The organism is Kitasatospora sp. NPDC051164 (genome assembly GCF_044455625.1).
Taxonomy (GTDB): domain Bacteria; phylum Actinomycetota; class Actinomycetes; order Streptomycetales; family Streptomycetaceae; genus Kitasatospora.
In genome coordinates this window covers 164,615-222,043 of the sequence record NZ_JBITFB010000012.1, presented here as the reverse complement: position 1 = coordinate 222,043, position 57,429 = coordinate 164,615, and the positions used below count along the sequence as shown (strand labels likewise).

At 71.2% G+C, this 57,429-nt stretch carries 48 protein-coding genes, 1 tRNA gene and 2 pseudogenes (1 of these 51 running past the window's edge); 19 read left to right on the top strand and 32 right to left on the bottom strand.

Features of this window, described 5'->3' with window-relative positions; all coding sequences use genetic code 11:
- The 4 genes from ACIBEC_RS19915 to ACIBEC_RS19900 all read right to left on the bottom strand — a co-directional run.
- Positions 1-486 carry the start of a helix-turn-helix domain-containing protein gene (locus tag ACIBEC_RS19915; RefSeq protein WP_396288190.1) on the bottom strand. 765 nt of this gene lie to the left of the window's left edge, so 486 of the gene's 1,251 nt are visible here — the first part of the coding sequence; it begins with the start codon at positions 484-486; its stop codon lies off the left edge, out of view.
- Positions 487-569: 83 nt separating this feature from the next.
- Entirely contained in the window at positions 570-1,667 is a 1,098-nt protein-coding gene (locus ACIBEC_RS19910) for a DNA-binding protein (RefSeq protein ID WP_396288189.1), read from the bottom strand.
- Between the two features lie 269 nt (positions 1,668-1,936).
- Entirely contained in the window at positions 1,937-2,932 is a 996-nt protein-coding gene (locus tag ACIBEC_RS19905) for a hypothetical protein (RefSeq protein ID WP_396288188.1), read from the bottom strand.
- Between the two features lie 245 nt (positions 2,933-3,177).
- The gene (locus ACIBEC_RS19900) at positions 3,178-4,209 is read right to left on the bottom strand and encodes a hypothetical protein (RefSeq protein WP_396288187.1); all 1,032 of its coding nucleotides are present in this window, start codon (positions 4,207-4,209) and stop codon (positions 3,178-3,180) included.
- Between the two features lie 332 nt (positions 4,210-4,541).
- Between ACIBEC_RS19900 and ACIBEC_RS19895 the strand changes: the two genes are divergently transcribed.
- The 4 genes from ACIBEC_RS19895 (at position 4,542) to ACIBEC_RS19880 (ending at position 8,635) form a co-directional block, all read left to right on the top strand.
- On the top strand, positions 4,542-5,240 hold the full coding sequence (locus ACIBEC_RS19895; protein ID WP_396288186.1) for a hypothetical protein: 699 nt from the start codon (positions 4,542-4,544) through the stop codon (positions 5,238-5,240).
- Positions 5,241-5,417: 177 nt separating this feature from the next.
- Complete coding sequence (locus tag ACIBEC_RS19890; protein WP_396288185.1) at positions 5,418-6,938, top strand: serine/threonine-protein kinase; 1,521 nt, start codon at positions 5,418-5,420, stop codon at positions 6,936-6,938.
- 240 nt (positions 6,939-7,178) lie between these two features.
- On the top strand, positions 7,179-7,805 hold the full coding sequence (locus ACIBEC_RS19885) for a hypothetical protein (RefSeq protein ID WP_396288184.1): 627 nt from the start codon (positions 7,179-7,181) through the stop codon (positions 7,803-7,805).
- Positions 7,802-8,635 carry an endonuclease/exonuclease/phosphatase family protein gene (locus ACIBEC_RS19880; protein WP_396288183.1) on the top strand — a complete coding sequence of 278 codons (834 nt, stop codon included), beginning with the start codon at positions 7,802-7,804 and terminating at the stop codon, positions 8,633-8,635. Before ACIBEC_RS19885 ends, ACIBEC_RS19880 begins: the two co-directional genes overlap by 4 nt.
- Positions 8,636-8,746: 111 nt before the next feature.
- Here ACIBEC_RS19880 and ACIBEC_RS19875 read toward each other — a convergent pair whose 3' ends face one another.
- The 3 genes from ACIBEC_RS19875 to ACIBEC_RS19865 all read right to left on the bottom strand — a co-directional run bounded on the left by ACIBEC_RS19875 (position 8,747) and on the right by ACIBEC_RS19865 (position 10,017).
- Positions 8,747-8,929, bottom strand: coding sequence for a hypothetical protein (locus ACIBEC_RS19875; RefSeq protein WP_396288182.1), 183 nt, complete (start codon positions 8,927-8,929; stop codon positions 8,747-8,749).
- Between the two features lie 33 nt (positions 8,930-8,962).
- On the bottom strand, positions 8,963-9,808 hold the full coding sequence (locus ACIBEC_RS19870; protein ID WP_396288181.1) for a hypothetical protein: 846 nt from the start codon (positions 9,806-9,808) through the stop codon (positions 8,963-8,965).
- 135 nt (positions 9,809-9,943) lie between these two features.
- A tRNA-Met gene (locus ACIBEC_RS19865) sits at positions 9,944-10,017 on the bottom strand.
- A gap of 166 nt (positions 10,018-10,183) precedes the next feature.
- Between ACIBEC_RS19865 and ACIBEC_RS19860 the strand changes: the two genes are divergently transcribed.
- The 3 genes from ACIBEC_RS19860 to ACIBEC_RS19850 all read left to right on the top strand — a co-directional run bounded on the left by ACIBEC_RS19860 (position 10,184) and on the right by ACIBEC_RS19850 (position 12,498).
- Positions 10,184-10,348, top strand: coding sequence for a hypothetical protein (locus ACIBEC_RS19860; protein ID WP_396288180.1), 165 nt, complete (start codon positions 10,184-10,186; stop codon positions 10,346-10,348).
- A gap of 70 nt (positions 10,349-10,418) precedes the next feature.
- Complete coding sequence (locus ACIBEC_RS19855) at positions 10,419-11,645, top strand: hypothetical protein (protein ID WP_396288179.1); 1,227 nt, start codon at positions 10,419-10,421, stop codon at positions 11,643-11,645.
- Positions 11,646-11,883: 238 nt separating this feature from the next.
- A complete protein-coding gene (locus ACIBEC_RS19850; protein ID WP_396288178.1) occupies positions 11,884-12,498 on the top strand; it encodes a hypothetical protein in 615 nt (204 codons plus the stop codon).
- 97 nt (positions 12,499-12,595) lie between these two features.
- Here ACIBEC_RS19850 and ACIBEC_RS19845 read toward each other — a convergent pair whose 3' ends face one another.
- Positions 12,596-14,200: a DUF2637 domain-containing protein gene (locus ACIBEC_RS19845; protein ID WP_396288177.1), complete on the bottom strand. Its 1,605-nt coding sequence runs from the start codon at positions 14,198-14,200 to the stop codon at positions 12,596-12,598.
- A 310-nt stretch (positions 14,201-14,510) separates the two neighbouring features.
- Here ACIBEC_RS19845 and ACIBEC_RS19840 point away from each other — a divergent pair, with 310 nt between their 5' ends.
- The 3 genes from ACIBEC_RS19840 to ACIBEC_RS19830 all read left to right on the top strand — a co-directional run bounded on the left by ACIBEC_RS19840 (position 14,511) and on the right by ACIBEC_RS19830 (position 19,005).
- Entirely contained in the window at positions 14,511-15,239 is a 729-nt protein-coding gene (locus tag ACIBEC_RS19840; RefSeq protein WP_396288176.1) for a prepilin peptidase, read from the top strand.
- A 2,192-nt stretch (positions 15,240-17,431) separates the two neighbouring features.
- Positions 17,432-18,403, top strand: coding sequence for a ParA family protein (locus ACIBEC_RS19835; protein WP_396288175.1), 972 nt, complete (start codon positions 17,432-17,434; stop codon positions 18,401-18,403).
- On the top strand, positions 18,403-19,005 hold the full coding sequence (locus tag ACIBEC_RS19830) for a hypothetical protein (RefSeq protein ID WP_396288174.1): 603 nt from the start codon (positions 18,403-18,405) through the stop codon (positions 19,003-19,005). Before ACIBEC_RS19835 ends, ACIBEC_RS19830 begins: the two co-directional genes overlap by 1 nt.
- A gap of 784 nt (positions 19,006-19,789) precedes the next feature.
- Here ACIBEC_RS19830 and ACIBEC_RS19825 read toward each other — a convergent pair.
- A complete protein-coding gene (locus ACIBEC_RS19825) occupies positions 19,790-21,052 on the bottom strand; it encodes a Fic family protein (protein ID WP_396288173.1) in 1,263 nt (420 codons plus the stop codon).
- A 1,258-nt stretch (positions 21,053-22,310) separates the two neighbouring features.
- Positions 22,311-22,886 carry a hypothetical protein gene (locus ACIBEC_RS19820; protein WP_396288172.1) on the bottom strand — a complete coding sequence of 192 codons (576 nt, stop codon included), beginning with the start codon at positions 22,884-22,886 and terminating at the stop codon, positions 22,311-22,313.
- 102 nt (positions 22,887-22,988) lie between these two features.
- Here ACIBEC_RS19820 and ACIBEC_RS19815 point away from each other — a divergent pair, with 102 nt between their 5' ends.
- From ACIBEC_RS19815 to ACIBEC_RS19805, 3 genes are read left to right on the top strand one after another with little or no spacing between them, the layout of a single operon-like run.
- Positions 22,989-24,326: a hypothetical protein gene (locus ACIBEC_RS19815; protein WP_396288171.1), complete on the top strand. Its 1,338-nt coding sequence runs from the start codon at positions 22,989-22,991 to the stop codon at positions 24,324-24,326.
- Positions 24,323-25,387 carry a bifunctional DNA primase/polymerase gene (locus tag ACIBEC_RS19810; RefSeq protein ID WP_396288170.1) on the top strand — a complete coding sequence of 355 codons (1,065 nt, stop codon included), beginning with the start codon at positions 24,323-24,325 and terminating at the stop codon, positions 25,385-25,387. The genes ACIBEC_RS19815 and ACIBEC_RS19810 overlap by 4 nt, the downstream gene beginning before the upstream one ends.
- Positions 25,384-26,988, top strand: a complete 1,605-nt coding sequence (locus ACIBEC_RS19805) for a hypothetical protein (protein ID WP_396288169.1) — start codon at positions 25,384-25,386, stop codon at positions 26,986-26,988. The genes ACIBEC_RS19810 and ACIBEC_RS19805 overlap by 4 nt, the downstream gene beginning before the upstream one ends.
- 479 nt (positions 26,989-27,467) lie before the next feature.
- Here the strand turns inward: ACIBEC_RS19805 and ACIBEC_RS19800 are convergent, their stop codons facing one another.
- The 6 genes from ACIBEC_RS19800 to ACIBEC_RS19775 form a co-directional block, all read right to left on the bottom strand.
- Complete coding sequence (locus ACIBEC_RS19800) at positions 27,468-27,863, bottom strand: hypothetical protein (protein WP_396288168.1); 396 nt, start codon at positions 27,861-27,863, stop codon at positions 27,468-27,470.
- A 91-nt stretch (positions 27,864-27,954) separates the two neighbouring features.
- Positions 27,955-28,863, bottom strand: coding sequence for a hypothetical protein (locus tag ACIBEC_RS19795; RefSeq protein WP_396288167.1), 909 nt, complete (start codon positions 28,861-28,863; stop codon positions 27,955-27,957).
- Between the two features lie 67 nt (positions 28,864-28,930).
- The gene (locus ACIBEC_RS19790; RefSeq protein WP_396288166.1) at positions 28,931-29,494 is read right to left on the bottom strand and encodes a hypothetical protein; all 564 of its coding nucleotides are present in this window, start codon (positions 29,492-29,494) and stop codon (positions 28,931-28,933) included.
- On the bottom strand, positions 29,491-31,935 hold the full coding sequence (locus tag ACIBEC_RS19785; protein WP_396288165.1) for a tyrosine-type recombinase/integrase: 2,445 nt from the start codon (positions 31,933-31,935) through the stop codon (positions 29,491-29,493). The genes ACIBEC_RS19790 and ACIBEC_RS19785 overlap by 4 nt, the downstream gene beginning before the upstream one ends.
- Complete coding sequence (locus tag ACIBEC_RS19780; RefSeq protein WP_396288164.1) at positions 31,932-33,119, bottom strand: tyrosine-type recombinase/integrase; 1,188 nt, start codon at positions 33,117-33,119, stop codon at positions 31,932-31,934. Before ACIBEC_RS19780 ends, ACIBEC_RS19785 begins: the two co-directional genes overlap by 4 nt.
- Before the next feature lie 73 nt (positions 33,120-33,192).
- A complete protein-coding gene (locus tag ACIBEC_RS19775) occupies positions 33,193-33,726 on the bottom strand; it encodes a hypothetical protein (protein WP_396288163.1) in 534 nt (177 codons plus the stop codon).
- Positions 33,727-34,360: 634 nt separating this feature from the next.
- On the opposite strand from ACIBEC_RS19775, the gene ACIBEC_RS19770 reads away from it, so the two are divergent.
- Together ACIBEC_RS19770 and ACIBEC_RS19765 are read left to right on the top strand one after the other, a co-directional pair.
- Positions 34,361-34,864 carry a GNAT family N-acetyltransferase gene (locus tag ACIBEC_RS19770; RefSeq protein ID WP_396288162.1) on the top strand — a complete coding sequence of 168 codons (504 nt, stop codon included), beginning with the start codon at positions 34,361-34,363 and terminating at the stop codon, positions 34,862-34,864.
- Between the two features lie 84 nt (positions 34,865-34,948).
- Entirely contained in the window at positions 34,949-35,194 is a 246-nt protein-coding gene (locus tag ACIBEC_RS19765; RefSeq protein WP_396288161.1) for a hypothetical protein, read from the top strand.
- Positions 35,195-35,376: 182 nt separating this feature from the next.
- Here ACIBEC_RS19765 and ACIBEC_RS19760 read toward each other — a convergent pair whose 3' ends face one another.
- The 3 genes from ACIBEC_RS19760 to ACIBEC_RS19750 form a co-directional block, all read right to left on the bottom strand.
- Complete coding sequence (locus ACIBEC_RS19760) at positions 35,377-35,928, bottom strand: AAA family ATPase (protein WP_396288160.1); 552 nt, start codon at positions 35,926-35,928, stop codon at positions 35,377-35,379.
- Between the two features lie 217 nt (positions 35,929-36,145).
- Positions 36,146-37,456 (bottom strand): UDP-N-acetylglucosamine 1-carboxyvinyltransferase, encoded by a 1,311-nt coding sequence (locus ACIBEC_RS19755; RefSeq protein ID WP_396288159.1) that lies wholly within the window; start codon positions 37,454-37,456, stop codon positions 36,146-36,148.
- A 108-nt stretch (positions 37,457-37,564) separates the two neighbouring features.
- On the bottom strand, positions 37,565-38,458 hold the full coding sequence (locus tag ACIBEC_RS19750; RefSeq protein ID WP_396288241.1) for an NAD-dependent epimerase/dehydratase family protein: 894 nt from the start codon (positions 38,456-38,458) through the stop codon (positions 37,565-37,567).
- Positions 38,459-38,686: 228 nt separating this feature from the next.
- Between ACIBEC_RS19750 and ACIBEC_RS19745 the strand changes: the two are divergent.
- Both ACIBEC_RS19745 and ACIBEC_RS19740 read left to right on the top strand, forming a co-directional pair.
- Positions 38,687-38,818: pseudogene (locus tag ACIBEC_RS19745) on the top strand (multiprotein-bridging factor 1 family protein); the annotation flags it as partial.
- Positions 38,819-38,956: 138 nt separating this feature from the next.
- Positions 38,957-39,970, top strand: coding sequence for an XRE family transcriptional regulator (locus ACIBEC_RS19740; RefSeq protein ID WP_396288240.1), 1,014 nt, complete (start codon positions 38,957-38,959; stop codon positions 39,968-39,970).
- Between the two features lie 46 nt (positions 39,971-40,016).
- Here ACIBEC_RS19740 and ACIBEC_RS19735 read toward each other — a convergent pair whose 3' ends face one another.
- Entirely contained in the window at positions 40,017-40,499 is a 483-nt protein-coding gene (locus ACIBEC_RS19735) for an NUDIX hydrolase (RefSeq protein WP_396288158.1), read from the bottom strand.
- Between the two features lie 461 nt (positions 40,500-40,960).
- On the opposite strand from ACIBEC_RS19735, the gene ACIBEC_RS19730 reads away from it, so the two are divergent.
- Positions 40,961-44,668 carry a hypothetical protein gene (locus tag ACIBEC_RS19730; protein WP_396288157.1) on the top strand — a complete coding sequence of 1,236 codons (3,708 nt, stop codon included), beginning with the start codon at positions 40,961-40,963 and terminating at the stop codon, positions 44,666-44,668.
- The gene (locus tag ACIBEC_RS19725) at positions 44,668-45,849 is read left to right on the top strand and encodes an NUDIX domain-containing protein (RefSeq protein WP_396288156.1); all 1,182 of its coding nucleotides are present in this window, start codon (positions 44,668-44,670) and stop codon (positions 45,847-45,849) included. The genes ACIBEC_RS19730 and ACIBEC_RS19725 overlap by 1 nt, the downstream gene beginning before the upstream one ends.
- A gap of 53 nt (positions 45,850-45,902) precedes the next feature.
- Here the strand turns inward: ACIBEC_RS19725 and ACIBEC_RS19720 are convergent, their stop codons facing one another.
- The 12 genes and pseudogenes from ACIBEC_RS19720 to ACIBEC_RS19665 all read right to left on the bottom strand — a co-directional run bounded on the left by ACIBEC_RS19720 (position 45,903) and on the right by ACIBEC_RS19665 (position 57,372).
- Complete coding sequence (locus ACIBEC_RS19720; protein WP_396288239.1) at positions 45,903-46,568, bottom strand: M15 family metallopeptidase; 666 nt, start codon at positions 46,566-46,568, stop codon at positions 45,903-45,905.
- 33 nt (positions 46,569-46,601) lie between these two features.
- Positions 46,602-47,006: pseudogene (locus ACIBEC_RS19715) on the bottom strand (GFA family protein); the annotation flags it as partial.
- Between the two features lie 33 nt (positions 47,007-47,039).
- Positions 47,040-48,143, bottom strand: a complete 1,104-nt coding sequence (locus ACIBEC_RS19710) for an NUDIX hydrolase (protein ID WP_396288155.1) — start codon at positions 48,141-48,143, stop codon at positions 47,040-47,042.
- A 45-nt stretch (positions 48,144-48,188) separates the two neighbouring features.
- Positions 48,189-48,965 (bottom strand): PIG-L deacetylase family protein, encoded by a 777-nt coding sequence (locus ACIBEC_RS19705; RefSeq protein ID WP_396288154.1) that lies wholly within the window; start codon positions 48,963-48,965, stop codon positions 48,189-48,191.
- A 41-nt stretch (positions 48,966-49,006) separates the two neighbouring features.
- Positions 49,007-49,891, bottom strand: coding sequence for a glycosyltransferase family 2 protein (locus tag ACIBEC_RS19700; RefSeq protein ID WP_396288153.1), 885 nt, complete (start codon positions 49,889-49,891; stop codon positions 49,007-49,009).
- 26 nt (positions 49,892-49,917) lie between these two features.
- Positions 49,918-50,784, bottom strand: coding sequence for a hypothetical protein (locus ACIBEC_RS19695; RefSeq protein ID WP_396288152.1), 867 nt, complete (start codon positions 50,782-50,784; stop codon positions 49,918-49,920).
- Complete coding sequence (gene fxlM / locus ACIBEC_RS19690; RefSeq protein ID WP_396288151.1) at positions 50,781-53,153, bottom strand: methyltransferase, FxLD system; 2,373 nt, start codon at positions 53,151-53,153, stop codon at positions 50,781-50,783. Before fxlM ends, ACIBEC_RS19695 begins: the two co-directional genes overlap by 4 nt.
- Positions 53,154-53,185: 32 nt before the next feature.
- Entirely contained in the window at positions 53,186-54,559 is a 1,374-nt protein-coding gene (locus ACIBEC_RS19685; RefSeq protein ID WP_396288150.1) for a phosphotransferase, read from the bottom strand.
- Complete coding sequence (locus ACIBEC_RS19680; protein ID WP_396288149.1) at positions 54,556-55,392, bottom strand: class I SAM-dependent methyltransferase; 837 nt, start codon at positions 55,390-55,392, stop codon at positions 54,556-54,558. The genes ACIBEC_RS19685 and ACIBEC_RS19680 overlap by 4 nt, the downstream gene beginning before the upstream one ends.
- Positions 55,389-55,922 (bottom strand): HIT family protein, encoded by a 534-nt coding sequence (locus ACIBEC_RS19675; protein WP_396288148.1) that lies wholly within the window; start codon positions 55,920-55,922, stop codon positions 55,389-55,391. Before ACIBEC_RS19675 ends, ACIBEC_RS19680 begins: the two co-directional genes overlap by 4 nt.
- Positions 55,923-55,969: 47 nt before the next feature.
- Entirely contained in the window at positions 55,970-56,119 is a 150-nt protein-coding gene (locus ACIBEC_RS19670) for a hypothetical protein (protein ID WP_396288147.1), read from the bottom strand.
- The gene (locus tag ACIBEC_RS19665; protein WP_396288146.1) at positions 56,116-57,372 is read right to left on the bottom strand and encodes a methyltransferase; all 1,257 of its coding nucleotides are present in this window, start codon (positions 57,370-57,372) and stop codon (positions 56,116-56,118) included. The genes ACIBEC_RS19670 and ACIBEC_RS19665 overlap by 4 nt, the downstream gene beginning before the upstream one ends.
- Positions 57,373-57,429 lie beyond the last annotated feature (57 nt).

Below are 57,429 nucleotides of genomic sequence, written 5' to 3'. Positions count from 1 at the left end.
CCGGCGGCGGGCGTAGCCGTGCCGGGCGTCGGCCGCCGCGCGCAGATCGGACAGCAGGGCGGGCAGTTCGACCGCGAGCGTTGCGTACTCGGAGGCGTGGTAGAGGTTGTTGGCGCGAGCGACGCGGGCCGTCAGCATCTGGAAGGGGTCCTCAGGCAGCCGCTCCCCGTCTGCCGTCGGGACCGCCAGTCCCATGAGAGCGAGCCTGAGTGCGGGGATCGCCGCGTGGGCGCCACCGCTGGTCGGGTCCATCGGCGCGGCCGGTTGGCCGGTCAGCTCGGCGGGCGAGATCCGCAAGGCGTCGGCGATGGAGTCGATGAACACCGTGCTGTCGAGAAGTCGGTGACCGTTCTCCACCATGGACAGGTACCCCTGGGAGATCCCGGTCTGCTGCGCCAGGCCCTTCAGGCTCACCCCGCGCTGGCGCCGTAGGGCGCGCAGACCGGCACCGATCGTCGCTGCCCGGTGTTCCTGCTGCTCATCCATGATCGCCCGCTCCACGTCCAGATGATCGACAGGCTAGGCCAGGTGGGCCCGGCGTATGCGGGCATTCCCCGAAAGTGGTGACGTCACCTCATTCCGAAGCTGCGGGCCATCCGTGCGAGCAGCCCGGTGCCGTCCGTGTCCCGTGCCCGCAGAGCGTGGAGGAGCTCGCGGGCCAGGGGGTCGAGCCTGATGTAGAGCGGGGCCGCGTCTTCGGCCGCGGCCAGGCGCTCGGCGGCGCGGCCGGTGTCCGTCCCTCTGGCCCAGGCCGCAGACCCGAGCAGCAGCAGGTCGGCCCGCCGGGCCGGCGGCATCAAGGCGGCGGCCGCCTCCAGCTCCAGGACCTGGTCCAGGGCGCCGAACTGCATCGCGCTGCCCGCCTTCGCCACGGTGACTTCCGCGGCTTCCACCTCATCGTCGATGCGGGCGGCTGCCTCGCCGAGGAGCGCTTCGGTTTGGTGCTGTCGGCCCGCTGACGCGTGGGCGAGCGCTGCCGCGCACAACAGCCCGACGGACCGCGCCGTGGCGACGTGCTGTTCGGCGCGGTCGGCGGCGACCTCCGGCAACGCCATGCTCGTCAGCAGCCGTATCTCCTCGGCCGCGAGCTGGTCTCCAGCGGTCGGGCCGGCCCGATGGAGAAGGCTCCACGCCAAGTCCCAGTACCCGAGGCGGCGCAGCAGAGCGGCGGCGGCCACGTAGACGGCCGTCCGCGCGGCCTTCGCGTCGGGTCCTCCTTCCTCTTCGGCAACTGCCTGGTCAGCCAGTTCGAGCAGCGCGGGCAGGCGTAGCGCCAGCGTGTGCTCGTCACCGGCTGCCTGTGCGGCCGAGACCTCCTCGGCGCCTGACCGCAGCTCAGCCCTACCCCGGCCGGGAACGTGGGGTGCCCGGGGGCCGGTAGGGACGACATGGCGGCGTAGGTGCCAGGCGGCGGCGCGAACGGCGCCGTGCTGCGCTCCGTGGGGCGCGTAGGGCTGGCCGGTCAGGTCGGCCGGGTCCAGGCGGAGCCCGGCCGCAAGCGAGCACAGGACGCGGTGCCGGTCCACCCAGTCGGATCCAGCCTCTACGTCGAGGATCAGCTGGTTCGCGAGTCCGGAGGAGGACGCCAGCTCGGTCGCCGCGATTCCGCGCCGGGCTCGCCATGCGGCGACGCGGTCTCCGATCGGGACGTGGTGTTCACCGTCCATCCGCAGCGTCACCAGGGTGCTCGCATGGCTATCGGGCTCCGTGCTCGTCCTTGGCGACGATGTTCGCCGGTCGCGGATCTGGTCCTGTCCCACGAGACCACATGGGCTTCGCGGCGACACAGTAGCCACAAGGATCGGGCCAACGCGAATATGCCGGTGCGGTCTTCCCCGGCCGCCGGTGCAGGCTGTGGGCCCGTCAGGCCTCGGACGACGGGTCGGTTAGCTCCGGGAGATTTCCCCGACGGCTCGACCGTTCGCGCTTCGCGTGTTCACCTGGTGCCGTTAGCTCGCAGAAGGTGCAGTGCGGTCGCCGCTGCGTCTGCGGCCGGGCCGTCCGAACCCGCGGCCCGGGCGGCCTGCGTGAGGGCCGTGGTCGCGATGTCGCTTCGCCCGTGAAGGTGGGCGGCGATGCCGAGGTTGTACTGGTCGCCGGCTTCCGGCAGCACTTGCGCCACCTCGTTCCACTGCTGGTCGCTGAGCGGTCGTGGCTTGTGGTCGTGGTCTCCGTCGTCCGCGCCTGCCGCGTAGGCGAGTACGCGCCAGTGCGGCGACGCGCCGCCGGCGGCGCGGTAGAGCAGCCCGGTCGAGGCACCCTGGGGGACCGTGCCGGCCCAGTCCAGCGCCCGCTCGAACAGGGTCCGGGAGCCCGCGTGGTTTCCCCGGGCGCGCCAGAGCCGGTACAACTCGTCCTCGCTGAGGGGGCGGTGGATGCCGCAGCGCCGGGCGTCGATGGCGGCCTGCACGAGGCGATGCCCTTCCGGAGCAGTGCCGGCACCCCGGTGGTAGTGCTTGACCAGGTTTTCGCCGCCGACGATCGACTCGGCGATCCCCTTGCTGACGGGGTAGCCCGTCGCGCGGAGGTACCCCCTTTCGCGAGGGGTCATGGCGAACGGCACCGAGATGCACGTCGCGTACTCCAGCAGCACCGTCCGCGCCGGGGCGGTGGCTGGCGCGCTGTCCGCCAGGAGGCGGGTGCGCCAGGCAGTGTCCATGCTGGCCAGCACCAGGGCGTGCGGGAGGGTCTTGTCCAGCACGCCGCTGCCCAGCAGTACGACGTCTGCCGGGGTGAGGCCGTCGAACCACAGGACGAACAGGCCGCCGCCGCTGAACCGGCTGGTGAAGTCGGGTTGTGCGGAGATCCTGGCAAGGTCGAGGGCCGTGAACTGGGCGAGGCGGGCCTGCGGGCAGCTGCGCTGCACGCTCTCGAACATGGCCCGAGTGACGCCGGACAGCGGTGAGCCGTCCAGGAGGATCATGGAGTTCATCGGCTCGGAGGCCGACGCCAGGAGCCGCGAGACCTCGTTGATCGGGTCTCCCTGCCCCTCTGGGTCGGGTCGGTTCCCGCCGCCCGGCCGACCGCGGAGCGCAGGACGCCCTTGGCGACTGGGCCACGGTGAGTCCTTAAGTCCGGTGCGGCGCGCTGGCCGCGATGGTGTCCTTCGGCGAGGAGCTGGTCGTCGTCGTTCCCGATGTGGTCCGGTTCCCTCTGCGGCGCGGGCACCGGGACCTGTCAGGATCCGCCGGCTGCGCGGAGGTTCAGAGGTCTGTCCCAGGCTCCGTGGGCGGCGAAGGCGCGCAGCACGGCCTCGATCACGGTGGCTGCGTCGCGGGTGATGCCGTCGGGGGTGAGGGTGGCGCGGTGGCAGATCGGTCGGCCGGCTTCGGTGCCGTAGTCGGCGTACTTGCCGTCGTCGTAGCGGCCGATGGCGGGCTCGACGTCGAGGAGGCCGAACGCCTCGAGCTGGCGGTGGGTCTCGTAGGCGTCGCGGCCGAGACCGAAGTGGCCGGCGCGTTCGGCGCCGGTGACGTACGGCTCGTCGTGGACGGGGTTCTGGTTGATGTCGAGCCACATGAGGTAGGCGACGATCTCGCTGGGGGTCAGCAGGTTGACCCAGCCGCGGGTGAAGAACTCGATCGGCACGTTGACGCCGGGCAGCGCGGGGCGGGGGACCTTGTACGGGATGGGGGCGGCGGTGGTGCTGGCGCCGCTGTCGCACAGCAGCTGGAAGTCGCGGAAGGGCCGGGAGGTCCCGGCGTTGGGGAGTTCGAGCAGTTGGTGCTCGTGCAGCTTCTTGATGGCCTCGGTGATCTGGCGGGCCTTGTTGACGCGCGGGCTGGCGATCCGCCGGCCGCCGGGGGCGTGGCGGGCGTGCGCGCCGATCAGCGCCATCCAGGAGAAGGGCTGGGCGCTGTCGGGCTCGATGGGGATGCGGTTGGGCCACTGATGGCCGGGGGCGGCCTGGCAGTGGGCGGCGAACAGCAGGACCAGGTGGAAGCGGCCGGCGATGCCGCGCGGGGCGATCAGGCGGGCCGCGGGGGGCTGGTCGGCCCGGGGCAGACCGTTGCGCTCCCGGTCGACCAAGCGCGGGGTGTCGTGCCGGAGGTAGGTACGGCGCAGCCGGACTGCGGCGGGGGCGCGGCCGCGGGCGGCCAGTTCTTCGCTGGCGGTGGTGACGGCGGCCAGGGCTCCGCTGGTGCGCAGCGTGGTGAGCGCGTCGAGACGGGCCTGGACCTTGGCGGTAGCAGCTGCGGAGCGGTTCATCGACGAGTTCTCACCTTTTGATCGCCACGTTTTGATCCGTATGTTGCGCTCATCGTCATCCATCTACCTAGTCATGGTGTCGACATGAGGATCAATCCGTGGTGCCAGTGTAGCGGGAGGGGCTCCCCGAAGGGGTCTCATTGTGTGTACGAGCTCCGCCGCCGTACCCGCGGGCCCCGCCTCGCGGGGGCCCGGTGTCCTTGGCGCGGCTCGCGCGGCACAGGCGGTCCGGGCCCGGAAAACGTCTTAGCCCCGGCGACATGATCACGAGGATCAGCGGTCCACCGGGGCTTCTCACACACGACTATACCCGAATTCGAAGGAGGAACAACGTGACGCACGCTTCCCCGGCGCCCGGTGCCGGCCCGTGGGTGGAGACCTGGCTGAGCCCGGCCCGCTTCGGGGTGTACCTGAACGAGACCGGCGGCGACCGCGCCCGGGCGCTGGAGCTCTACCGGTGGAACAGCGAGCTGTCGTGCGCGGTCCTGCACGACCTCGGCCACCTGGAGGTCGCGCTGCGCAACGCCTACGCCGCGGCGCTGGACGCGACCTGGTCGGGGGCGGGCCACTGGCTCGACGATCCGGCCAGCCCGCTGCGCGCCCCGCTGATGCGCACCAAGCGCGGCGGCCCCCGCGGCCCGCGCCAGGTCGACATCAACGACAAGCCCCGCCGGGCGATCGACGCGGCCCGCAGCCGGTACGGGGCGCAGGCCCCGCCCGGGAAGATCATCGCGGACCTGTCGCTGGGGCTGTGGCGGTACCTGTCGTCCTCCGCGCACGAGAAGACCCTGTGGGTGCCGCACCTGCACCGGGCCTTCCCGCCGGGGACCAACCGCGGCAAGGTCGACCGGAAGATCGGCGATCTCCACGGTCTGCGCAACCGGGCCGCGCACTGGGAGCCGCTGCTGGCCGCGCCGCTCACCCGCTGGATGGGCGACTTGGCGTGGGTCGCCGGGCTGCTGGGCCCCGAGCTGGCCGCCTTCATCCAGCACCACAGCGAGGTGTCGGCGCTGCTGGCCAAGCGCCCGTGACGACGGTGCCGGCCGCCGCCCGGGAGCGGCCGGCACCGTCGTCACGGCGTCACCCCGGGGTGCCGCGCTCCTGGTCCGGGCAGGGCTGCGGAGGTGTTTTCGTAGGCTCGCCCGGACGCCGGCAGAAGGCCGGCGCAGTGCGGACCGCCCTGCGGGGCCGGCCGGGAGGAGGGCGTCATGCGCGGCACCACAGTGGCGGACCGGTACCGGCTGGTCGACCTCCTCGGCACCGGCGGGATGGGCGAGGTCTGGCGGGCCGTGGACGAGCGGCTCGGCCGCCAGGTCGCGATCAAGGTTCTCCTGCATCCCGAGGACGACGAGCTGGTTCGGCGTCTGGAGGATGAGGCCCGGGCCGCGGCCGCGCTGTGCGATCCCCACGTCGTGGCCGTCCACGACGTCGGCGAGGCCCCGGTGGCCGGACGCCGGATCGTCTACCTGGTGATGGAGCTGGTCGACGGGCAGCCCCTCAGCCGGCTCCTGGCCGGCGGCCGGCCGGCGGTCGGCGACGTCGTGGCCTGGGGACAGCAGATCTGCCGCGGCCTGCAGGCAGCCCACGCCGCCGGCCTCGTGCACCGCGACATCAAGCCCGCGAACATCCTGGTCACCGCCGACGGACGGGTGAAGATCGCCGACTTCGGGATCGCCCGCCGGGCCGACGCCGTCGGCCATCCCCTCACCGGGACCGGAGCGGTGATCGGCACGCCGTCGTACATGTCCCCGGAGCAGGCCCGCGCCGATGCGGTGATCGACGCCCGCAGCGACCTGTACTCGCTGGGGTGCCTGCTGTACGAGCTGCTGACCGGCGCGCCGCCGTTCCCCGGCGGCGGGTGGCCGGTGCTGGCCCAGCACCTGCACCAGGCCCCCGCCCCGGTTCGCTCCCACCGGCCCGAGGTGCCCGCCGAACTCGGGCTCCTGGTGGCGCAGCTGCTGAACAAGGACCCGCAGCGGCGGCCCGCGGACGCGGCGGAGGTCGCCCGGCGCCTTCGGGCAACGCCCCTGAGCGTCTCCACCGCACCGGTGACCGCACCGGTCGGCACCGTCGTGGTGCCCGTGGACCGGCTGCCGACGGTGCGCGCGGCCGAAGCCCGGCGGCCTGTGGTCAGGAAGGTCTCCACGGACTCCGGCCGCGCGGCCGCCGGGCCCAGGAGGTCGGCGCCGTGGCGGGCCGGAGCGCTGACCGGTGTCCTGGTCGGCGGCCAGCTGGCGATGTTCACCGCCCTCCCCGGCCCGGTGAGCACCGTGCTGGGGCTGGTGGCCGGCGGCTGCGTCGCGGCCGGCTCGCGCCTGGAGGAACGGCACGAGGCCGTCCACGGCCAGCAGGACGGGCAGGGCAGCGTCGTCGCGGTGTTCGCCGCGATGCTGATCGCCGCGGTCACGATGGTGGTGCTGCTGGGGTGGAGCACGCTGGCGTGGTGGGTCGCGGTGCTGATCGCAACGGTGACCGGGCCGGTGCTCGTGGCGGGAGCGGCCGGCGTCCGGGCCCTGGTCGAGCAGGTGCTGCGCCGAGGCGGGCCGGAGGCCGAACTCGCCTCCACCGCCGGGCTGCTCAGCGGTGCGGTGGGCTGCGCGCTGACCGCCTCCGCGGTCCACGGGCCGGTCGCGGGCGCCCTCGCGGCCGGGGCCGGCGCCTGGGTGGTGAGCAGTCTGGCCGTCGGGGCTCTGCTGCCGGCGGCGCGCCCGCGCCCGCGGCACCTGTGATGGCGCAGGTCGGGGCACTGTTCCCGCGGACGTGAGTCGCCCGTTCCCCGGACGCCGGGGCACAGGGGGCAGTAGATTTGCCGGGCGGCGGGCACGTCTGCCGCTCGCCGAAGGGGCCCGCCCACGCCGAGCCCGTCATGCAGGCCAAGCCGTCCGTCGACGCATCGTGCAGCTGACCTTCGTCGTGTCCGCTTCCCGGGCGCGTATGCGTGGGGTGCGCCGCCGTACGGAGTGTGCTCGATGTCAGACCGTAGGCCCTCGCGCAAGCGCTCGCGGGAGATCCGCGCTGCCGGTGGCAAGTTCACCGTGGCCATGAGGGCGAACGACGCCGCCCGGCTGCTCCCACCGGCCACCGCCCCGGAGGGCGGGTGGCCGCTTGGGCCGGTCGACCGGTGGCGCGGAACCGGTGGCCCCGACCGCTGGGAGCGGGCGTGGGACCGGGCGATCTCCGAGCTCGGACCGGTCCGGGCCGCCCGCCAAGAGGGCCCCTACGACCCGTACGCGGAGAGGTGGACCGAGGGTGCAGCAGGTCTCGCCCTGACCTACTACCTCTTGGCCGTCGTGGGTGACCGGTCTGTCGAAGCGGTCTCGACCGACGATGTCCGCGTGGTCGCCGAGCTCCCGGACACCGGCAGCGCCTGGCCGGCGGTCGCCCGCATCGACGCCCTCGCCGAGCGAGCCGGCCACCGACTCGACGCACCGGACGATCCGGTGGCGGCCTGCTGGCGCGCACTTCGTGTGGACTGCTCCCCCACCGACATCCCCGACGACATGCAGCACGACTGGAGCTTCCGCTGGGGGGCCGACAAGGTCGTCTCGCTCAGCGTCGTCCTTGCCCGGCTCGCAGCGGCGGGGAGGGCGTCGTGAAGCTGCGGGCCGTCACCTTCAACACCCTGTTCGGCGGCCGCGACGACGACGGCCTCGGAGCCGACGACCGCTGGAGTCGCCAGGTGCCGTTCCTGAAGAGCCTGGAGCCGGACATCCTGCTGCTGCAGGAGTGCAACTTCTGGCAGTTGCTCGGCCGGCGCCGCCTGAACCAGGCGGTGGCCGAGCTCGGCCTGGCCGCCGGGTTCCTCGCCGAGGCCAACCCCACCACCGCCGGCCACCAGTTCCACAGCGCCATCCTGACCAGCGCCCGCGTCACCGTGCTGGCCGAGGACTGCGACCGCGGCCGCTACCACCACGTCATGGGCTGGATGAACCTCCGCCTCCCCGGCCCGGCGGGCCGCGTCCTGGAGGTCCGCAACCTCCACCTGGACCCGTTCGACCCTCGCAACCGCGCCCGCGAGGTCGCACCGCTGGAGGTCCTCGCCGCTCCCGGCCGACTGGCCCTGGTCGGCGGGGACGCGAACACGATCGGCCAGCGCTTCCCCGAGCCGGACTGGAAGGTGATGGCGCCGCATCTGCTCAACAGCCATCTGCGGATGCCGGGTGAGGCCGAGGTCGGGGATCGCGACGCGGTGGAGCTGCTGGCCCGCAGCGGCTTCGTCGACGCGGCTGTCACCAGCGGGATGGCCGACGTCCCCACGGCAGCGTTCGGCCACGGTGACGTGCCCCGCCGCCAGGACCTCATCCTCACCAGCCCGGCGCTGGCCCCGGCGGTGATCGGCTACCAGGTCCACCGGCAGCCGGCCGAGGACGAGATGTCCGATCACTGCGCGGTCAGCGTCGACCTCGACCTGACGGTGCTGGCCTGACGCGCGCGAAGACGACGGCCGTGGTGCGGCACCGGATGCCGGTGCCGCACCACGGCCTCACCCCGAAAGTCGGCCCCGGCTCCTGGCATCGTCCGGTCGGCCGGGAGGCTCCTACTCGAGCTCGCAGAAGGCCTCGTACCAGTCGCGGACCTCGTAGAGATCGAGCGGGATGGAGGCGATCAGTTCCAGCAGATACGGGCCAGGGGTAGTGCTCCGCGAGGAGAGCCGGGTCGGCCTGGCGTACCGCAGGCGGTCTGCGCTCCCGTCACCGACGCTGGCATCGGCTGCACGCACTACGGGCGTGCCGGTCACGGTGGTGTCTACCGATCACGCCGCGAGCCGATGGGGTGCAGACGGCGTCTCCCGGCGGCGTTGCGCCCAGGTGCGGACGCGGGCGGCGTCACCGGGGCGTACTCCGGCGGCGACGGGGTCCAGGGGCAGCAGCGTGGTGTGCAGGACGCGGATTCGCTGGTCGACGGAGATGCTGATGCGGGCGTAGTTGCCGTCGCGGATGGAGCCGACGGTGTGCGGGTTGACGCACAGCCCTCGGGCGAGACGGCGGGCCGGCCAGCCCCGTTCGGCGAGTTCGGTGAGCAGGGCGGAGGCGGGGGCCGCGTCGACCTGGCCGCGGCCGGCCAGCGGAGCTCGGCGCTCCTTCGGAGGCAGTGGCACGCCCATCACTGCGCCGGCGGTGACCTGGGAGACCTGAGGCGGGTGGAGCGGTGGCGGCTTGAGGAGGCGGCGGATCAAGGTCACCGCGATGCCGGAGGTGCCGGCGATGTCCTGCGCGGACATGCCGTGCTCGCGCAGGGCGGCTGCGTGCCGGGCGACGGGGCCGGCGTCCACTCGTCCGCGGCGGCCGGCCGCGCGGTCCTGGTCGCGCTCGCGGCGTGCCTTGCGTGCGGCGGCCAGGCAGACGGGTCGGGTGCAGCCGTAGTCGGCGCAGGACGGCTGCCCGTGCAGGACCCGGCTGCGCGCCGGGCGGCGGCCGGACGGCCGAGGCGAGCCGCCGGTGTCGGCGGAGGCGGGTGTACCGGCTGGATGGGGTGCGGCGGCCGGAGGCTGCCGCCGTCCCTGGGGGCCGGGGGCCGGGACGGGGGCAACGAGCAGCGCCACGGCATCTGAGGCCGGGGCTGTTGCCCTGGTCTGGTACTCGTCCGTGCCGTCGTTCACGCCCACCATTGTGACGGCCCGCGTGCTCCGGCCGGTTGCACCTCGGCTGCTCCTGCCGGACGGAGCTCCGGTCGTCGGCCGCAGAACGGCAGTGGCCCCGGCGCGGGGGGGGGATGCGCCGGGGCCACTGAGAAGTAGCGGGGACAGGATTTGAACCTGCGACCTCTGGGTTATGAGCCCAGCGAGCTACCGAGCTGCTCCACCCCGCGTCGGTGTCATCACACTACGCCATCGCGTCCGGCGCTCCGCACCACTTTTCCGGCGGCGTACAGCTCCGCCATCAATCAAGTTTCTTAACTCTATGACTGCATGTATTGTTCAAAGCCTCCTTCCGATTGGGTCCACCAGCCCTTACCCATCCCAATGAGGCGCGACATGGCCGTCATGATGACCCGCCGGGGCAAGCGCCGGGACTACTGCTGCCCCGGGCACAACCCCAAGGAACTGCACCACGGGACCGAACGCGCCCGCGAGAAGCGCGAGTGGCTCCGCGAAGCCGCCCAGGACCTCGCCGGCGACGAGCACCCCCTCGGCTCCTGAGCCCCACCCCCGCGCCGGGCCCCGCTCCGAACGCGGGCCCCGCCCATCCCAACCAGTCCGGAGATCACCTGTGCACGCCCAGCCCCCGGCCGAGCCCGAAGAGATCACCCTCCCCCTCCCCCGCGGCGGCGTCCTGGACGTGACGGCCACCGCCGCCCCGCAGGCCGGTACCGTGCGCTACGCCGTCCACACCCGGCACCTTCGCGGAGTCCTCCTGGTCCATCCGCACACCGTCGCCGACGAACTCATTCCCGCCGGCGTGCGGGTCAGCTTCGGCGACGGCGAATCACCGGTACGCCCCTACCGGCCGCGCCCTGACGAACCGGTCGTCCACCGCGTGCGCGTGCACGGAACCGCCACCTGCCTCGCCCCCGACCGCCTCCCGGACCCCCGCTCCGTCCTCGTGGAAGCCGTCGTCCTCGGCGAGCACCACGCGACCAGACGCGTTCCCGACCGCACGGCGGACCTCCTGGAGGAAGCCGTCCTGGCCGTCCTCCAGCACTGGCAGGCCCGTGACGACCGCAACGACCTGATGCTGGCCGTCGCACGCCGCGCCGCCCCCACCGCGGTCCGCGTCACCCGCGCCGCCCTGGCCACGGCCGAAGCCGACCTCCGCGCCGTCCGAGAACGCCTGCGCCTGAGCCAGGACCACCTGATGCGCCTGGAGGAGCTGGCCGCCACTCCCCCGCCGCCGCCCAACCCGCCGGCTGGCGTCACGCGGCTCGCCTACACCGACGAGCACGGCCAGGCGCTCGGCACGGCGCTGGTGCGCGAGAGCGCGGTCAACCAGCCGCCCGGCACCGTCACCTACCGGATCGACGGGTCCCGGCTGACCGGCAGCGTCGTCGTCGGCCCGTACCCGTACAGCACGGAACCCGTGCCCCCCGGCGTCAGCGTGCAGTACGGCACCGGCGGCGCCGCCGACCGCAGCGACGAACCGGTCGTCAACGGCATCCGGCTGCGCGGGGGCTGGGACCACGCCAGCACCACGCCCGTCACCCCGTCCTCCCCGCCAACCCTCCCCCGTCCCTCCCGCGCCGACCCCACCGCCACCAAGCCCGTCCCGGCGGCCACCAACCACCGATGGTGGGCCGTGGTCCGCGCCCTGGGCGCCCGCTACACCCAGCGGCCCGACATCGCTCTCCTCCGACTTGCCGCCGCGCGCGCCCGGGCCGCGGACCGGAGCCACGCGGAACGGCAGGCCATCGCCAAGCTCCGGAACGAGCAGGACAACCTGGCCCACACCGTGGCGGCGCTGCGCGAGCGCCTGGACGACGCCGCCGCCCTGTTGCGCTGACTGTCCGCACCGTAGGGCCCCAACTGCCGCATAGCAGAGGCACGCCGCACTCTGGCACTGCGTCTGCACCCGGCGCCGCCCAGGTCCGTCCGAGGGCCCACAGCCCGGGAATCCCAGGCAACAGCACCGTCACGGCCAGTGCGATGATCGTGTCGGCGTGCGCGGATAGACTGCCGCCGCCCGGCTGGCCGTGCGGGCAACAACGTCCCGAGTCTCCGGGCGCAGAAGGGAAAGCCTCGTGGTCCTGCTGAGCTTTGCTGTCACCGTCGGGGGCCTCAGCGCCATCACCTGTGCCGCCGTGGCCATCGCCCGGGCCGCCGGCGGTAAGGGACTGGGGATCATGCGTTCGGCCGGAGTGGTCGAAAAGGTCGTGTGGGGTGTCCTCGGCCTCTCGCTCGGTGCGACCCTGCCAGCGCTCTACGAGTACTACGGACTGCTCCAGAACCGGTCCCCGTGGATGGGCCTCAGCCACGGAGTTCTCGTCGTGGCCGGCTTCCTCATGATCGGCCACCTTATGACGCGCATCCGCTGGGGTATGTGGTCCGATGAACTGCTCACCGAACTCCTCGACAAGGTCATGCCCGTCGTGGTCACCGCGCAGCGACGCGCCGGAGACGAGGGAGCCGGCCTGGTGGAGAGGGCACGCGCAGCTCTCCGAGACGGCCGCGGCCGTGAAGCCCTGCGCTGCGCTGCCGAGGTGCGCACGCTGGTCGAGCAGGCCGGCCTTCCCGAACACGCCGCCTGGGCGAAGGTCTCCGAACAGATCCTCTATTGGCAGCAGAGCCACCTCCCCGCCCCCAAGGTCGACACCGGCAAGAGGCTCGCGCGCCTGAGGAGCATGCTCCCTCGCTGAACGGATAAGCACCCGGAAGCCCACCCGTACGACCTTCCCGAACCTACGACCTCCCCAGCCCGTAGACAGCGGCCGACACTCGCTTCGCCCCGGGGAGTCAGAGCACCTGCCGGGCTGGCTGAAGTTCCTCGTCAGACGCCGCCGGGTCCCGCCAGTCCAGGTCCAGCTGGTCGGCTCCCTCACGGACCACGATGGGCCCGTGCTTCTTCTCCAGCTTGTTGTACTGGGTGCGGCCCGAGCCCTCCTGCTGGTAGCCGGCCCACCGGGCGAGGTTGGGCTTGGTCAGCTCCACCCCCGCCTCCTGATGCGCCAGGTAGATCCGCTCGGCACGCTGGACCTTCGTCTCACCGGGCGGGGCGACGCCAAGGTTGACCTTGGGCTCTTCCGCTCCGGTGTCGGCCGCCTCGTCATCCTCCTCATCGCCGCCCTCGTCCTTCGCCTCACCCGATTCCGGGGCCGGGCTGCCCTCCGGCTCCGGAGCGGACGGGGCCTCCCCCTGCTCCAGTCCGCCTTCCGACTCGGGATCCGGCACCTGCTCCTGGCCGACACCGGACTCCTCAGGCGCGCCCGCCGGGGCGTGCCCCACGGCCCCCTGCGGGTCGCCGGGAATCTGGGCGGGCAACGGGACTGCAGGCGCGGCGGCCGACGGAGCGACCGGGACGGGAGCCGTCGCGGGCGGGACGGCAACGGACACGTTCACCGGCGGGGCCGCGGCAGGCACGTTCACCGGCGGGGCCGCGGCAGGCACGTTCACCGGCGGGGCCGTCGCGGGCAGGACGGCAGCGGCCGGGACGGCAGCGGGCACGTTCACCGGCGGGGCCGTCGCGGGCAGGACGGCAGCGGCCGGGACGGCAGCGGGCACGTTCACCGGCGGGGCCGTCGCGGGCGCCTCCACAGCGGCCGGCCCTGGTGGCGCCGCTTCAACCGCAGCCGGGGCGGGCACCTCGTCAAGCTGCCGCTCAGCCGGTGCCGTGATGTCGACCGTGCTCCGGTCGATCGCGATGCCGAGCCGGGCCTGACGCAGCGGCCGCAACTCGGCGGAGGTAGCCTTCCGCCGCCAGCCCCGTCCGTACTTCGCCCTCATGTCCTGCCGCAGCAGCATCTTCTCCTGGTAGCGCTCCAGAGCCAGGGCGTACGACCGGATCTCCCAGAGCTTCATGTCCCGCCAGATGGAGAAGGTCGCTACCGGCTGCAGGAACCAGCGGGACAGCCGGATGGAGTCCATGTGCTGGTCGAGTTCGAGGTCCGTCGCCTTCGCGATCGCGTTGCGCATCGCTTCGGTGACGGCGATGAACAGGACCGGGATCGTCGCGTGCATCGCGGAGCCGAGAACGTCGGGCCAGGAGGACGCAGCGTTGAAGAAGATGGTCGCCGCGGTGAGCAGCCAGGCTATGTACCGCAGCAGGGGGTACTTCAGGTTGACCGAGGTGAGGGCCAGGTCCAGGGCGAGCAGGACCGCGATTCCCAGGTCGACAGCCAGGGGAAACGCCGGGGCGAACGAGCCGAAACCTTTCTCCTCGGCCAGGGCCCGCACCGCCGTGTAGGAGCCGACGAAGCCGGCCGTCGCGATCGCGAGCGACCCCGCCCCGATCGCGCCGAACAGCGCCTTGCGTCCCCTCGTCCACTTCACCCGGGCGCGCGCCGGGGCGGGGGCGGGCGGTATGGACGGCAGGAGGACGGTGCTGCTCGACCCAGCGGTCATTGGTCGTACTTCCCTCTCGTCGAGTCCGTGCGCAGGCGCGCATCGCACATAGAGGTGCGATCAACGCCTCGGGTGTGACACGGATCGACCTCCCGTCGCATTCAGGCCACCCCGGTGGCTTTGAACGGTACGAGGGATGAGGTCGACGAACCACCCCCTTTTTCTCACGTTACCCCGTTCCACCTGCCGATTTGTACTGAAGATCACCATCTTGCCCGCCCGTGGACTCGCTCGGCGGCTTCGTTACGCTTCAGTGGACCTGCCTACCAGCTGGCTGGATTCACCGTCCCCGATCGCCTGGAGAGCCTCGATGCCACCCATGGTCACCGTCGTCGTCGCGCTCCTCGCCGGCCTCACAGCAGGCGCAGCGGCCCGGCCGCTGATCTTCGCCCGCGCCGTACCCCGAGGCGAGCCGAACCGGACCGCGTGCCCCTCCTGCGCCACCAACTACCCCTCCCCCGGACTCCGCGGCCAGCTTCAAGCAACCACGGGACGCTGTTCCTCCTGCGGTTCGAAGACCGGCCCTGCCGCCGGCCTGCCCGAACTACTCACCGGAGCCTCCTTCGCGGCCGTCGCCGCCGCCGGAGCAAGCGGCTGGGCCGGCGCCGCGCAGTACTGGCTCCTCGCCTGCGGAGCCGCTCTGACGGTCATCGACCTCAAGGTCCACCGCCTCCCCGACATCCTCACCCTGCCCGCATCCGCCGGCACCCTCCTCCTGCTCGGCGGAGCCGCACTGGCCGGAGAGCCCGGCAGCATCTGGCGCGCCCTCACCGCGGCGGCGGTGGTCACCGCCGTCTACCTGGTCCTCGTCGTCGTCGGCATGGGCATGGGCGACGTCAAACTCGCCCCCGCCGTCGGCGCACTCCTCGGCTGGTCCAGCTGGGCCTCCGTGCTCTGGGGCACCTTCGTCGGGTTCGCCCTGGCCGCCCTCGTCGGCCTCGCGCTGATCCTGACCGGACGCGCATCCACGAAGAGCCGGTTGGCTTTCGGCCCGTACATGATCATCGGAGCACTCGCCGTCTCCATCCTGAGCACCTGACTCGAACGCAGACTGCCGCCCCAGCGGTCGATCGACTCGTGAAGGCTCCACGAAGCCCTCGTCGACGGATAGGTCCGGAGCCCGACTCCGCCAGCGGCAACTCTCCGGTCGCCAATGCAGAGCGACTGCCGTTCTGACGGCGGGCCGTGAAATGCGGCGCAGTACGCCTCGAAACCCCACCGACGAGGCTCTCCGGACGCAGCACAGATCACCAAAGGGGCAGAATGGCCCCTCTGGCGGCCGATCAGGAGTCGCCTGGGCAGTTAGAGCCGTCGGGGCGCGATAGGCCCCCACAGCGAATACATGCAGGTCAGAGGCCCTTTTCTTACCCCGCAAGATGCCCGCAAAAGGTACAAATCAGGCCCAGCGTCTATCCCTTGGTGAGGATCTCGCAAGGTGGTGTGCCGCCTATCACACCAAGTTCTTAGCAAGCTGGTGATCTAGCGGTGTGACCGCGTGGCCCGCCCTTTGGCCTACTGGTCCAACAGCATGAAAGTGCGCTAATGAGCGAGCGCTCCGTCTACTCCACTAGACCGCCGCATAGCGTAACGAGATGCCATTCTCATGCTGCGCTGTCTGGCGTATGTGAGAGCCGGCCAAAAGGGATCACTCTGTGCCTATCCGATGGCGGTAAGCGAGGCGCTTAAACAGGCTGGCCCTACAGCCAGCCTCAAGCCCCGCCGAGGTACTGACCTGAGGGTCGGCCATAAGGCCGCTCCTGCGGACGACTTGATAACTTACTCGAGAGCCTTCCTTTGAGCCGCACGAAAAACGTCTCAGCAAGCCTGCCACCGCGGCTAACAACTTGCACCGCACTGGGCCGCTCGAATGGTATGCCCGATGGCGGTAAGTGGAGCACTTCGCATGGCCGGTCTGGAGAACTCCCCGCAAACCAACGGCAAGGCTACCCGGGAGGCCATCCCCGATGGCCCCTTCTGAACCAGCTAGGAGCCTAAGCCAGGAGCTGCGCGAAGGGTCAACCGGAAGGACGCCTGGGGGTCCACCCGCGAGGCTGCCCCAGAGGTAACCGGAGAGGCCGACCGCAGGACTGGCCAATGCATCAGTCGTCAGCCCACTTCTGCGGACAACCTGGCGGCTGGCTTCAAAGCCTTCTGTCGAGCCACAGGACAGCCAGCCAACTGCGTGCGGCAACTTGCGCTGCGCCGAGCCACTCGGGTAGCTCCGCAGCTTGAACAACAGATTGCCGACTGATTCGCCATGCGACTTGACAACTTTGCTTCCAGCACAACGGCCAGTCATCTGACTGCTAACAGCGCCTACTTGGTTGCAAGCAGCTTGCCGCCATGGGAAGGCACTCATAGTGCCACCCTGAGGCCAAGGCGAGAAGTTGACACGGAGGAATGCAATACAGCCAGCACCAATGCACTGCCGCCGGTCTACATGTTGGGCGGCTGATCGTCTCCGCAACCGGCCGCCGTTAAGACCATGCCGGTCGCAAGCGAGCTGGCCTCGCAGTTCGCTTGCGAGGTGGCCCGCCAATAGGCCAACTTCGGAGCAGCGCACTTGAGGGTCATCTAGCTGCAAGCGAGGCCATCGCAGTCGCACCACACCCGGCTTGTCTACCGGCAAACCCGCCTGCGATCCACAAAGCTGCCAGCGAGCCGTCCTCGGATGGCGCATCCCAGGCACACAACCAGTACCTACTTGAGAGCACCCCAGCTGCTCAGCGTCTGACCACACGCCTAGCTGCCACGATGCCATGCACTGTCGCACCCCTACATGCATGCACACAGTAGTGCAGGATTTCGCACCACCCTCAGAGATAAGACCCTTGCGAGTAGTCGTGCAAGTAGCCGTGCAAGTAGATCTGCAAGTAGCTGTGCAAGTAGTTCCGACTGCTTGTTTCCCCAGGTGAGAGGCAGTTGCCCAGACGGAAAGTGCCCTGTCAGCACCGATGCTTGGGGTAGCTTCCAGCTCGCACCTAGGTGCGCCACCGTCTGGACCTGAAGGGTTCCAAGCGATCGCTACCCGGGGGATGCTCAGCATCGAACCAGGTGTGGCCCACTGGGGCACTCCAGCGGAGACGCCGGAAGAGGTATCTGCGCGGCTGCCTGCGAGGTCGAAGATCGTTGTGGCAACATGTTCAGCGACAGCCGTACTGCTCTGCTTCACGCCCTGCACGGTGCCCGCCTTCCCATGCTCGAACCATGTCCTGACCTGCGAGGAGTCTAATGCCGACGGATGTACTCCCCTACAGCTTCGCTCTAGCTGAGTATGACAAGGATGAGCCTCTGGACATCCCTTGGGAGGACCTCTGGCATGTCTACGTCTTCGCGAACGACAAGGGCGGCAGCGGCAAGACCAGCGTGACGGCGAACTTCGCGCTCATGCTGATGCGGTACCTGAAGAAGATGGGACAGGAGCCCCGGATACTGGCTCTCGACATCAACGGTCAGGGAAACCTGGCGATCCACGAGTTCGGCGTCGACAAGAAGTACCTGGACGAGGGCGAGGCTCTCGTCGAAGCCTTGCGTAAGGGGACACCGCTCAAGCCAGTTCCGGTGCGCCCTGGCCTCGACCTCATTGTCGGCGGTCCGAAGATCGAGGAGTTCGTCACCGACGTCTACCCGAGGCTGCGGTCCGCCTTCACCAAGAACGCAGACCTGAGGCTCCTCCAGTGCCTTCTGCCGATCGCCGGTGACTACGACTTCATCCTGATCGACCTCCCGCCGGAGAACCCAGTGATGCAGCGCCAGGGTCTGGCGTGTAGCCGCTGGGTGGTCATGTCGACGAAGACGGACCGAGGCTCCCTCGACGGCACCTTGACGATCAAGAAGCACTTTGACGAAGCGCGGAGAGTCAACCCGCTGCTCACAATGCTGGGCATCATCTTGTTCGGGACCGGCCGCAACTCGACCTTGATCCACAAGAAGGCTTCGGACTACCTTCGGAAGATCCTCAAGGGCGGCTATCACGGCTTCGACCGAGTCATTGGGCACAGTGAGCTGGTGGCGAGCCTGTCCCGGGACGACGAACACCCCTTGGTTGAGCTCTTCGACCAGTACGCCGGCGGAGCGAAGCTGCCCGACACCATCCAGTCCGTGTACGACGACTACGAGACGCTCTGCCGACAGATCCTCCAACGAACCCAGGAGGTACGGGCGATCATGGAGCGTCCGATTGAAGAGGAAGCTGACGCCTGATGACTGAGAACGCCAATGCCGAAGCCGAAGCAACCGGTGACGACACCTACAACGTGCCCAACGTTGCGGCGCTGTCCGGCCGGCGCAGCGGCGCGCGGTCCGCGGAGCGTCGTACCGAGCAGCGCCAGGAGATGACCGACGAGGACCTCGCGGGAGGCGGCGCTGCGGTCCGCGTGGCTTCGCGGCCTCACGTACCTGAGTCGATCGACGAGGGGCCGGAAGAGGGGCCGGACGCCGGCGACAAGCCTGTCACCATCAACGTCAGTCCCACCGTGGACCGTCGTCTTAAGGCCTACCGCAACAAGACCGGTCTCACCAACCTCGAAATCGTCTGGGAGGCCGTTGAGGCAGCTGAGAAAGAGGGCTGGAAGACGGTCGTCGCGACGGCGGTCCCGCCGGCCAAGACCCGACGGTTCGGGGTCCGGGCGAGCCAGACCCGCTACGCGGGGGTGGGAAGCAACTCGGTGTACACGCGCATGACGCCCGAGGAGCGCAACGAGCTGCGGCGCCTCGTCAAGGTCGCCGGAGTTCCTGACCGCTCGAAGCTGATCGCTATCAGCCTGAACTGGCACTTGCCTGGCACCGCGGACAAGCCCGCCTGATGTGACGGCTTGAAGGGCACGGGGGAGACCCCCGGCTATGGGGGAGGACCCTCTAGTCGGAGGTCTCCCCCCGTTCTTTTCCCGAGCGCAACCAGCTGCAGACCCACGTCAGCCGGGATGGTTCAGGAACGCCGACGCGGCTATCTCCACGGTGATGGACGCGGCCCTCCTGCCCACCCCGCCCGCCCGCACGACGTTCTTCCAAGAGCGGCATATCCGCCGTCAGGTGCCCCGGACCATGCGCTGAGCGAGCGAATGGACGACCGTGGGGAGGGCCGACGGGTCAGGAGGCACTCTCGGTCGCCAAGGCCGAAAGCACCGCCCGCCAGGGCTTTCCGGAGGTACCCCACTCTCCTCTGCGGGAGTGGGATCGTTTTTGAGCAAGGAGGACCGCGGGGGGTCGCGTGGGCCGGCACCGCGCGGAAGCTATGCGGCGGGTCTTCTCCTGGAGCCTCAGAGTCGGGGAATCCGGCGGATCCACGTCCAGTTCGAGGCGATGTGAGACGCACGGTGGGTCTGTCCATTGCGTGCAGGTAGCCCCGGCGGGATGCTGAGTGTCGCTGAGCAGGACCCTGGGAGTGGCAGCAAGGCCTGCTCTGGGCCACACCTGAGTGGGCACGGGCCTGCGTCGGATCGCCGACGCGGTGGGCCTGCGATTGGATACTCACCGCGTATGCCCACTACGCAGTGTGACCCTTTCCTTTAACGCGTGCTCGTCGCGGTTAAAGGAAAGGGTCACAGGGGGCTAGTCGTCCTCCGGGACGGTTGAGACCAGCCGCCGAAATCAGATGTGGGCGTCCAACTCAGGCAGCTCCCACTTCGTATAGGTCAGCCGGCGTTCCGCTCCGTTGATCAGGTCAAGCACGTCGGTCCCGAGGTAGGCCCGAGCGCCTCGTTCGACCTCCTTCACCTGAACAATCCCTGCGCCAGCCAGCTCTTCCAGGGCACTTGAGGCTGAGACGAAGGAGATCCCGAGAAGGGACTGCGCTGCCCTTGCTGTAACGATCGGGACTCCAGGAAGTTGCTCCATCAGCCTGACGACTGCCGCGCCCTTCCGAGGCTGCCCTCGTCGGCCCAGGCTCGCCCTGTGAGCTGCGAGCTTTGCATCCCAGGCCTTCCGCATCTGGACCAACTCGTCGGTGAACCGCCGAGCTTCGGCGACGGCGTCACGAGTAGCCGCGAGGAAGACGCGAATCCATGCCTCCCTGCCGGCGGCCGCTGCGGGGCCATCTGAGTCACCCACATAGCGGTAGGCGTTCAGGCCGCCGATGTACTCCCGCGCGTGGGCGAGGAGGGACATCGAGATCGGCAGAACATGGCCGACGGCCAACCCCTGCCTAGCGAGCACAGTGTGGATCAGCGCTCGACCGGTCCGGCCGTTGCCGTCGGTGTAAGGGTGAATTGTCTCGAACTGTGCATGGACGAGGGCTGCTTGCACCAGAGGGAGTGGGTGATCCTCAGAGACAAATGCTGCCAGATCAGCCATAAGCTCTTCCACTGCCCCTGGAGCCGGTGGCACGTACTCGGCTCCGTGAGGACTGTAGGCGTTGCCTCCGACCCAGTTCTGCACTCGCCGAAGTTCCCCCGAAAGCTCTCCCTGCTCGGTGTCCACCATCAGTGCGGCCTGGAGGTCGTTGATGTCCTGAACCGAGACGCTCGGGGTCTCGGTGAGAAGCGACACCGCCTTCCGGAGAGCAAGGACGTTGTTCACCACCTCACGAGCACCATCACTGATCCCCTTGTGAGCGCGTGGGTCGTCAGTGGCCTGGATGGCGAGCATCATCTCCAGATGCGCGACCGCTCGGGCAGATGCGACGACCCCTTCGATGCGAGAGGAGGCGACGGCCTCCGAGCGAAGCAGGAAGCGAGCCAGCGACTCCAAGTGCGGACTCGTGGGAGCCGCGTCGTTGAACGCTCGGACTAGCTTGTCAACCGCGGCCACCTCGGCGCCTAGCTCTGCGGACAGCGCGATGGATCGACCTTGAAGCATGTCTGGCATGTACGCGCCGAACGATCGGGCAGCCTGATCCTCCAGGCCGGCCGTCACGCCAGGCCCCGATTGCCAGTGCTGCTCCGAATACCCTGCCACCAGACACGCTCCAAAGGTTCAGCCTCAGCGAGATCCGTTTAAGGATAGTGTGTTCCCCGTGATGTTTGGTGTGTTGCTTAAGGGTGCCGGGGCTAAAGCAGCCACGGCCGGGGCCCTCATGGTCCCCGCGGCAGCCTCACCGACCTCGCAGTTCACTCCGACCCATCAGGCACAGTCATGCCGCAGTAGCGCTAACGCCTCGCCCACAGTCATGGTCACCGAGTCGGTAGCGAGTGGTCGGGAGAACGAAAAAGGCGACCATCAGGTCGCCTCCCGGGCGGCTCAGTCAAGCCGCCCATCGCTCGGGCGTCACCCGAGCTCTTCATATGTTCACTTCATCAAGCCGACCCAGTCGGCCGTTCGTCGTGTCCTGCGGCGCCAACCGCTGGCTACGACACGGGAGGGGTCCAACCGCCACTGACCTGACCTGAAGCCGCTTTCGCGCGGCCGACGCTCTCACCCCCGCTGACCAGGCATCTTCGGAAAAACGGTCAAGCGGTCGGTTGCGTTGTGCCCACATCCCTATGCAGTTCTGGAGCAGATCATAGCCGCCAGTCATAGGGCTAGTCCCGTATTGCCAAAAAGCGGCTCGCCCGAGCCGCGCATGGACGATGCCCAAAATCGAACAGAACAGCTTAAATCTCCCTTCCCTCGACGGGGTGCTCCGCGTGGGCGCCTCGCCTCCGCGAGTTCCGACCCGACCACTCTGGATGAGCCGCTCAGGCTCTTCCCGCGTACTCGGGAGCGGATCTCCAGCGCGTTCGAAGCCCTGTTGGCGGATCGCTCGATTCATCAACGCCCGTTGGTTGAGGCCCTGTCCGCAGTTGTCCTGCTCGCGAAGGCGCCGGCGGGGGAGTCGCGATTGGAGTTGACCGCTGGGGAGTTGGCACGGTGGTTGGGGGTGTCGGAGTCCTACGTCGACCATCGGGTGCTGCCGGCCCTCCGGGTCTCAGGCGCGGTCTCGACCGAGGTGACGACGGCGTCGGTCGAGGGCGTACGTCGGGTGACCGGCTTGCGGTGGGAGTTGTTGCCGCTCACGGCTGCCCTCGCTCAAAGCTCTGATCCGTTGGTTCTGGAGAAGCGCGAGTTGGCGGTTCTCCTGGCGTTGTGCGAGCGGTTGTTCGGCCCTGGATGGGCTCCGGTGGGCAAGCCTGAGACGCCGTCCGGTCTGCTCGGTGAGCGGCGGGGGCGCGGTGCGGCAGCCGAGCGTCTCGCGCTACTCCGTCTGGTGCTGGCGGCACGCCCGGATGGCCGGGTGCCCTTGGTGGGCGGGGCAGTAGCGGCCGGGTTCGATCGGGCGGACGCGACGGTCGCGCGGCTGATCGGCCGCCCGTTGGTGGAGGCGGCCCAGGTGGTGGACGGGCTGGTCCGGCAGGGGTTGCTGGAGGTGCCGGGCCGCGGTGTGCCCGGTGCGCGGCTGAAGATCCTGGTGCCAGCGGTCGCAGCCGCACACGGGCGTTCCGAGGCGGACTTGGAGGTCGTCCCCGCGCAGCTCCCGCCGGGCGTCGACGAGGCCGTCGAACCTGCAGGTGCTCCGTCGGAGGGCCGGGGCTCGGTGTGCACGCAGTGCTCGGGCTCGTTGGAGGACGAGGACCTGTCGGGGCCGGGGGAGGGCTGGCTCCAGGTCGGGTTCTTCGATGTCGTGGACGGTGATCTCGTCGATGCGGATGGTGCACTCAGGGGTCAGGATGTTCCCGAGGAAGCGGAGGTAGGGGACGAAAGTGTCTCTGACCTGGGCGAACAGACTTCTGAGGTGTCGGGTAGCGGCGCGGATGCTGGTGCACCACTCCACGCCCACCACGCTCCTCAGGTGGTCGCTCTAGGTGGTTCTGGTGCTGCTGAGTTTTGCTTTTCCGGCGAAGCCGCATTGGGGTTCCCACCGTTGCCGGAGCGCGTGAGCGGGCGCAAGGACCAGCCCGAGCCCGGCACTGTCGAAGCCGACGAGCGGGTCGGTGGTTGCGGTGGCCCGCTTCGCGGGGAACAGCACCAGGGCCTCGTCGTCGAACGGCAGAAGCAGAAGTCGCTGGTCGGTGGTGCGCGGGTGCTGCTGCGGTGGTCGCTGCCCCGCGGGCTGGAGCGGGTCCTGGGGCCGGTGCAGTGGGAGTGGGCCCGGATTGGGCATGCCGGTGGCCGGCGTCGAGTCCGGGCTGCAGCACGGGCCGAGCTGGTGCGCCTGGCCGGGATCGTCGGCTCGGAGCAGGCCCCGGTCGTGCTGGCCGAACGCCTGGAGCGCCGCCTGGCCGCGCAGTTCGGGCAGCCGGTACGGGATCCGATCGGCTGGCTACTCGGGCGCGGGTTGCCGCAGCGGGCCGAGTGCTACGCCCAGGAGTGCGATGACCGTGTACGGATGGACACCGGCCGGGTCTGCCCGTCCTGCGAGCTGCTGGTCGAGGACCGCCGGGCGCTGCGGCACCAGGTCGCACGGTCCGTCAACGAGCAGCTGCCTGTCCTCGAGCTGGAGGAGTTCCGGGCGGAGGTGGAGCGGCGGCTGAGCCGGGAAGTTGCCCGGCGGGCGGCCGAGGACGCCGTTCGCCGCGAGCGCGCGACGGTCGAGCGCTCCCGGCGTGAGGAAGCGTGGGCCCGACAGCGGGATGAACAGGCTGCTGCTCAGGCTGAGTTGGCGGCCCGGCCGTGCGTGGAGTGCGGGGCGCCGGAGGCCGGCGGGCTGTGCCTGATCTGCTCGGAGACCCGGACGACACGCCGGGCCCTGGAGTCGGCCTCGGAGTTCGCGGCCGTGGCGGCCGGCCTGGTGGACGTCCCGGCCGCCCCGGCCGGTCTGCTGGGCGTGTGCCGGGCGCGTTTGGAGGCCGAGGCCGAGCAGGCGGGGGAGCGGTGGCGCGGCCAGGGGCTGCCGGAGGCGGCGGTGGTTTGGCAGCTGCGGGAGCTCGTCGAGCAGCTGGTGGTCCGGGAGCGCGCGCTCGCGCTGGAGGCACTGCTCCGCGGCCCGCAAGCGAGGGCGGAGGCCGACCGGGTGGCAGGGATCGAGCGGGTCCGGCGCCGCGGCGAGCCCGAGGTCCTGGCCGCGGCCGACGAGGCGGCCCGCCGGTGCGCACGGGCCCTGCTGGCGCAGCGGCTCGACCAGGTCCGCGCCGAGGTCCAGGCCCCGGTCCAGCCCCCGGTCGGTGGCTGGCGGGACCGGATCGCCCAGTACGCGGCCAGGCCACTGGAAGGCGAGACCATCCCGGCACCGGTGCAGCTGGCCCGGGCCCGGCAGGCGGTGAGCGCGGCGTGAGCAGCGAACTTGAGCTCGCCATGCGGTGCGCGGGCAGAGGGTGGTGGGTCCATCCGCTGCTGCCCGGATCGAAGCGCCCGGCCGGCAACTGCCGCCGGTGCCGCCCACCCACGTCCGGGGGCCGGCCGCCCTGCGGGTTCCCCGACCTCGGTGCCGACGGCTGCGGCTGCCTGGCGGCGGGACGGTACTGCCACGGGGTACGGGCGGCGACCACCGATCCGGAGCTGATCCGCCGCTGGTGGGGCGGTCGCACCTTCGCCGTCGGCGTGGCCACCGGCCCGTCCGGCCTCGTAGTCGTCGACCTGGACGACCACCACCACCCACTGCCGGAGCGCGAGTTGGTGCTGCCCGGAATCGACCTGGCCACCGTCCCGGAGGCGGACGAGGTGCGCACCGGGGTGGACGTGCTGGAGCTGTTGTGCCGGGTGCGGCGGGCCGAGAGCCTGCTGCACGCCCCGCCGACGCTGACGGTGCGCACCCCGGGCGGCGGAGTCCATCTCTGGTACCAGGCCGGCGGAGCCCGGTTCACGCAGGGCGCCGGCCGACTGGGCTGGCAGATCGACGTCCGGGCCGGCTGGTCCACCGCGGTCGCGCCCACGACCAGGACCCCGGCCGGCTGCTACCAGCTCACCGGCCCGAGATCGGAACCCGCCCGGCTGCCGCGTTGGCTCGCCCTCGAGCTCGCGCGCGTCGGCCTGCGCTCCCGCGACCCCGCCGCCGACCCGCCGCCGGCCCGGATCCGGCTTCCCCGCCCCGCCGCGCGGCACCGGCCGCACGACGCGGCCGCGTACGCCGCCGCGGCACTGCGCCGGGAGGCCGAGACCGTCGTCGGCGCCCGCTCCGGCCGCAACGACGCCATCAACCGCGCCGGGTTCCGACTCGGCCGCCTGGTCGGCGCCGGGCTGCTGGAGCTCGGCGAGGCCCACCGGGCGCTCACCGAGGCCGCCGCGCTCGCCGGGGTCGACCCCGGCGAAGCCAAGGCCCAGTCCACCCTCCGCCGCGCACTCCAGGCGGGCATGTGCTCGCCGCGCACCATCCCGAGTCCCGGAGCACGGCCATGACCGACCTGACCACCCGCGTGACGCTCCCGGTCCCCGCCGGCGAACCCCGGCCCGCCCGCCCGGCGCCGACCGCCGAATTGGGGGAGTCGACGGCCGCGGCACCGGCCGAGCAGCAGAGCACCGAGCGCGGGCCGAAGTTGTCGCAGTCCGACGTCCTGCTCCACTTGGGCATCGACGAGTACGTCCTGGTGCGCTGCGACCAGACCGCGTACGCCGTCCCGGCCGAAGGACCACCGATCGCCCGCCCTCTGCGCGCCGCCGGCGGCTTCGGCGGCACCGGCAGCCTGCGTCAACTCCTCAACCGCTCCTACGTGCTGCGCACCGGCAGGGCCCCCTCCCAGGGATGCCTGACGGACGCGATCGCCTCCATGGACGCCCTCGCCCTGGACGCTCCGGATCAACCGGTCCACCTGCGAATCGCCCCCGACCCGGCCGACGAACAGGTGACCTGGCTCGACCTGGGGCGGGCGGACGGGCAGAGCGTCTGCATTGAACCGGGAACCTGGTCGGTGAGCACACCCCCCGTCGGCGAGGGGCCGCTGTGGCGGCGTACCCGGCTGACCGGCGAGCTCCCACTCCCCGAACGAGATCCGGGCGGCTGGCGGGCCGGGCTGGGGCTGCTGCGCGAACTGTCCGCGCTCGCCGAGCCGTCCTGGCGGATGGCCGTCGCCTGGCTGCTGGCCGGGCTGCGCCCGGACATGCCCCGCCCCGTCGCGTACTTCAACGGCGAACGCGGCACGGCGAAGACGACCTCCGCCCGGCAGCTCCTGCGGGTACTCGACGGGATCCGGGCCGAGGTCCGCAACGTGCCGCGCTCCGAGGACGACGGCGCGGTCGCCGCCTCGGCCGGCTGGACCATGGGCCTGGACAACATCCACGGCATCCCCCAGTGGCTTTCGGACTTCCTGTGCCGGACCGTCACCGGGGCCTCCGTCGCCAAACGCGAGATGTACACGGACGACGACGTCACCTCCTGGGCCTACCAGCGCCCGGTCGTGCTGACCGGCATCGACGTCGGCGCCCTCCAGCCCGACCTCGCCGAACGACTGCTCCCCTTCACCCTGGAGGCCATCGACCCTAAGGCCCGGCGCAGCGAACACGACCTGTGGCGCAGCTACCGGGCCGCGCACGGCCGCATCCTCGGCGGCCTGCTCGACCTGGCCGCCGAAGTGTGGGCACGCCTGCCCGACGCGGCCGCCCAACTCGACCACCGGCCGCGGATGGCCGACTGGGCCGAACTGCTGTGGGCCCTGGACGCGGTCACAGGCTGGGACACCCTGGCCACCTACACCGGCGCCCAGGAGGAGATCACCGACGACGTCATCGACGCCGACCCGGTCGCCACCGCCCTCACCCGCTGGGCCAGCGCCACCGACACCACCGAATGGCAGGCCACCACCGGACAGATCGACACCGTCCTCCGACCGCCCGGCCCCCTCCCCGACACCTGGCCCAAGACCACCGCGCTGCTCTCCGCCCGCCTCACCTCCCTCGCCCCCGCCCTGCGCCAACGCGGCATCGACATCCGCAAACTGCCCCGCACCGGCAGCGGACGAGGCTTCCTGATCACCCTCGACCCCGCGCCGGACCCGGGCACCTGACGCAACGCCCGCCCGTCTGACCGGACCAGACCCCACCTGCCGTCGCCACCCGGACGCGCGGGCCGTCCGCATGCCCGGATGCCAGCGGACGGGCCGACCAGGGGCGGCCCGAGGAGCCCTTTCCCCAGTGCACGGCACTGCGGAGCCCGCCCGGGAGGAGGGCGACCGTCGCAGCCCCGCCCGGGTTGAGGTGGTCGCCGATCCGGCAGGCGGTGTGACCTTTGACAGTCGACCCTGACCGATTGACAGGTGAGTTTGACCGCCTGTCCGCGACGGTCTGAAGTGGCCCAACCAGAACGGTCAGCAGTGGCTCCGCCAGGTGTTCGACCGGCAGGCCCGTAGTCGGTCCGGGCACAAGCGCAGCCAACGAGAAGAGGTCGGCGACGGCGAGCTGAGCTGTCGACTGCCCGCTCGAGGGGTGGGGCCAACTTCCGCCGTTCGCCCGGGTCCACCGGAAGCCGTTCAAGACAACCGCCGTTTCAGGATCCGGGGCCGAGGGAGCGGAGCGCCTGGTCGGTGAACTCCCGCAGTTGGGCGCGCTGGCGTTCTTCTTCGGCGATCCGGGCGGCGAGGACGGTGCGGTCGATGTGCGGTTCGGCGGCGGCAAGCACCAGGTGCCGGAGTTCGGCGGGGTCGAGCGCCTCGACCTCCCACTGGACAGGCCGGACTGGGTCAAGGTGGTGTCGGCGGGCGAAGGCCGGCCAGCGGGGATCGCCGGCCTTCCCCTCGGCAGGGGGCAGTTCGTGTTCGCGGACCTGGTCGTGGGTGAGCAGGACGCGCTGCACGGAGGCCCAACACGCGGTGCGGGCGATCCAGTCGCGCTCGATGTCGGCGCCGGAGGCATCGAAGTCGCCGACCATTCTCCGGGGCGCCACGAGCGTGCGGTTCGAGTTCTCGCAGCTCAGAAGCGGTCGAGACGACCATAGCGTGCGCAACAGGTGTGGTGCACGGAACCTGACGGAAGATTCACTCGGCGGGATGCTGACCGGGTTCGGGCCGCCCGTTCAGGCGCTGGCGGATCTCCTGCCGCTCGGCTTCCTCACGGGCGAGCGCCTGCCGATGGACGTCGGGGTCGCAGTGGGTCTCAATGGCCTCGCGCACGATCGCGGCCAGGATGTCGGGCGGCAGCGCCTCGGCCTGGGTGGTGGTCGTGCCGGAGAACGAGCGCCGGTCGGTCGCCTTCGGCGGGGCGGTCGGCAGGTTGTGGGTGACGATCTGCTCGGGGGTGACCGCGACCCGCTCGAACTCCACCTCGGCGCCCGCGGCCTCGGCGAACGCGATCACGTCCTCGGCCAGCGAGCTGAACATGTGAACGCCGCTCTGGTCGTAGTCGCCCAGGTGCAAAACGCTGGTTCTGCGGCCTCCGGAGATCGCCCGGACGGCTGCGTCGTGCTTGCCGGCCAGGCCGTCGAACCCACCGCCGGAGAAGCAGGAGATGCCGAACTCCTCGCCGATGCGTACCAGTTGAGGGACCATGCCGGCCGTCTCGCACCACAGCTCCAGCCGGACGGGCTGGCCCTCCTGGCGGTCGACGCGGTAGCCGTCGACCGCCGTCTCCACGGCTGTCCAGAAGTCTTCGGGGCCGGTGAAGGAGGGCGGGGCGTCCACGGCGATCTGGGTGTCGTCGCGGATCACGTCCCAGGGGATCCGTCCGGAGCGGCGGGCCATGCCGACGTACTCACACATCCGCTTGTAGTCGCGCTCGGTCTTCTCCAACACGCCGTCGCTCAGGAGCACGTAGAACAGCTGGCGGAGCGAGACAGGCAGGTGGTCGCGGTAGCGGTCAAGGACGGTGTCGACCGCGGTCAGCACCCGCAGTGTCTCCCGCTTGGGCCGCCAGTGCGGCTGCGGCCCGCGGGGGCGCTTGTTCGGCATCGTGGCCTCCTGGGTTCAAGAGTCCGCCATGGCGTCCTTTCGCTCAAGTGGGCGGTGACCTGGGGTTTCATCCGGGAGGCGGAGGCGTGTCGCGTCCTCGGTTGAGCTGGGCCATCAGCTCGCGGTTGGCCGCGCGGGCGGCGGCGAGGTCGTCGCCCTGGTCCTGGAGCTTGAGCTCCAGGTCGACGACCTGTTGTTCGAGGGTGGTGATCCGTGCCTGGAGCTGTTCGGTGTCGTCGGGGCCGCCGATTCCGGACTCGCGCCAGACCTGCTCGCCCAGGACCTCGCTGAGCCGGCCTTCGAGGCGGCGGACCTGGGCGGCGAGACGGGCGGTGCGGGCGTCGGCAGCCACCAGGTCGACCTGCAACGAGGCCCGGCTGACGGCCGGGCCCCGGCCGCCGGGAACCGTGGGCGGCTCAGCGGCCTGGGCGTGGATCTGGCCGAGCAGGTCGCGGTGGCGGTAGAGGAAGGTGCGGTCGACGCCCGCGCGGCGAGCGATGGCCGCGACGCTGACCTCGGAGCCGTCCTTCGCGGCCTCGGTCAGGGCGGTGAGGACCCGCTGGCGGCGTCGGACGGTGTCGGCCCGGCGGCCTTCCAGCATGGCCTGGACGGCGGGGTCGGGTGGGGTCATGCGGGTCGCTCCGGTCGCAGGTCGGGCAGGGGCTGGGGAATGCGCGGCATGCCGAGGAAGCCCTGGCGGGTCTTGCGGACCATGGCGGCGGCCTGCTGGATCTCGGCGCGTTCAGTGTCGGTGAGCTGGTCGACCTCCTCGGTGACGCGGCGGATCAGCCGTCGGACGCGGGCGATCTCCTCCTCGGACGGGGTGGCCTCGGCTCGGGCCCAGTCGTCGGCCTCGGTCATCGAACGCAGCCGCTCCCGCTGCCGCAGCAGGCCGTCGAGGTAGGCGCTGAGCTCGGGGAGGTAGGAGATGTCGGTGGAGTAGTGGTCGCAGCCCATACAGCGGAACCGCAGGGGGCAGGCACCGCCGCCGGCCGCGACGTTGGACGGCTCTGAGCAGGTGCCGAAGGGGACCTGGACCGACCCGATCGCCAGGCGGATGCGTTCGGCGTCCAGCAAGGTGGTGACCGCTCCCCAGACCCGCTGTCCGTGGCGGTCGAACTGCATGGCGGTGACCTTGTCGACGGCCTCGCGCAGCCGTACTTCCTTGACCCGGTAGTAGCAGCGGGTCGACTGGTAGGAGTCGTGATCCATCAAGGGTGAGAGGACCTCGATGGAGACGCCGGCGTCCGCGTGGCGCTGGGCGAAGGAGTGCCGGTAGGCGTAAGGGAAGACCTTCTCCTCGTCGAAGACGGTCCCGTCGTCCAGCAAGAACTCCGGCAGCTCGGTGACCCAGTCGCGATGCATCCCGCTGAAGTGAGTGGCGTCGATGCCCTTGGTGCCGAGCTGGTTCATCACCGACGACGGCAGCAGGACCAACTGGGACAGCGGCCGGTCGGGGTAGAGAAGGCGGACGCGTTCTTGCTGCTCGCGGATCAGCCGGGCGGTGGGTTCGTGGATCGGCAGCTCGCGGCGGATCCGCTGCTCTTTCCAGTTGTTGTAGACCAGGACGGGCTTGCCCTGCCGGTCCCGGTTCAGGCAGTGGTACTCCAGCTTGCAGATCTCCTCCGGGCGCCGGCCGGTGTCCATCAGCAGCTCCACCGCGACCCGCAATTCGCGGCAGGTCATCTCCTCGAACAGGTCCAGGTGAGCGCAGAGCTGACGCAGCACCTCCGGCGGCAGGTCCTGGCCCTCCTCCGAGGGCTCCGGCGGCCTCGGGACGTCGTGCCGGGTGATCACGAAGTCGTCGGGCAGCCCGGCCAACGGGCCATCCGCCCTGGTCAGGCCCATCACACGGGACTGCCTCAGCACGTTGCGTGTCGCCCGGACGTAGCTGACACGGGTCGTCGCGGCGATACGGCCGTTGGCCTCCAGGAACGTCATCCGGTTCAGGTAGTTCTCGATGTCCGCCCGCCCCAGCGCCGCCCGGTCCAAGCCGTGGTCCGGCCGGGCGTCGAGACTGCGCGACAGGAAGGCCAGCGCGGTCATGTGCTGGCGGGCGTGCGAGGAGGTGCTGCGGGAGCGCACGCGGGTCAGGTAATCGCGGGCCCAGCGCTTTGCGGCCTCCTTCAGCCACGGCTGGTGAACGGCGGTGAACTCCACCGTGCCGCGGTGCCCGAAGACCGCAAGGTCCCAGCTGTCCTTTCCGTACTCGCCCTCGGGGGACTTGAAGGCCCGCTGCGCGTAGGCGGTCAGCCGGTTGAGGAGGATCACCGCGGTGCTGTTCACCCCCGGCCTGGGGACGTCCTCCAGGCGGCCCGCCTGCGAGGGGCGGATCGTGCGGTCGATGAGCGAGCGCAGGCCGCCCACGTCGGTCTTCGCTCCGCGTCGGCAGCGGTGCTGCAGGCCGAACAGCAGCTGCGCGACGACCAGGTCCGGCAAGCCCCGGAAGCTGATCTCAGAGCCGTTGCAGCCCGACGGTGCCGTCCGCAACCACATCTGCTCGTCGACGGGCCCCTCCTTGCGGAGCTGGTTGAGCTGCATGCCGTGCGGGTGGCAGAGCCGGTGGCCCACGGCGGTCACGGCCTGGCGGGTGCAGGCGAGCGCTCCGCAGTCCCCCAGGCCCGGAAGCGCCCGCGCCGCCGGATCGGTAAGGAACTCGGGCAGGGTGCCGCCGAACTGCACGTACTGGTACCAGTGCGACCGACACAGCGGCTGCTTCTGGGAGTTGATCCAGGTCCGCTCGCATCCGTCGACCCGGCACTGCCCCGGGACGACGCGCGAGGCGGTACGCGGGAGCTCGATGAACTCCTTCAGCGGCAGTCCCGACTTGCGGTGCTGGTCCTGGCAGGTCCGGCACAGACCGCGGGCCTTCGACGGAAGGTCGCATCCCGGCACTGGGCAGGCCCGCATCCCCAGCATGGGGTGGTCGATCGGCGCGGTCAGGACGCGTCGATCGCCGTCCCAGCCGACCTCGGTGAAGAACTCCGGCTCGATCAGCGACCACAGGAACGCCGCGCTCTCCTCCGTGGTGGCCCCCGGCGCCGGCGGCGCGGCCGGCAGCGTGGCGCTCATCGGAGTCCACCCGCCAGCTCGCGCGGCGAGGGCACCCGGTCGACCGCCTGCCGCAGCCGGTCGGGATCGGGGTGCAGATACGGCTCGGCGCTGGACAGCCGTGCATGATCGAGCAGTGCGGCCACCTCGTCCAGGCTCCCGCCGGCGTCCACGACGTTGCTGGCCATCGCGTGCCGGAGCATGTGCGGGGTCACGATGCGCGACAGCCCGGCCCGCCTCGACAGCCGCTGAAGCAGCTCGGTGATGCCGTCCGGGCTCATCGGGGCGCCCAGCGGCTCGGCGAACAGGTTCACCAGCACGAAGTCGCTCGCCGCCCCGTGCGGCAGCGCCATCCGCTCGATCACGTACTGGTCGTGGGCCTGGACCACCAGGAAGTCGACCGGCTTGGCCTTCCCCGGGGCGGCGGACTGCTGGCGCTTGGCCCACGCGCCGTTGGGGTTCTCCCGCCGTAGCACGTGCAGGTGCGAGCCGGCCATCCGGCAGCCCAGCGCGGTGGAGTCCGGCATGAAGTGCATGTCCTCGCGCCGCAGGCCCGCCGCGGTGCCGCGGCGCAGTCCGGCGCGGGCGAGTAGCAGCACGATGAAGCGGTCGCGGGCGTTGTGGCAGGCCATGAACAGGGCCACCGCTTCGGCGTCCGTAGCCCGGTCCCGGCGCTTGCGCGGCACCTGCACCCGGTGGCGGGCCTTGAGCCGGTAGCTCATCCCCTCGCCGCGGGCTTCCTCGGGCAGGTCCCAGTCCTCGGCCACCTCGTAGAGCTGCACCAGCACCTCCGACGGCACGGACTTCGTGGTGATGGCGTGCAGAAGGAACTGCCGCACTCCGGTCAGCACGTTCCCGATCCGGCCCGGCTGGCGGTGGGGCTCCGTCCCCGGTCCGGCCATCACCACCCCGCGGCCCGCCACCGGCCGCTCGATGCCCGTGGCGTCCGGTGTCCCGTACTTCAGCCACACGGTGAACAGCCCGAGGTCCTGCGCTGCGGTCCTCCAGTCTCGGCCGGTCCGGGCACACCAGCGCAGGTACAGGGCGACGTGCCCGGCGTACGTACGCGTCGTCAACTCCGCCTGGTCTTTGCCGAACCGCACGTACCGCAAGAACGCATCCGCCGCCGGCACCACCGCCAGCTCCTCGTCCAGCACCGTCCAGTACCCAGCACCCGAAGGCAACTGCACCCGAAACGCCCGCAAGGCTTCCTCCACTCCATCTGCAACGTGTCGCAACGATCACGACAGCTCCAGAGATGCGAGGAAGAACCCCAGCTCACACGATCAGACGCAGCGTCCCGCCACACATCGAAGCGCCAGGGAGAACGATGTAGAGCAGTACGGCCGGGCGCGGGTCGCGGGCGGCGCGCTCGCGGACGAGCTGGGCGTAGCTCTGGCTGCCGAATCCGCGGACGACGAGGACGGGGATCCCGGCCTCCTGGAGCCAGCGGGTGAGCTGGGCCCTCAGGGTGTCCTTCTCGCAGGCCGCGTACACGGCCGTGGTCTGGCCGGCCGTCCGGTCCAGGGCGAACCAGTCCGGTGCCTCGCGTAGGAAGGCGCGGGCGTCCGGCCACGACGGCGGGACGTGCACCTCGCGCAGCGGGTCGATGAGGTTGGGGAACTCCCGGTCGCGGCGGGCCTGGGCGAGGCGGGCGGACAGCCGCCGGTAGGTCGGCGCGGTGTGCGGGATCAGGCCCTCGGCGACCAGCCGGTAGTAGACCTGGCGAAGGGTGCAGCCGCCGACCGCGTCGTAGCCGGTGACGATCACGGCGGCCCGGTTCACGATGCCCGCCCACTGGAGTCTGCTCACACCGGTACATGTACCCACCCGCCGGTCAGGCTCGGGTGGCAGGAACCTGGCGGTGGTCAAGGTCGGGTGGCAAACAGTCAGGGTCGCCTGTCAGAGGTCACGGTGACGCAGGGGTGACGCTGTCCATGACGCACTCCCTGCCCGGCCTGGATGGGCTGTGACCTGTATGTTCGTGCGGTCACTTGCGTATTCATGACGCTGATGACGCTCTCGTACTCCATCTCACTGAGAGAAGGGAGCAGAGAAGTAGGCGAACCGGAGACATGGTGTGTCAGAGCGTCATCAGCGTCTGCCGCCCGCCTGTCCGGACGAAAGACCACAGGTCAACGCGGCGTCCGGGCGAACACTCCAGCGTCACCTGGCAGCGTCACCGGGGGTGTCTGCGTCACCACGTGACGCCGGGTGCCGGGGCCGGGGGCCCGGCAGCGGCGGCTCCAGACCCCAACCCCTCGGCGGCCGGATCCGATTTCACGACGGGGTATGCGGAGGCGCGCCGGCACTGCGCCGACGACCCGATGGTGCGCGAGGGCTGGGCACGGTGGCCGGGGTGCTCGGGCCGGCGTACGGACGCTGTGGTGCTGGCGGCCGCGGAACTGCTGCTCCTCCTGGCCCTCCACCCGGCAGTATCGACACCATGACCTCGCTGCTTCCGGCCGCCCCTCAATGGACGCTCACCGCCGTCCCGTACGGCACCGCCGATGCCCGCGCCCTCACTCGAGCCCTCCACCAAGAGCAGCTCGCCACCTACAGCACCGCCGACGACCCCGAGACGACCGACAGCGCAGAATTCGACGCCCCGCACGGCCGATTCCTCGTCGCCCGTCTCGGAGACGGACCGGCCCTGGCCTGCGGAGGCTGGCGCACCCTCGGCCCCTCGGCAGCCGAGATCAAGCGGATGTACGTGGCCCCGGCCGCTCGCGGGCAAGGGCTCGGCCGCCGGATCCTCGCCGCTCTCGAACGAGATCTACTTGGCCGCGGCCACACCGAGGTCCTGCTGGAGACCGGCGTCCACAACAGCGCGGCTCTCGCCCTGTACGCCGCCTGTGGCTACGCGCCGGTCCACTCCTACGTCCCCGGCCGCAACCCCGACATCAACCGGGCGCTGAAGAAGTCCGTCCTGCGACGGGCTCGGTACTGACCTCCGACCCCGACAGCCACGCACGCTCCGGTGCTCGGCTGCTCAATGGCCAGCGGCCGGGAAGTGCTCTGCCAGGATGGCCGCATGAAGTGGAACGTCGAGGTGGACATCCCCGGGATCGGCCCGCGCATGCTGACCGTCGATCAACCCAGTGCGTCCGACGCCCTGGAACACGCCAAGGCGCGCGTGAACGACATGTTCCTGCAACTGCCCTCCGGGATCACGAGCTACACCGTCGCGGTATTCGAACCGGGGCACCGCACGGGAGACGCGTCCATCTGCGCCGAGCGCATCACCCTGGTGACGGCGACCGAGCCTGCTCGCGGCTGACGAACATCGTGGCGGCGCCAGCGCCGCTGCCGGCCAGGAGCCAAGGAGGTCCCGCCGACGGGGGATGCGGCGGGACCTCACCCCTGACGCTACGCCGCGAGCCACACTGGGGTCCACCGATTCCGCGCGTTGCCCAGCTCGAAGGCTTTCCTGTCCGGCTGAGGGCAGTCACGGCGGGATCTTCAGCTTGCGCCTTCTTCGCACTCCGGCCGCAGCAGAAATCTCTGAATCTCCGTCATACCAGGCGTGTAGCCGTCAGAGGTGTCCACCAGCAGGTTCGGCGCGTCCAGGCTGATGGGCACGAACTGATCGGGGTTGTACAGCCCGGCTTTCATATCGGCGAGCAGGGCCTTGTCACCATGGGCGGCCCTGTGGCTGTCGCGGTGGGCACGGTCGGCGATGCGCTGCGCGATCGCCGGCGCGGGGGTGGTGCACCGGATGATCCGTAGGTCGGCGATCTTTATGAGCGGCTCCAGCCCGGGGCGCCAGAGCCGGTCTTGGAAGGCAGCCTCGGCGACGACGGACGTCCCGGCCCGGAGGAGGACGGTGAGCGTTGCGAAAAACGCCTCCAGAGCTGGGATGTTGAGGGGATCGTCGTCCTCGGGGTCGTGACCGGGATGGTTCATGACCATGCCCTGCTTGATCTCGTCACGCAGGATCGCGGGGCAGCCCAGGTGCTGGGCGAGTTCCCGGGCGAGGGTGGTCTTGCCGGTCGCCGGCGGGCCGCTGACCACGGCCAGTAGTTCGGACGGGCACGGGTGGGCTCCGGGGACGGTCGTTGAGGCGGCTGGCGCGGCGCCTAGGTTCCAGGGTGCCGTTTGCGGAGCCGGACGGCCATGAAGCCAGGCTGGCGGTCAGATTCTCGTGTTCGGCCGGTCGTGCCAGGGTGCAGCCACGGGCGTGGTGCGGGGTTGCCAGAACGGCCAATGGCTCCCAGAGGGTGCTGCGAGCCTACTCCTGCATGACCTCCAGCTCGGCGCCCAGCGTGGCGAGCTTGGGCAGCAGGCTTCCGTAGCCGCGTTGCAGGTGATAGACGCCCTGGACTGTCGAGGTGCCTCGGGCCGCAAGGGCTGCGATCACGAGGGCAGCGACGGCTCGGATGTCCTCGCCGGCCACACGGGCTGCAGTGAGGATGGACGGGCCGTGCACGGTGATGGTCGGTCCGTCGGCGGTGACGGCCGCGCCGAAGGCGCGTAGGGGGGCCACGTGAGTGTCCCGGGCGGTGTAGATCCGCTCCTCGATGCGGGAGGTGCCCGGGGCCTGGGTGAGGAAGGCGGTCAGCTGGGGCTGAACATCGGTGCAGGTGGCGGAGACCGTGGCCATTTGTACGGGCCGGGGACCGGAGGGGCAGCGGGCGCTGGTGCCGCCGTCCGTCGGGTCGAGCTCGATCCCGGCGTCGGCGAGCATAGCCACGAGCGCGGGGGGAAACGTGGCGACGGGGACGTTGTCGAGGTGAACGGTTCCACCGGTGATGGCGGCGGCCAGGGCGAGCGTGGCCGCCTCCAGCCGGTCCGGCGGAACGGCCACGGTTCCGCCGGTCATGCGGTCGGTCCCGGTGATGTGGAGGGCGCCGGTGCCCTGCCAGATGATGTCGACACCGCCTTCCGCGAGCATCGCGGCGGTCGTCAGGACTTCCGGCTCGGAGTTGGGGTTGAGGATGGTGGAGGTGCCGCGAGCGCGGGCGGCGAGCAGCATGGCGGTGACCGTGGCTCCCAGGCTCGGCCCCCATTTCTGGGTCCTCACGTCGACGGTGAACGGCGCCGGGGCCTGACCGGGCAGGCGGGCACTCACATGGGTGCTGGTGACGTCCAGCGTGGCGCCGGCAGCCTCCATGGCGGCGAGGTGCCGGTCGATGAGGCGGTGAGTGAAGGCGTCGCCGCCCGGCAGGGGGAAGCGGACGCGACCGGCTCTGGCGAGCAGGCCGGCGGCCATGACGGCGGTGGTGCGGATACGCCCGCCCAGCTCGTCTGGGATGACCGGGTGCCAGTCGACAGCGGGCGCGATTATGAAGCGGTCACCGGTGATCCTGGCCTGAGTACCGGTGCGGGTCAGGATTTCCGCGCAGACATGGCTGTCCAGGATTTCCGGGGTGCCGGACAGAGTCAGCGACGTGTCGGCGAGCTGGGCGGCGGCGTACAGGTGAAGCGCGATGTTCTTCGAGCCCTGGACCGAGATGGTGCCTTTCAGGCGGTGGCCGCCGGTGATGCGGATGGCGCGGGTGTCGGCGTGGCGCGGCAGCAGGCTCTGCATCTGATCGTTCACGGGTACCTTCCGCGACGGTGGGGGCGTGTTGGAGGGCGGCCCGCAGTCCCGGCCGGAGCGACGGAACCGCGAGCCGCACGGGCTGGTCGGCGGTGTGCCGGGGCCGCCTTAGGCCGCCGTCAGAGCGGATGTACGGGTCTGAGCGCTCAGGGCCAGCGCCTCGTCCAGCGGCGTACGGGCGACGGCGCCGTAGGCACGGTGGAAGAGGCCCATGTCGGCGGTGAACGAGCTGATCTCGTTGATGCGGGCGGCGACGTGGGTGATGGTGCCGTGGCCTACGGCGCTGATGACCGCATGGGCGAGGTCGAGGATGGAAACCGCCTGGCCCGAGCCGCAGTTGATGACCGGCAGCAGCGCGGGGGCGTCCAGGACGCGGGCGAGCATGGTGACCGAGTCGTCGATGTAAGTCAGGTCCCGGGCCTGCCGGCCGTCGCCCTCGATCGACAGCGGGCGGTTCTCGGCGACCGCGTCGAGGAAGGCGGGCACGACGGCGTCGGGGCTCTCGTGCGGGCCGAAGGTGTTGAAGAACCTGACGATGCCGATCTGGCGGTCGCCGTCCAGGCGGGGCCGGTAGATGCTGGTCAGCTGCTCGGTGGCGACCTTGCCCGCTGCGTACGGGGAGCGGGGGGCGTACGGCGCGCTCTCGGCGAGCGGGCCCTGCTGCTCGCCGTAGACCTCGCATGAAGAGGCCACCAGCAGCCGTCGCGCGGTCGAACCGACGAAGGTGTGGAGGATGTGCCGGTCAACGGCGACGTTGTGCTCGAACCCGCCGACCTCGAACGAGGCCGGGACGGACTTGAGCGCGGCCAGGTGCACGACCGTGTCGACGCCGTCCAGGTCCTGAGCGGTCAGCGATCGGACGTCGCGGACCATCAGGCCCTTGCGGCTCGGACGCGGGGAGGCGACCGAGAGGTTGTCCAGCGGGGTGACCGCGTGCCCGGCGAGGCGCAGGGCGTCGGTCAGGGCCGAGCCGATGAAGCCGGCACCACCGGTGATCAGCACGTTCAAGGGGTACCTCCGCAGAGGAGTCGAGCAGCGAACCGGTCTGGGTGTGCCGTCCGTCTGCTGGCGCAACCGTCCTGCCTGCCGATCCTGTTCGGGAGGTGTTCTGCCCGGTTCCGCACACGGTGTGCGGAACCGGCACACGACGTGCGTCCGCACTCCCTGTCGCCGGTCAGCAGCAGGCAGTAAGGTCTTGGCTCCCCGTCGGTGTGCAGGAGGCAGGTACCCATGGGCCCGAGCAGTGACTTAGGCAAGATCTTCCGCAGCGCGCGCCAAGCCCTGGACATGACGCAGGGCGAGGTCGGCCAGGCTGTCGGCTACTCGGCCTCGGCAATCTCACGGATCGAACGCAACAGGATGCGGGTGGATCTCGAAACCCGGCTGCGCCTTGCCCAGGTGCTCCACATTCCTCCTGAGCGGGTCAGCGGGTTCCCTGCCCCAGCGGACCCCGTGATCGCTACCGTGGGGAACGTAACGATGCCGGACGAGGAGGACGCGATGCGTCGCAGGACAGTACTGGGGGCGCTGGCCGCCGGGGCGTCGACCGTCGCCGTCGGAACAGGCACCGCGGTGGGCCAGCCGGGCTCGAGCTTGAACCTGGACGACATGCTCTTCCGCCTTCCGGGCGCCGAGCCCGCGCCACTGCGAGTACTGGTTTCCGGGACGGCCGCCGCACGTGAGGCGTTCACCGCCGCCCGTTACAACGACCTCGCGAACGCCCTTCCCGCCCTACTCTCGGCCGCTGAAGCGACGCGAGACGCCTCCGCCGGCCGCGCTCGCCAGCAGGCCAGTGCCGTCCTCGCCCGCAGCTACGTCCTGGCCGCCGAACTAGCCGCGAAGGAGCACTCGGACACCGCATGGGTCGCGGCCGATCGCGCCCTGGCCGCCGCACGGGCCAGCGGCATCCCCATCCCCATCGGCGAAGCCACCCGCGTCCTTGCCATCACCATGCGCCGCTCCGGCCGCGCCTCCTCCGCCGTCCGCCTTCTCACCCACGAAGCCGACCAACTCGACCCCGCCGAAGCACGCACCGGAGCCGTACGCACCAGCCTGCTGCTCACCGCGGCCTACTCCGCCGCCGCCGGAGGCGACCGCACCACAGCCCTCGCTCTGCTCGACGAAGCCGACGAGACCGTCGAACGCCACCCGCAGGCCCCCGACGGGCTCTTCACCGTCGACGCCACACGGACCCAGGTCGCCGTCTACCGCATCGGCGTCCACACCACCCTCGGCACGCCTGACGAGGGCGTGTCGATCGTCCAGGGCCTCGACATCAGCCTCATGCCGAACGCCGAACGCCGCGCTCGCGCCTGGACCGACACCGCCCGCATGTGGCATGCCCTCGGCAGCGGACAGCAGGCATTCGCTGCATTGCGCCGCGTCGAGCAGGAGGCCGCGCAAGAAGTCCGCCGGCCGGCACTGCGAGCCCTGACATCGAACCTGTTCTACGGCCCGGCCCGCGTGCCAGGCCTGCGCGAGTTCGCCCTCCGTACGGGGGCCGTGCCCGCCTAAGTGGCGCAGACCCGCAGCAGCGACGAGAAGCTGGCATGCCGCGCGGTCACTCAACCGGTACGAACCACGCCGCGATCTCATCCTTCTCGACCAACGCGATGATCTCCCGCATGCGCTCACTCATCGGTGGCAGCGCGTCCAGCGAGAACCAGCCGACCTCCACCGACTCGTCGTCGCACACCCGGGGCGCGGGGCCCGGTCCCACAGGCCGACAGGCGAAAACGATCTCCAGGTACTGAGCCCGGTCTCCGTTGGAGTGCTGCACCGGCGGGGATTGCGTCACCGCCGCCAAACGCTCGACCACCACCCGAACCCCGGTCTCCTCCTCTACCTCCCGTGCCACCGCGGCAGCAGGGGCCTCGCCCGGCTCCACGATCCCGCTCAGCGGCGTCCACAGACCGGCAGCAGACCTCCGTTGCAGCAACACCTGCCGGTTCTCGTCGCGCACGACCGCGACCACCCCAGGGAGCCAGAGAAGGCAGTCGGGACCGACCGCCTTCCGGAGATCTGATACAAAATCAGGAATCATCTCCTCACCTTAGAGCGAAGATGAGGTCCACGGACGGCTTTCACACTCCCTTGCCGTCACCATCGTGCTTCTTCGAGCAGACATGCGGTCGGCGAAGCCTTTGCTCGACCAATCTGACGAGTGGGATCACGGGTGAGTAGCACGCTGCTCTAGAGACCCTCGGCCGCGCCAAGAAACCCTGGTCGGTCATGGGGATGAGCGCGGTCCGGCGGGTGTTCGGGACCCAGCGGCAGCCCCGGGTCCGCTGAACACGTCGCGGGGCAGCGGGACCGCCTCGGTGCTGAGTGTCTCGAAGACCTCCCGGAACAGGTTGTCCCCCTCCCGGGCGCTCTGGCTCGCCTCGGCAAACGCGGCGACCAGGGACTGGACGTCGCCTCCGAACTGACGAGATTCCCCAACGCCATGGGGCGCCCTCCTGCCAGGCTGGCTTCACTACGATCAGCACAGGAGACGGAACCACGATGGCCACGGCGCAGCAGCCCACGTCCGCGCAGCACCGGCGGGTGCAGTGGAAGCCCATCGACCAGGCGCTGGCTTGCTACTCGACCAAATCGCTGGTGGTGCTGCTGGAGACCGCGCTCGCCTCCCCGGGCTGCTCCCGCTTCCACGATCACCTGCTGCTCCTGTGGACCCGAGTCCTGCGAAGCCCTGCCCGGCCCGGGAAGCGGGCCTGCGCCGAGGATCTGCCGGGACTGGTCGAGACCCTCGTCCGTGCTGCTCCCGGGCGCGGCACGCTGACGGAGGAGGAGCCGAACGACCCGCGGGCGCTGGTGCGGTACGAGGTGGCGGGGGAGCGGCTGCTGGTTCACCCCGGGCAGCTCGACCATCCGATGATGTTCCTTCGCTGCGCGGAGATGGCGGCGCGGGCGGTCGATGAGTCCGTGCTGGCCGTGCGCGGTTTCACCCTTACCGATGTCCTGGAACTCGTACTGCGCTGCACTGACCGACTGGTGTCGGGTCTCGCGCCGGCGTGGCCCGAGGTGTACGACGATCGGTCAGCACAGGACATAGCCTGTGGAATCAGCCCCGGCGAGTACGACGCCGCCCAGGAGCTGGCCGACCTGGCCCCCGCCGAGATTGCCGCCGCGTGCCGGGAGCCGGATCGCGCCGTTCGCGCGCTGGAATGGCTGACTTCGGACATCACCGCCATGCCGCTGCGCTACCACCCCAGAGCACCGCTCCTGGGGCCGGTGCTCGCCGTCGTCGCGCACGGCCGCCGCCGGCTGGTCCCGGCCTCCGCCATGCTGAACAGCTTCGCCGTGGCCCTGGAGCGCCTGACCACCCATGTCCCGAACGGGCCGGCCACCGAGGAGCGCCTCCAGGCGCTGACCGTGGACCGCGTCGCCCAGTTGCTGGGCCTGGATTCGGCACCCGCCCGGCCCGGGCCGGTCTGCGTGATCTCCTCACCCACCCACCGCTACGACATCGCCGTCGTCAGCGCGCTCGCGGACGGCCTCCTGCCGGCCCGGGTTGAGGAGGGCCGAGCCAAGCTCGCCGAGCAGCCGACCGGGCGCGGGCGGCTCGTGGTCTACGGCGGGCCCCGGGTACTCGGGCCGGAGCTGATCCGTGACACCTGCTACCTGCACGTCGAAGAGCTCGCCGAGATCCTCGCCGACGCGGAAGGCGACCCGGCCCTGCTGGCCCTGTTCGTCCTGGAGCTCACCGAGCACCCCGGCGTCGACGCCGTCTTCCACCATGAGCCGATCGACGCGTGGACCGCCTGGTCCGGCGCGGGCACGCTGCTGCTCCCCGGCCCGCCCCGCAACGAAGTCGCCGTCGTCCCGGCGGCCGGGTTCGACCTCACCTGGCAGCGTGCCGCGGCCTGGGCTCGCCTGGACGATGTCCTTGCCGCGGCCGGGCTGCCGCTGGCTCTGCACTGGCGATCCGCCCACCTCGTTGATCCCGACCCCGGCGTACCCGGCACCCACGCCGACCTTCTCCAACCGGGCCCCGACGAACTGCTGGTGCGGGTCAGCACCGACCCACCGATGACCATCATCGCCCAGCCGGGCCACGGCCAAGGCGCCGTACTCGACCTGGCCACGATGGCCGGACTCGCCGACAGCATCCGCACCACCGTCACCGGCCGCCCCCAGGTCGCCGAACACTTCACCCTGCCCGACGGCGCCCCCGTCGTGATGCAGCTGACCGAGACCACCCGACCCCACCAGCCCCCCGCCGTTGGGGCCGGCCGGGACGGGGACAAGCGGGACGCGGGGGAGTGGCTCCTGATGCACGCCGGCGCGGACCCCGGCCAAGCCCGGATCGGCATCGACTTCGACCCGCTGTTGCTGGGCACCTTCACCGGCGACGGCCAGCAGGGCCACCGCGTCCTCGGACAGCTCCTGCACCACCTCGTCGAGCAGGTCCGAACCAGCCGCAGCGCCGTAGGCGGCACCGACCCAGAGGCGTTCGCCGACGCCTGGGACACCGCGCACCCGGTACTCCGCCTCACCAGCACCACCACCTTCTGGCCCGCCGCCGCCCCCCAGTACACCCTGCCGCGCTCGCGCCACCTGCACGCCCGTGCGCTGCGCAGCGCGGCCGCCGCGATCCGCCGCGCCGGCGTTCCGGTGGGAGCCTGGAGCGGCGCCGACGCCTACGCCCGGGGCGGCCCCGCCGAGCAACTGCTGCACGCCCTCGAAGGCGAGCTCACCCGGCAGATCCGGTCCCACCAGCCCGGTCTCGTCGACGAGCTGGCGCGGCAGCTGAACGCGGCATGGTCCAGCCGTACCTGCGGCCACCACGAGGTGACCGTGAACCTCGCCGCACCCTGGGCGCAGAACTGGGTGTCGGAAGCCAGCCGCCGCCAGGCGGATGCCGCCACCGCCACGTCCGCCCTGCAGCTGCTCCTCCAGCAGGCGGTCACCGCCCTGCCCACCGGCCGCCGGCCCGTCGACGTCCTGGCCGTCGCCGAACTGGTTGCCCTGGCCGAGCTCGTACTGCACTGCGGCACCACCGCGGTCGCCGCCGCCCGACGTCTGCACGACCTCCACCTCGAGATCCACGCCAGCGGCGTGTTCACCCTCACCGACACCGACCAGGCCCGCACGGCCGACCAAGACGCCGAGCTGCTCCACCTCGGCTTCGACGCACAGGCGTACCAGCACGCCCGACAGCAGCGCTTCATCACCCAAGCCGCCACCGCCCCACCCGAACACCTCGACCCGGCCGCCGTGTTCGCCACAGTAAGGACCCGAGTCCGCGTCAACTTCACCACTCCGCGCCTACCCGCCGGCAGCCAGCTCGCGGCGGCCGACCAGCTCCTCCAGCAGCACTGGGGCTTCGGATTCGCGGCGCTGGGGGCCGTGCTGGCAACCGCCGCCGACTGGCAGACCGGAACGGACGGCATCGCCGCCGTCACCGCCGAGGACCTGGTCCACGAGACCGCCACCTGGTCGGCGCTGCCCGAACGCGAGTTGGCAGCCGCTGTGGACCGGCTGCGCCTGCACTCGGCCAATGCCGCACCTGCCGGACCGCACGCCTACACCGAGGTCGAGCGCCGGATCCGGCCCGTCACCCATCCGCTGATCGAACACGGCGGCCGACTGCTCCTGCTGCCCTGGCTCCTCCATACATCCCAAGAGCTCTACGCCGCCTACCTCCACGAGGGCCGACTCCCGCACCCCGACCTGCCCCGGCCTGTCGGGGACGCCCTGCGCCGCCACCGACAGCAGCTCGACGAACGCCTGGAAGCCGACATCGAGGCCGTCGCCCGCGCAGCCGGCCTACCCCACCGCTTCCGCCTCCTGGAGAAGACAGCCGCTCAACTCGGCATCCCCGGCCTCATCGGGGAGATCGACCTGCTCGTCGCCGACCCGGCCACCCGGCGCCTATGGGTGATCGAGGCGAAGAACCCCGAAGGTGCGGTCGCCCCGCACGCCCTGATCCAGCACGTGCAGCGCTTCACCGCCCGCTACCGCGACAAACTCTTCGCCAAGTCCGCCACCATCACCGCCCACGCGGATGCGGCCGCCCGCGCCTGCAAGGCCCCCGGCGACTTGGACTGGGACGTCATCCCGCTGATGGTCACCCGTAGCATCGAACCGGCGGGCTTCCTCGCCGACCCGAAGGTCGCCTTCACCATCGCCGAGCACCTTGCCGGGGTCCTGACCTCCCCGGCGCGGCCGCGCCCCGGATGGAACAGCCCCGACGAAGGGAAGAGCTGATGCCAGCCGCACTGGAGCGCGTGGATTTGGCCTACGCCCTGGTCACCGATCCCACGGCACAGCGGATCCTGCTTGTCAGACACCGTCGAAGCGGACAGTGGGGACTGCCCGGCGGCAGGCGGGAGGATGGCGAGACGCTCCCCGAAGCTGCCGCCCGCAAGACTTTGAAGGAGGCCGGTGTGGTCGCGGACATGGGCCACCTGGTCCACGTCGGCGAACGGATCGCCGATGTCCACGACCTCTTCGCGGTCTTCCGCGCGACCTACGTCCACGGCGAGCCAGCGGCCACGGGGGACGAGGAGATCGTCGAAGCGGCCTGGGTCCCACGCCCCGCCGCCGACGCTCGTCTACCTTTCTACGTCGGCGGCCTCGCCCCGCTGCTGGCGGCCGAGGGCACCGTCCACCACACCGACCGGCCCAGTCGCAGGGCTGCCAGCGCACGGCCGGCGCTCCCAGCGCCGGGCGCGGTGGCGTTGATCGGCGGGCGGATGACGATAGGCATCGTCCGTGACGGTGCCACCGTCCGGCGTCCTTCCACCCCAGCCTCCCCCTTCGTCGCAGCCCTCCTCGGGCTGCTGCACTCCAGGGGCTTCGACGGCGCGCCGCGATATCTTCGGCGAGAGGGAGCGACCGACATCCTCGACTTCCTTTCCGGAGAGGTCCCCCAGCGATTCCGTACCTGGTCAGACCAGCAGGTCAGTGCCGCCGGTGCGCTCCTGCGCTCGTTCCACGACGCGACCAGAGAAAGCGATCTCGCCGGCCGGTTTCCGGTGGTCTGCCATCACGATCCCGGACCGAACAACGTCGTCTTCCGGGACGGGGTGCCGGCAGCTCTCATCGACTTCGACACTGCGGCTCCCGGCTCCCCGCTGGAGGACCTCGGCTACATGGCGTGGACCTGGTGCATCAGCTCCAAGCTGACGGCACCCGCCGTCGAGGACCAGGCGGCTCAGGTCCGAGCCCTCGTGGACGCGTACGGGCTTGAAACCCGGGGGCGCGGCGCGCTCGTCGACTCCATCCTGGAGCGGCAGATCCGAAACGCCCGGTTCTGGGCTGAGCAGGAGCTGGGTCCGGACGGCGTTACCGCCAGCGCGGATGTCATCGCGCAACGCATCGCATGGAGCCGCCGCGAGCACGCCTTCGTCGGCGCTCATCGCCAGATCTTCGACGGCGCCCTGTGAACGAGGGAGGCCTCGCCGACGGGGGATGCAGCGAGGCCTCGTTCGAAACCCGGTCAGCGAAGGGCGCGGGTCCCGTACAGGGCCGTCGGCTGGTTGGTCATCAGTGCCCAGTACCGGTCGCCGTAGCTCCAGTGCCACCACTCCGTGCCGTAGTTGATCAATCCGGCGGTGGACAGGGCGTTGGCCAGCAGAGCCCGGTTCGTGCGGGCCTGGGGGCTGATCGAGGCGGCGTCGGTGTAGCAGGCGCCTTCGCTCTCTTCGGGGCTGACGTTCACGCGCGTGCCCATGTCGAGCTCGGTGCCGTCGGCGTCGACGAGGGTGAGGTCGACGGCGGCGCCGGCGCTGTGCGGGGCGATCTCCGGCGGGGACACGTACCGGCTGGCGGCCTTGTGGACCTGATTGTCGGGCCAGGCCGGGTTGGCCGCGCGGAGCTCGTCCGCGTACTCCTCGAAGTAGCGCCGTTGCAGGTCGGGCGTGCGGTAGCCCTCGACGTAGAGCAGGCGTAGCCCGTCGGGCAGGAGCGACTGGGCGTGGACGAGTCGGTCGAGGACGCCGCGGCGCAGATGGGCGTACGAGCCGTCCGTGTCGGCTCTGCGGTCGTCGACCAGCAGGGTTCCGCGGACGTCGACGAGCGGCTCGCCGCAGTCGGTGACAGGGATGGCCGCCACGCGGGGGTCGGACATCAGGATGATCGGACCGGGCGCGAGGGTGATGTGCATCCAGGGCGCGGCGTTCTCGCGGTAGGAGTGGCCGAGGGGCTCGATGTCGCTCTGGTCGGTGAGGCTGAAGCCGGTCACCATGACCATGGTGGAGCCGTCGGCCACGGACACCAGATGGGTGCCGCAGTCGGGGCAGAAGCCGCGGTGGAGGGTCGCGTAGGTCGAGTACCACTTCGGCTCGCCGCCGGGCCCGGTCCAGGTCAGGGAGTCCCGAGGGAAGCCCACCCATAGCACCGCGGGCCCACCGGAGATCCGCGTTTCATGGATACATGAGCACAGATGCGGATCATCCGGGATTCCGGTGACTTGGTAGGAAATCTGCTCGCACTGGCAGTGCCCCGTTCGAACCTGCGCCGGTGCATCCGATGTGGCTCCTGCGGCTGGCAGGGGCCGAACGCGCACGGGTTGTGTGCCGAGGGCGGGTGATGCGTTGGTCATGCGAGTCCTCGCTTCGAGACGGGCTGGGGAGGGCTACAAGGTGGTGAGGTTGGTGGCGTCCGGCAGTTCGGTGACGGACTGTCGCGCGGCACGGGGGATCCCGAGCCCCGCTCTGGCCTGGTGGACGGCGGCGAGCTGGTCGACCGCCGGGGGTCCCCAGTCGAAGAGCTCCAGGGCCTGCTCGGGTGTGGCCAGGACCCGGATGTGGGTGCGGCCGGTGGCCGGGTCGACGGGTGGCGGGCCAAGACGGGTGAGGGGCGCGGCGTAGCGGAGGCGGGCGTACGGCTTGTCGGGGTCGGAGAGGTGCCCGAGGAACAGCGGTTCACCGAACTCGGCCGCGGATTCCTCGAGTACCTCCCGGTGCAGTGTGTCGAGCGGGTTGTCGCGATCCTGGGGTTCGGGGGTGCCGCCGGGCAGGCAGGCCGCGCCGGTGTCCGGTTCCAGAAGCACCAAAGCGCGGCCGTCGGGTCCGAGAAGCCAGCCCCAGGCCTGGACCACCTGGAGGTGCTCGGGGGCGAGGCCGGTGTGGAAGGGGAGGTGGTGCCGGGCGCGGGCGGTACGAAGGGCGCCGGCCCGGTCCAGGACGGTGGGGGCGATCGGGACGCCGTCTTCCAGCAGGGTGGGGCCGGCGGAGTTGATGCGGGCGCGCAGGGCGGACAGGGCCCGACGGGCACCGCCGGGGGACATCAGGTCGGGCAGACGGGCGGGTTCGACGAACTCGACGGACGTGATCTCGCGGTCGGGCACCTGGATGGCGGCGATCTGCGCGTCGTTCCACGTACCGCCGTCGTAGACGTGCAGGATCTCGCCGGGGAAGCGCATGTCGGCGGGCGCGTTGAGGCTGTCGGCGCTGACCCAGTCCACGGCGAGCCCGCGGTCGACGGCCATGGTGACGCCGAGCTCCTCGCGCAGTTCCCGCGCGGCGCCCTGGGCCGGGGACTCGTTCGCGTCGACGGCGCCGCCCGGCAGGAGGCAGGTCGTGCGGTAGTCGACGCGTTGGATCAGGACCCGGCCGCGCTCGTCGGTGATCAGCACGGACGTCCCGGCCCACAGGGCGGCCGAGGCGCGTAAGGCCCCGTACTCCTCATCGGTCATCGACGTGCTGGGCGGCGCGTCAGGGGAGGGCGTGGTGGTCATCTCGTCTCCGATCGTGCGGGCGGGACCATGCGGACGGTGGGCCGGTCAGGCGACGAGCTGGTGCGGATCGCCCGGCGCGGGGCCGAGGGAGAGCCGGGTGAAGTACTCGGTGCTGATGATCTCGTTGCGTTCCGATTCGGGCAGACGGGCGAGAAGACCGGGCAGGGGCCGCGCGCGGGCTACCTCACTGCGGTGGGCGCTGATGGCGGACCACTTCACCGCGGCCCACAGCGAGACGTCGACGCTCGTGGTCACGTACGCGTCCGGCACCGCGAGGAGCGTCTTGCCCACGCTCTCAAGAAGCGGGCCGAGCCGGCCCACACCGGATTCCGAGTGCGTGGCCGCGTACAGCGCGGCAGCCTGCCAGGGCTCCCCAGCGTCGGGATACAGGTACGGCAGGCCGGCGGCCTCGACGGCAAGGAGGGTGATCTGGTGGGCGCGCCGGTGGTCCGGGTGACCCGTGAGCTGGCCCAGGGCGTCGTGGCCGACCACGATGTCTGGCCGGACCTCGCGGATGTGTGCGACCAGGCGGCCGACGGCTTCGTCGAGGGGCGCATCGACGAGGCGTACGGCGCCGCCGGGCGTTGAGGCGGGGTTGCGAGCATCGGCGTAGCCGAGCAGCCGCGGTGAGCCGGCCCCAAGAACTGCGAGGGCGTCCGCGAGCTCGGGGGCGCGGTGGCTCGTCGGCGCCCAGGTGGCGGTGACGACAGAGGTGCGGGCACCGGCGGCGTGGTGCTGTGCGAGCACACCGCCGGCCAGCAGACTCTCGTCGTCGGGATGGGCGAACACCCCCATCAGCGAGGGCAAGGACGGCTGGTTCATGGCGAAGAGGACTCCTCGAAGTGGCGGACGGGGTAAAGAGGTCAGATGATCGGCGGCCGCCCGGCGGCGGTGAGCCGGTAGACGGTGCGCCAGCTCATCGGACGCCGCCGCTGCGTACGCCGGGACGTCCACCCTTCGCGCATGCCGCGCAGCGTCTGGCCCAGCCCGCCGCCGCGCACGGCCCGGGCCAGGGTGATCGTGGTCCACACGCTCAGGTAGACGGGGATGAGCGGGGCGGGGAGGTTGCGGTAGGCGATCCAGATCCTGTTGCGGGCGGCGAGCCGGTGGTACAGCGCATGACGGGCGGGTTCGGTGAGGGGGTGGTGCATGCGGATCGACGCGGCGTACCAGCCGCTCCAGCCCGCCTCGTACAGCCGCCAGGCCAGGTCGAACCCTTCGTGATACAGGAATAGTTGATCTTCCCACCCGCCTACCGCGTCGAAGGCGTCGCGCCGGATCAGGACGACGCCTTCGCTCATCGAGGCGACCTTCCCCGGCCGCCCCGGGGTCGAGGCGCGCAGCCGGGGGACCCAGCGGCGTGGCGTGGTCACATCGTCCGGGCCGGTCAGCCGGGGCTGCACCCAGGCGGCTTGTGAGTGCCGCTCGGCCTCGGCGACGAGTCGGGCCAGGACGTCGGGGCGGGGGAAACTGGCGTCGTTGTCGAGGAAGTAGAGCCAGTCGGCCAGATCGCCCGCGTCGCGCAGCGCGGCGGCGCCGGCGTTGCGGCCGCCGGGGATACCAATGTTCTCGGGCAGGGACACGGCGAGTGCACCGGGTGGCACGACCTCGGGCTTGCAGCCGTTTCCGACTACCACCACCCGCACGTCGACGCCGCTCTGGGCAAGAAGTGTCGCCTGCGCGGCTGTTTCCTCGGCAGAGCGGTCGTTCATGGTCAGCACGACGACGTCGACGTGTGGGCGGGGCATGGGTTCCTCCAGGCCGTCGGGGCAGGTCAGGGCGTGGGGACGGGGATGCCGGTGAGGTGCTCGGCCCGGCGGGCGACGAGCGGGGCGAGATGAGGGTGGACGCCCCGGGAGCACGCTTGGAGGAGCTGCCCGAGGGCGATGAGCTCCCCGGTCCGGCCGGCGTCCGTACCGAGGACGTGGGCGAACTCGCGCCGGATCCGGGCGGCGGTCGCCGGTGCGGCCAGCGAGTACGCGTGAAGGAGACCCAGGTCGAAGCCGACGGGGAGGCGGCCCCAGTTTTCCCAGTCGAGCAGGACCAGAGGCGCGCGGGTGAGGTTCGCCCAGTGCAGATCGGCGTGCCCTGTCGTCGTCTCGCGGATTCGCACGGGGCCGATGCCGAGGAAGCGGTCGAAGTTCCGGTCGACCCAGTTCTGCCGTACCGATTCCCGGTCGGTGGGCACCATCGCGAGCGCGCCGAGCGCGAACTTCAGTTCCGACCACCACGAGTCGGGCAGAGCGATGTCCTGGTCGAGAGCGGGAGTGCCGCTGGTGACCGGCGGGACGGACACGTACTCGGTGAGCTCCGCCCGGTAGGCGACGTCCGGCGCGGTCCAGTCGAGGACGCCGCGAAGCCGCGGTCTGGGTACCGACCGGGGCACGTGCGTGTCCGCGGTCGCCGTCCCCTCCCACAGTCGTCCGCCCGCCTTGTCCGCCTTGGCGGAGACGATGCGCAGCCAGCAGTCCCCGGCGCGGCGTCCCAGAGTGCGGCCCTGCCACCCCCACACCTCCGGCCCCGACGCGGACACCTGGAGCTGTTTCGCGGCGGCCGCGTGCGCGCGCCGCATCCGGTCCCGCTCCTCGCGCTCCGCCGGAGCGACGAACACCGCCTCCCGCACGGCCCGTTCCACCGTCATACCCCCTCAGCCACGATGTCGGCCTCAGGTCGCTCAACGGGCCCGGGCAGCACAACGTCACGCCCCGGCCACCGGAACACCAGACGGCAGTGCTCCCTTTCCAGGACATCACCGGCGGGCAGCGCACCGTCGGGCGTGCCAGCCGGGTGGACCGTCAGGACGGGATCGGCGTGCCGGTCGTTGTCGTCGGCGCGAATGTGGCGGTCCCAGGCCCGGACCGCGGCCGCCAGCCGCTCGGCGAGCTCGGGTCCCTGCTCGCCGAAGGCGTGGACAATCCACTCCCACTCCTTGTCCTGCGGGCTGTCGCCGCCCTTGGTCTGGACGTGGATCAGGTAGGCGAGCGAGGCCTCGCCGGTGATCGCGGGGGCGTCGCGGTCCTTCGCGATGCCGGTCACGGCCCCATCCGGATCCTGGTGGGCGGCCAGCCGGCAGAAGCCCGACAGGGTTGTGGCCGCGTACAGCTGCAGGGAGCCGAAGTAGGCGTTCGCTCCCATGGTCACGCCGGTGGCGATCTCGTGCCGCGGCCCGCGCAGCGCCTCCTCCAGACCCGTCGTATCGGCGGCGGTGCCGTGCTCGAAGCGCAGCGTCAGCCCGCCGTCGAGGAGAGAAACGACCGGGATGGTGCGGGCCTGCTGCCCCTGGTCGCGGACGAAACCGCAGTATGTGAAGTGACGGGCGTGCAGCACCTGGCCGCGCCGTTCAAAGGTGACCGCCCGGGTGTAGCCGCCCACTTCCAGCGGCAGGACCAGGCGGCCGCCCTCGGCCAGCTGCTCCCGCCAGGCCGGGGCGACGTCCAAGCAGTTGTAGGTGATCATGCTGGCGTCGAAGCCGCCGCGCGGCACGAGGTGCCCGGGTGCGCCGAGGGCGGCGTCGGCTTCGACGGCGGAGACGCGGCCGCTGCCGGCCTCCGTGAGGAACCGGCGGGTGCGGCGCACGACCCACGTGTCGATGTCGACGGTGACGACGCGCCCGTCGGGTCCGGTGACGTGGGCGATCAGCTCGGCGTTGTAGCCGCCGGATCCCGCCTCGAACACGACCGCGCCCGGCTTCAGGCCCAGGTGCTCGATCATGTCGGCCTGGAGCCAGGCCGCGGATACCGAGCTGATCGCCGTCCCGGTCTCGTCGCGTCGGGTGATGACGGCCCGGTCGCCGCCGTCGTACGCGGCCAGGAGGTTCGCCTCAGGGGCGAAGCGGTGCCGGGGCACGGTCCGCAGCGCCTCCCGGACGCGCTCCGAGGGTGCCCAGCCTCCGTCGATGACCATCTGGGTCATCGCGGATCGCAGCCTGGCGGCCTCGGCCGGTTCCCCCGGCACGGGCGGCTGGTCGGCGGCGATGGGGTAGGCGGTCGCCGGCGGCAGGCCGGTAAGGATGCCGGGCCACACGGCGTCGATCGCGAGAGCGGCCGGGGTGAACACGTCCCCGACGCAGGCGAGGGCGTGGAGGTCGTAGAACTCCCAGCGGTCGAACAGCTTCGGTTCCGGGTTGGCCAGAGTGCCCGTCCAGGTGGTGATGCGGACGACGGCGGTGAGCCGCGGGACCCCGTGGCTGTCGTCGACCAGCATCGTCACCACGTGCGCGTCGGCGGGATCGGCGACCAGCCCGGTCTCCTCGGCGAGTTCGCGCACCGAGGCGGCGGCGAAGTCCTCCGGGCCGGTGGTCTTGCCACCGGGCAGTTCGAGCATGCCGCGCCGGGAGCGGCCCAGCAGGACCCGGCCCGCGTCGTCGGTGACGACGGCGAGGGCGCCGGTCAGAGCGTGGCCGGTGGTCGGCCGCTTCTCGACGGTCCGGGTGTCGAGGTGGCATGGCCCGCGCAGGACCAGGAAGGTCAGACCGTCCGCGTCTAGCCGCTCCACTGTTTCCCATCCTGCACAGAGCAGCGTGATCTCGTCCTCGTCCAGGGCGATCCCGCGCCGCTCTTCCGGCGTGTTCTCGACGGTCGGGGTGATGACGACGAGTGCGCCGCCGTCGCGCAGCCGCTCGCCCAGCCCGTGAACGATCCGGCCGCGGTCCGTCACGAACGGGTACACCAGCCGCAGCGTGATCAGGTCGTACCCCTCATCGTGCAGGGGGGCCGGGTCGTCGCGCTCGATGTCCAGCTGCAACCAGCGCACGTTCCCGATGTCGGCGTGCTCCTCGCGGGCCCGGGCGATCGCGCTGTCGGCGAAGTCGACGGCGTCCACGGTGTAGCCGACGCCGGCCAGGTGGGCGGCCAGCTCCCCGGTCCCGCAGCCCACATCAAGGGCTCGGCCTCCGCCCTCGGGGACCGGGGTGTGCTCGGTAAGGAGTTGCTGTTCGCGCCTACCGAGCTGCCGCCACCCCTTCCCCTCTCCGTAGTGCTGCTCCCATTCGTCGCGGGCTGTGTACGTCAACGTGCTGCTCCTCGTGGTGGGCGGGGTGGGGGTCAGGGACGCTGCGCGGTGCGCAACCGGGCCAGGGTGCGGTGGCCGCGTTCCACCAGCTCGGGGTCGCTGTGGGCGGCGCCGTAGGAGATGCCGGACACTGCATCCAGGACGGACAGGACCGTGAGCTGGTCTTCCTCCTCTGCGGTGAAGGGGCGGCCGTAGCCTTCCATCACGGCTTGGAGGAGGTCGGGGCGGCCGTGCCACGCGTCGGACAGCCGCACGAAGTCCCGTACGGCCGGCCCGTCTTCCGACCGCTCGAAATCGATCACGTACAGGGCCTCGGCGGATCCGTCCCAGCGCAGATTGCGCAGCTGGAAGTCGCCGTGCGTGGGCACCACGTCCACCCCTGGCAAATGGGCGGCCTTCTCGGCCATGGTGCGGATGAACTCCTCGTCCCCGGGAGCGAGATGGGGCCGGGCTCCGTCCAGGTGCCGCTCCAGCTTCCCCAGCGGCAGCATGCCGCCGGCCGGCCGGGCCGGGGCGCTGGTGTGGATGGCCGCCGCGAGCTGCCCGATGCTGCGGAAGATCCGGCGCTGCTGCTCGGGCGGGTACGTGGCGCCGTGCAGGGACCGGCCGCCCACCGCGGTGAGCACGATGGCCCGCAGCTCCGCATCGGCGGCCACCAGCCGGGGCGCAGCCGCGCCGAGCCGGGCGACCCAGCCGCGGAGCGCGGCGACTTCGCGCTGGTGGAAGCGGTCGTTCTGGTGGATCTTGACGTACCAGGTGCCGCCGTCGGCGCCGTCCGCCCGCCACACGCGGCTCTCCGCACGCGTCCAGGAGACATCGCTCCAGGTCGCGATCCGGCCCACCGCCTGTTCGGCGAAGGCGCGCACCGCATCGTCCGGGACCGCGCAAGGGCTGCCGGGGTCGGGGACCAGGATCAACCGGTCGGCGGCCGGGTCGTAGGCGATCGGGTCGCCGGGCTTCTGGAAGTGCACGGCCATCCGCGCGCCGGCCCGGTAGGCGTCCAGCCCAGCCCGGCAGTACGCCACCATCGGCTCCGGCAGCGCGTCGAACGTGAACCACCCCATCGCGTCGCACACCTGCTTCTCCATGACCCGCGGAGTGCCGTGCCAGCGCCGGACCTCGAAGAAGAAACCGACCCTCTCCTGCCCGCCCGGTGACCGATGGTTCACCGTGACCGCCGCACGGACGTCGGCTGGTTCCACGACCAGTCCGGTCTCCTCCAGCGTCTCGCGCACGACGCCAGCGACGACGCTTTCCTGCTCCAGGTGGCCTGACGGCGCGTGCCACAGACCGGGGGCGTACACGTCGCCGGCCCTGCGGGACAGCAGCACTTCCGGGCCCCTTTCTCCGTCGCGGACGGCCAGCAGGTGCACGTCCACCGGCACGGTGTGCCGCCCGCCGCTCACGCCTGGCCTCCGGGACGTCGGGCCAGCAGCACGGTGAACACCGCGTCCTCGACGAGGCCGCCGCGCTCGCTGTGCCGCTCCAGCAGCTCCAGGGCTTCGGCTTCGAAGCGGTCGTGACGGCCGCCGAAGAGGTCCGGGCGGGCGAAACTCGTGCTGCGCAGGTAGCCGAGAACCTGGGTTGGCGTCCAGCCACGGCGGACAGAGAATCGGCGCTCGGTGACCTGGCTGAACGGCGATGCGACGAGGTCGTCCTCGTACCGCTGGCCCGGTCCGGCATACACGCCGCCGGTGCCCGCGCGGCGCTCCTCGCCCAGGTAGGACTGGATCAGCTGCTTGAGCGCTGCCGTCCAGTCCGACCGGTAGGTCCACAGGCTGCCGTCCCCCATGAACGCCACCGTGGCCTCGGGAGCGGTGACACGGTCGGCCATCTTCAGGACGGCGGCCCGGTCCATCCAGTGGAAGGACCGCGCGCAGGTGATCAGGTCCGCCCGGTAGCTGTCGGACGGGGGCGTGAAGTCCTCGGCCGCCACCGGGTGGAAGCCGGCCGGGCAGCCGCCCAGCAGGGGTTCGAGAGTGGCGGCGGCCTGGCGGAGCATGTCCTGGTCCGGGTCGACCAGGTCCACGCGATCAATCCGGGGAACGGCCGGGAGCAGAGCGGCGGGCACCTGGCCCGTGCCGGAGCCGAGGTCGAGGAGGGCCGGGCAGTCGGCATCCCGCATCGTGTCAGCGAGGAGCGAGACGGCCTCCGGCGGGATGCCGGGGCGGTGGCGGGCGTAGTCCGCCGCCGTCGACGTGAACAGCCCCTTGAGCTCGTTGTGCGGTGGGGTGGTCATGCGTCCTCCAGCAGTTCCCGCAGCGCAGCGGCGCCGGCCTGCAGCTGTGCCTCGTCCTGGCGTCCGTTGTCGAGGACGTCCCAGGGCAGCGGCCCGCCCGGCGCCGGGTCGGTGTCACCGGCGTATCGGGGGCAGATGTGGCTGTGCAGATGGGGTACGACGTTGCCGAGCGTGGAGAAGTTCAGCTTGATCGGTTCGTAGAAGGCCGTCAGGGCTCTGCCGAGCGTGAGGGTGTCGCGCCAGTAGGCGGCGGCGTCGGCTTCGGACAGGTCGGTGGGCTCGGCCACATGCGGGGCACCGCGGTGGATGAGCACGCAGTAGCGGCGCAGCCGTCCGCTTCGCCACAGGTAGGCGTTGGCCACTTCACCGCGGCGGAGCAGGAGGCCCCAGCCGATGTCGTCCGCGGAGTAGTCGTTCGCGCACATGGGACATCCGTCGCCGGCGCGGTGGCGGAGGAAGGTCTCGGGCCAGCCGGACGGCACGGCGGGGCTGACGGCTTGGGGGTGAAGAGGGTCCAGTGGCTGGGGCACCCGTAACTCCTTGTTCTTGTGCGGCTGGTGCGGTGGGGCACGGTCTGTCAGAGGTAGCCGTGCTGGTAGGCGAAGGCACGTCCGGCAGCGTCGACGAGGGTGGCCTCGGGGCGGCGCCTGAGCCGGCTGACCACCCCCGTCCGGCAGATGGGGTCCGGGGGGTGCAGCATGACGGCGATCCGAGGAGGTGCGGTCATGGCGTCTGCCGGGGCACGGCGGCGAGCGGAGGAAGCGTCCAGGCGAGGGCCTTCGGGCCCGCGCTGGAGGTGACGTGCTGGGCCCCGGTGCTGTCGCGGAGGTCGACCCGGTACCGCTCGGGCCGTCCGGCCTGCTCCCAGCGAGCGTAGAGATCCTCGAGTTCGGCCCACACATCACGCGGCCCATGGACTCGGACGGTGCCGTCGCCCGGGCCGGCCACGGCCCAGGAGTCGTCCTCGGGCGCGACGATCGTCATCGTCTCGGCCTGGAAGTCCCGGACCAGACCGGGGGCGAGGTAGGCGGCGGCGAGCCAGAATCCGTAGGCGTCGTCCGGCGGCGGCGCGAGCCGCGTGGACCGTGCCGTGCCAGGGTCGTCCTTGATGCGGGCGCGGTGGTCCAGGGCGTTGAGCCACCGGTAGCCGAGCAAGGGCCGGTAGCCGCGTGGCCGGCCCCTCAGGACCGCCTCGACCGTGCCGGCCGCGGTGCGGGTGACGAGGAGTTGTCCCGGCCAGCTCGGCGTACGGGTCGCGAGCGTGGTGAGCAGCCGGCCGCCCGGTGCGAGTTGCTCCACCCACGGCGCCGGGACACACGGCACGCCGATGCCGGAGTGGATCCGGTCGTAGGGCGCCCGTGCGTCGTGCCCTTCGAGCGCGTCACCCTCGATCACCACCGCGCCGACGCCAAGGTGGTCCAGGTTCCGCTGGGCGAAGGCCGCCATGGGGCCGTCCCGCTCCACGCCGGTGGCGAGTCCGGGGCCGGTGATGGCGGCGGCGAGTGCAAGGGAGACGCCGGGGCCCGGACCGAGCTCGAGATACCGCTGCCCGGAACCGAGTTCCATGGCTTGGAGAGCTTCGACCGTGGCGGGGGTGTAGGTGGACATGGATGTCATGTGTCCGCCGGTCACCGGCCCGCGAGGGAGAGCGTTAAGGGGTTCGCCGTCGCGCTGGAGCAGGATCGACTCGTCGCTGTGGATCAGCTCGAGCCACTCCTGACGGTCGTCGGGGTGGGAGCCGTCGAGGAAGCGCCAGTCGATCGGGTCCGCGCCAGGGCCGCTGACCCGGACGTACGCGTGCGGGAGCAGGATCTCGCGTGGCAGTGCGAGCAGAGCCTCTCGCACGGGACCGCGACCGAGCTCTCCGCTCTCCTCGAGCCGGGCGACCATCGCCGCCCGGGCCGCCGCAGTCTCGGAGGTGTCGGCGGCGGACTGCGGCGGAAGGAGGGGCGCGGCGGGCCCGGTGTTGTCGGTCAGCACGGGGCACTCCAGGGGATCGGGTGGTGCGGCAGCGGGAGTCGCCGCCGAGTTCGGCAC

Excerpts from the sequence above, each read along its gene's own strand:
- ACIBEC_RS19670 (WP_396288147.1), bottom strand. The coding sequence starts at position 56,119 with ATGACCGCACCTCCTCGGATCGCCGTCATGCTGCACCCCCCGGACCCC.
- ACIBEC_RS19705 (WP_396288154.1), bottom strand. The coding sequence starts at position 48,965 with ATGAACCAGCCGTCCTTGCCCTCGCTGATGGGGGTGTTCGCCCATCCC.
- ACIBEC_RS19910 (WP_396288189.1), bottom strand. The coding sequence starts at position 1,667 with ATGGACGGTGAACACCACGTCCCGATCGGAGACCGCGTCGCCGCATGG.
- ACIBEC_RS19860 (WP_396288180.1), top strand. The coding sequence starts at position 10,184 with ATGGCCGTCATGATGACCCGCCGGGGCAAGCGCCGGGACTACTGCTGC.
- ACIBEC_RS19900 (WP_396288187.1), bottom strand. The coding sequence starts at position 4,209 with ATGAACCGCTCCGCAGCTGCTACCGCCAAGGTCCAGGCCCGTCTCGAC.
- ACIBEC_RS19845 (WP_396288177.1), bottom strand. The coding sequence starts at position 14,200 with ATGACCGCTGGGTCGAGCAGCACCGTCCTCCTGCCGTCCATACCGCCC.
- ACIBEC_RS19770 (WP_396288162.1), top strand. The coding sequence starts at position 34,361 with ATGACCTCGCTGCTTCCGGCCGCCCCTCAATGGACGCTCACCGCCGTC.
- ACIBEC_RS19695 (WP_396288152.1), bottom strand. The coding sequence starts at position 50,784 with ATGACGGTGGAACGGGCCGTGCGGGAGGCGGTGTTCGTCGCTCCGGCG.
- ACIBEC_RS19795 (WP_396288167.1), bottom strand. The coding sequence starts at position 28,863 with ATGCCGAACAAGCGCCCCCGCGGGCCGCAGCCGCACTGGCGGCCCAAG.
- ACIBEC_RS19730 (WP_396288157.1), top strand. The coding sequence starts at position 40,961 with ATGGCCACGGCGCAGCAGCCCACGTCCGCGCAGCACCGGCGGGTGCAG.
- ACIBEC_RS19840 (WP_396288176.1), top strand. The coding sequence starts at position 14,511 with ATGCCACCCATGGTCACCGTCGTCGTCGCGCTCCTCGCCGGCCTCACA.
- ACIBEC_RS19830 (WP_396288174.1), top strand. The coding sequence starts at position 18,403 with ATGACTGAGAACGCCAATGCCGAAGCCGAAGCAACCGGTGACGACACC.
- ACIBEC_RS19765 (WP_396288161.1), top strand. The coding sequence starts at position 34,949 with ATGAAGTGGAACGTCGAGGTGGACATCCCCGGGATCGGCCCGCGCATG.
- ACIBEC_RS19740 (WP_396288240.1), top strand. The coding sequence starts at position 38,957 with ATGCGTCGCAGGACAGTACTGGGGGCGCTGGCCGCCGGGGCGTCGACC.
- ACIBEC_RS19790 (WP_396288166.1), bottom strand. The coding sequence starts at position 29,494 with ATGACCCCACCCGACCCCGCCGTCCAGGCCATGCTGGAAGGCCGCCGG.
- ACIBEC_RS19735 (WP_396288158.1), bottom strand. The coding sequence starts at position 40,499 with ATGATTCCTGATTTTGTATCAGATCTCCGGAAGGCGGTCGGTCCCGAC.
- ACIBEC_RS19785 (WP_396288165.1), bottom strand. The coding sequence starts at position 31,935 with ATGAGCGCCACGCTGCCGGCCGCGCCGCCGGCGCCGGGGGCCACCACG.
- ACIBEC_RS19885 (WP_396288184.1), top strand. The coding sequence starts at position 7,179 with ATGTCAGACCGTAGGCCCTCGCGCAAGCGCTCGCGGGAGATCCGCGCT.
- ACIBEC_RS19890 (WP_396288185.1), top strand. The coding sequence starts at position 5,418 with ATGCGCGGCACCACAGTGGCGGACCGGTACCGGCTGGTCGACCTCCTC.
- ACIBEC_RS19835 (WP_396288175.1), top strand. The coding sequence starts at position 17,432 with ATGCCGACGGATGTACTCCCCTACAGCTTCGCTCTAGCTGAGTATGAC.
- ACIBEC_RS19720 (WP_396288239.1), bottom strand. The coding sequence starts at position 46,568 with ATGCACATCACCCTCGCGCCCGGTCCGATCATCCTGATGTCCGACCCC.
- ACIBEC_RS19805 (WP_396288169.1), top strand. The coding sequence starts at position 25,384 with ATGACCGACCTGACCACCCGCGTGACGCTCCCGGTCCCCGCCGGCGAA.
- ACIBEC_RS19710 (WP_396288155.1), bottom strand. The coding sequence starts at position 48,143 with ATGACCACCACGCCCTCCCCTGACGCGCCGCCCAGCACGTCGATGACC.
- ACIBEC_RS19700 (WP_396288153.1), bottom strand. The coding sequence starts at position 49,891 with ATGCCCCGCCCACACGTCGACGTCGTCGTGCTGACCATGAACGACCGC.
- ACIBEC_RS19725 (WP_396288156.1), top strand. The coding sequence starts at position 44,668 with ATGCCAGCCGCACTGGAGCGCGTGGATTTGGCCTACGCCCTGGTCACC.
- ACIBEC_RS19680 (WP_396288149.1), bottom strand. The coding sequence starts at position 55,392 with ATGACCACCCCACCGCACAACGAGCTCAAGGGGCTGTTCACGTCGACG.
- ACIBEC_RS19905 (WP_396288188.1), bottom strand. The coding sequence starts at position 2,932 with ATGAACTCCATGATCCTCCTGGACGGCTCACCGCTGTCCGGCGTCACT.